At 43.6% G+C, this 57,671-nt stretch carries 55 protein-coding genes and 1 other RNA gene (1 of these 56 running past the window's edge); 42 read left to right on the top strand and 14 right to left on the bottom strand.

Translation table 11 applies throughout. From position 1 onward, the window contains the following. The 21 genes from C5471_RS12805 to lpxC form a co-directional block, all read left to right on the top strand. Positions 1–269 (top strand): IS30 family transposase (locus C5471_RS12805; RefSeq protein ID WP_166295935.1); only part of this gene is annotated, 269 nt, incomplete at its 5' end. A gap of 161 nt (positions 270–430) precedes the next feature. Further along, complete coding sequence (locus C5471_RS12810) at positions 431–1,105, top strand: MFS transporter (protein ID WP_242688694.1); 675 nt, start codon at positions 431–433, stop codon at positions 1,103–1,105. Positions 1,106–1,932: 827 nt separating this feature from the next. Next, complete coding sequence (gene ilvI / locus C5471_RS12815; RefSeq protein WP_133814834.1) at positions 1,933–3,660, top strand: acetolactate synthase 3 large subunit; 1,728 nt, start codon at positions 1,933–1,935, stop codon at positions 3,658–3,660. 2 nt (positions 3,661–3,662) lie between these two features. Beyond that, positions 3,663–4,154 (top strand): acetolactate synthase small subunit, encoded by a 492-nt coding sequence (gene ilvN / locus C5471_RS12820; protein ID WP_166295947.1) that lies wholly within the window; start codon positions 3,663–3,665, stop codon positions 4,152–4,154. An 88-nt stretch (positions 4,155–4,242) separates the two neighbouring features. Further along, positions 4,243–5,247 (top strand): catabolite repressor/activator, encoded by a 1,005-nt coding sequence (gene cra / locus C5471_RS12825; RefSeq protein ID WP_133814833.1) that lies wholly within the window; start codon positions 4,243–4,245, stop codon positions 5,245–5,247. Between the two features lie 628 nt (positions 5,248–5,875). Beyond that, positions 5,876–6,334, top strand: coding sequence for a division/cell wall cluster transcriptional repressor MraZ (gene mraZ, locus C5471_RS12830; protein ID WP_133814832.1), 459 nt, complete (start codon positions 5,876–5,878; stop codon positions 6,332–6,334). Positions 6,335–6,336: 2 nt separating this feature from the next. After that, on the top strand, positions 6,337–7,281 hold the full coding sequence (gene rsmH, locus C5471_RS12835; RefSeq protein WP_133814831.1) for a 16S rRNA (cytosine(1402)-N(4))-methyltransferase RsmH: 945 nt from the start codon (positions 6,337–6,339) through the stop codon (positions 7,279–7,281). Beyond that, the gene (gene ftsL / locus C5471_RS12840; protein ID WP_133814830.1) at positions 7,278–7,598 is read left to right on the top strand and encodes a cell division protein FtsL; all 321 of its coding nucleotides are present in this window, start codon (positions 7,278–7,280) and stop codon (positions 7,596–7,598) included. The genes rsmH and ftsL overlap by 4 nt, the downstream gene beginning before the upstream one ends. Positions 7,599–7,625: 27 nt before the next feature. Further along, the gene (locus C5471_RS12845) at positions 7,626–9,392 is read left to right on the top strand and encodes a peptidoglycan glycosyltransferase FtsI (protein WP_133814829.1); all 1,767 of its coding nucleotides are present in this window, start codon (positions 7,626–7,628) and stop codon (positions 9,390–9,392) included. Then, positions 9,379–10,866, top strand: a complete 1,488-nt coding sequence (murE, locus tag C5471_RS12850; protein WP_133814828.1) for a UDP-N-acetylmuramoyl-L-alanyl-D-glutamate--2,6-diaminopimelate ligase — start codon at positions 9,379–9,381, stop codon at positions 10,864–10,866. Before C5471_RS12845 ends, murE begins: the two co-directional genes overlap by 14 nt. After that, entirely contained in the window at positions 10,863–12,242 is a 1,380-nt protein-coding gene (murF, locus tag C5471_RS12855; protein WP_133814827.1) for a UDP-N-acetylmuramoyl-tripeptide--D-alanyl-D-alanine ligase, read from the top strand. The genes murE and murF overlap by 4 nt, the downstream gene beginning before the upstream one ends. Next, positions 12,236–13,318, top strand: coding sequence for a phospho-N-acetylmuramoyl-pentapeptide-transferase (gene mraY, locus C5471_RS12860; protein ID WP_133814826.1), 1,083 nt, complete (start codon positions 12,236–12,238; stop codon positions 13,316–13,318). Before murF ends, mraY begins: the two co-directional genes overlap by 7 nt. 2 nt (positions 13,319–13,320) lie before the next feature. Further along, complete coding sequence (gene murD, locus C5471_RS12865) at positions 13,321–14,631, top strand: UDP-N-acetylmuramoyl-L-alanine--D-glutamate ligase (protein WP_133814825.1); 1,311 nt, start codon at positions 13,321–13,323, stop codon at positions 14,629–14,631. Next, positions 14,631–15,824, top strand: coding sequence for a cell division protein FtsW (gene ftsW / locus C5471_RS12870; protein WP_133814824.1), 1,194 nt, complete (start codon positions 14,631–14,633; stop codon positions 15,822–15,824). The genes murD and ftsW overlap by 1 nt, the downstream gene beginning before the upstream one ends. Next, positions 15,821–16,903, top strand: coding sequence for an undecaprenyldiphospho-muramoylpentapeptide beta-N-acetylglucosaminyltransferase (gene murG / locus C5471_RS12875; RefSeq protein ID WP_133814823.1), 1,083 nt, complete (start codon positions 15,821–15,823; stop codon positions 16,901–16,903). The genes ftsW and murG overlap by 4 nt, the downstream gene beginning before the upstream one ends. A 55-nt stretch (positions 16,904–16,958) precedes the next feature. Beyond that, positions 16,959–18,434, top strand: coding sequence for a UDP-N-acetylmuramate--L-alanine ligase (murC, locus tag C5471_RS12880; protein ID WP_133814822.1), 1,476 nt, complete (start codon positions 16,959–16,961; stop codon positions 18,432–18,434). Next, a complete protein-coding gene (locus tag C5471_RS12885; RefSeq protein WP_133814821.1) occupies positions 18,427–19,347 on the top strand; it encodes a D-alanine--D-alanine ligase in 921 nt (306 codons plus the stop codon). Before murC ends, C5471_RS12885 begins: the two co-directional genes overlap by 8 nt. 1 nt (position 19,348) lies before the next feature. Beyond that, a complete protein-coding gene (gene ftsQ / locus C5471_RS12890; protein WP_133814820.1) occupies positions 19,349–20,155 on the top strand; it encodes a cell division protein FtsQ in 807 nt (268 codons plus the stop codon). Between the two features lie 39 nt (positions 20,156–20,194). Then, positions 20,195–21,451 (top strand): cell division protein FtsA, encoded by a 1,257-nt coding sequence (ftsA, locus tag C5471_RS12895; RefSeq protein ID WP_012777290.1) that lies wholly within the window; start codon positions 20,195–20,197, stop codon positions 21,449–21,451. A 63-nt stretch (positions 21,452–21,514) separates the two neighbouring features. Further along, the gene (gene ftsZ / locus C5471_RS12900; protein WP_036842753.1) at positions 21,515–22,675 is read left to right on the top strand and encodes a cell division protein FtsZ; all 1,161 of its coding nucleotides are present in this window, start codon (positions 21,515–21,517) and stop codon (positions 22,673–22,675) included. A gap of 98 nt (positions 22,676–22,773) precedes the next feature. Beyond that, on the top strand, positions 22,774–23,691 hold the full coding sequence (gene lpxC, locus C5471_RS12905) for a UDP-3-O-acyl-N-acetylglucosamine deacetylase (protein WP_133815004.1): 918 nt from the start codon (positions 22,774–22,776) through the stop codon (positions 23,689–23,691). A 92-nt stretch (positions 23,692–23,783) separates the two neighbouring features. On the opposite strand, the gene C5471_RS12910 is transcribed toward lpxC, so the two are convergent. Beyond that, a complete protein-coding gene (locus tag C5471_RS12910) occupies positions 23,784–24,308 on the bottom strand; it encodes a DUF721 domain-containing protein (RefSeq protein ID WP_133814819.1) in 525 nt (174 codons plus the stop codon). A gap of 32 nt (positions 24,309–24,340) precedes the next feature. On the opposite strand from C5471_RS12910, the gene secM reads away from it, so the two are divergent. From secM to mutT, 3 genes are all read left to right on the top strand, one after another. Next, positions 24,341–24,865, top strand: a complete 525-nt coding sequence (gene secM, locus C5471_RS12915) for a secA translation cis-regulator SecM (protein ID WP_133814818.1) — start codon at positions 24,341–24,343, stop codon at positions 24,863–24,865. Positions 24,866–24,945: 80 nt separating this feature from the next. Further along, positions 24,946–27,657, top strand: a complete 2,712-nt coding sequence (secA, locus tag C5471_RS12920; RefSeq protein WP_133814817.1) for a preprotein translocase subunit SecA — start codon at positions 24,946–24,948, stop codon at positions 27,655–27,657. Positions 27,658–27,774: 117 nt separating this feature from the next. Beyond that, the gene (gene mutT / locus C5471_RS12925; RefSeq protein ID WP_036842761.1) at positions 27,775–28,167 is read left to right on the top strand and encodes an 8-oxo-dGTP diphosphatase MutT; all 393 of its coding nucleotides are present in this window, start codon (positions 27,775–27,777) and stop codon (positions 28,165–28,167) included. A gap of 38 nt (positions 28,168–28,205) precedes the next feature. On the opposite strand, the gene yacG is transcribed toward mutT, so the two are convergent. The 7 genes from yacG to nadC all read right to left on the bottom strand — a co-directional run bounded on the left by yacG (position 28,206) and on the right by nadC (position 34,097). Then, positions 28,206–28,403, bottom strand: coding sequence for a DNA gyrase inhibitor YacG (gene yacG, locus C5471_RS12930; RefSeq protein ID WP_133814816.1), 198 nt, complete (start codon positions 28,401–28,403; stop codon positions 28,206–28,208). A 30-nt stretch (positions 28,404–28,433) separates the two neighbouring features. Next, complete coding sequence (gene zapD / locus C5471_RS12935; protein WP_133815003.1) at positions 28,434–29,186, bottom strand: cell division protein ZapD; 753 nt, start codon at positions 29,184–29,186, stop codon at positions 28,434–28,436. Continuing rightward, the gene (gene coaE / locus C5471_RS12940) at positions 29,179–29,802 is read right to left on the bottom strand and encodes a dephospho-CoA kinase (protein ID WP_133814815.1); all 624 of its coding nucleotides are present in this window, start codon (positions 29,800–29,802) and stop codon (positions 29,179–29,181) included. Before coaE ends, zapD begins: the two co-directional genes overlap by 8 nt. Before the next feature lie 91 nt (positions 29,803–29,893). Continuing rightward, positions 29,894–31,093 carry a protein transport protein HofC gene (gene hofC / locus C5471_RS12945; RefSeq protein ID WP_133814814.1) on the bottom strand — a complete coding sequence of 400 codons (1,200 nt, stop codon included), beginning with the start codon at positions 31,091–31,093 and terminating at the stop codon, positions 29,894–29,896. Then, positions 31,093–32,538: a type II secretion system protein GspE gene (gspE, locus tag C5471_RS12950; protein WP_133815002.1), complete on the bottom strand. Its 1,446-nt coding sequence runs from the start codon at positions 32,536–32,538 to the stop codon at positions 31,093–31,095. Before gspE ends, hofC begins: the two co-directional genes overlap by 1 nt. Before the next feature lie 41 nt (positions 32,539–32,579). Further along, positions 32,580–33,005: a prepilin peptidase-dependent pilin gene (ppdD, locus tag C5471_RS12955; protein WP_133814813.1), complete on the bottom strand. Its 426-nt coding sequence runs from the start codon at positions 33,003–33,005 to the stop codon at positions 32,580–32,582. Positions 33,006–33,206: 201 nt separating this feature from the next. Beyond that, positions 33,207–34,097 (bottom strand): carboxylating nicotinate-nucleotide diphosphorylase, encoded by an 891-nt coding sequence (gene nadC / locus C5471_RS12960; RefSeq protein WP_133814812.1) that lies wholly within the window; start codon positions 34,095–34,097, stop codon positions 33,207–33,209. Between the two features lie 289 nt (positions 34,098–34,386). On the opposite strand from nadC, the gene ampE reads away from it, so the two are divergent. The 10 genes from ampE (at position 34,387) to acnB (ending at position 47,690) form a co-directional block, all read left to right on the top strand. Then, complete coding sequence (ampE, locus tag C5471_RS12965) at positions 34,387–35,241, top strand: beta-lactamase regulator AmpE (protein ID WP_133814811.1); 855 nt, start codon at positions 34,387–34,389, stop codon at positions 35,239–35,241. A gap of 284 nt (positions 35,242–35,525) precedes the next feature. Next, the gene (locus tag C5471_RS12970) at positions 35,526–36,050 is read left to right on the top strand and encodes a hypothetical protein (RefSeq protein ID WP_242688693.1); all 525 of its coding nucleotides are present in this window, start codon (positions 35,526–35,528) and stop codon (positions 36,048–36,050) included. A gap of 8 nt (positions 36,051–36,058) precedes the next feature. Continuing rightward, on the top strand, positions 36,059–36,280 hold the full coding sequence (locus C5471_RS12975; protein ID WP_133814809.1) for a helix-turn-helix domain-containing protein: 222 nt from the start codon (positions 36,059–36,061) through the stop codon (positions 36,278–36,280). A 346-nt stretch (positions 36,281–36,626) separates the two neighbouring features. Beyond that, positions 36,627–36,899 carry a hypothetical protein gene (locus C5471_RS12980; protein ID WP_207627327.1) on the top strand — a complete coding sequence of 91 codons (273 nt, stop codon included), beginning with the start codon at positions 36,627–36,629 and terminating at the stop codon, positions 36,897–36,899. A gap of 36 nt (positions 36,900–36,935) precedes the next feature. After that, positions 36,936–37,304 carry a hypothetical protein gene (locus C5471_RS12985; protein ID WP_166295938.1) on the top strand — a complete coding sequence of 123 codons (369 nt, stop codon included), beginning with the start codon at positions 36,936–36,938 and terminating at the stop codon, positions 37,302–37,304. Between the two features lie 490 nt (positions 37,305–37,794). After that, positions 37,795–38,559 (top strand): pyruvate dehydrogenase complex transcriptional repressor PdhR, encoded by a 765-nt coding sequence (gene pdhR, locus C5471_RS12990; RefSeq protein ID WP_133814807.1) that lies wholly within the window; start codon positions 37,795–37,797, stop codon positions 38,557–38,559. Positions 38,560–38,747: 188 nt separating this feature from the next. Next, on the top strand, positions 38,748–41,411 hold the full coding sequence (gene aceE / locus C5471_RS12995; protein ID WP_133814806.1) for a pyruvate dehydrogenase (acetyl-transferring), homodimeric type: 2,664 nt from the start codon (positions 38,748–38,750) through the stop codon (positions 41,409–41,411). 13 nt (positions 41,412–41,424) lie between these two features. Then, entirely contained in the window at positions 41,425–43,014 is a 1,590-nt protein-coding gene (aceF, locus tag C5471_RS13000; protein ID WP_133814805.1) for a pyruvate dehydrogenase complex dihydrolipoyllysine-residue acetyltransferase, read from the top strand. A gap of 206 nt (positions 43,015–43,220) precedes the next feature. Beyond that, the gene (lpdA, locus tag C5471_RS13005; protein ID WP_166295950.1) at positions 43,221–44,648 is read left to right on the top strand and encodes a dihydrolipoyl dehydrogenase; all 1,428 of its coding nucleotides are present in this window, start codon (positions 43,221–43,223) and stop codon (positions 44,646–44,648) included. Between the two features lie 444 nt (positions 44,649–45,092). Beyond that, positions 45,093–47,690 (top strand): bifunctional aconitate hydratase 2/2-methylisocitrate dehydratase, encoded by a 2,598-nt coding sequence (gene acnB, locus C5471_RS13010; protein ID WP_133814803.1) that lies wholly within the window; start codon positions 45,093–45,095, stop codon positions 47,688–47,690. A 375-nt stretch (positions 47,691–48,065) separates the two neighbouring features. On the opposite strand, the gene C5471_RS13015 is transcribed toward acnB, so the two are convergent. Beyond that, a complete protein-coding gene (locus C5471_RS13015; RefSeq protein WP_166295941.1) occupies positions 48,066–48,362 on the bottom strand; it encodes a Dabb family protein in 297 nt (98 codons plus the stop codon). 382 nt (positions 48,363–48,744) lie between these two features. Between C5471_RS13015 and C5471_RS13020 the strand changes: the two genes are divergently transcribed. Continuing rightward, positions 48,745–49,116 carry a YacL family protein gene (locus C5471_RS13020; RefSeq protein WP_133815001.1) on the top strand — a complete coding sequence of 124 codons (372 nt, stop codon included), beginning with the start codon at positions 48,745–48,747 and terminating at the stop codon, positions 49,114–49,116. A 126-nt stretch (positions 49,117–49,242) separates the two neighbouring features. After that, a complete protein-coding gene (gene mscS / locus C5471_RS13025; protein WP_133814801.1) occupies positions 49,243–50,115 on the top strand; it encodes a small-conductance mechanosensitive channel MscS in 873 nt (290 codons plus the stop codon). Between the two features lie 121 nt (positions 50,116–50,236). Here mscS and C5471_RS13030 read toward each other — a convergent pair whose 3' ends face one another. Next, entirely contained in the window at positions 50,237–50,617 is a 381-nt protein-coding gene (locus C5471_RS13030; protein WP_133814800.1) for a hypothetical protein, read from the bottom strand. Between the two features lie 235 nt (positions 50,618–50,852). Between C5471_RS13030 and argO the strand changes: the two genes are divergently transcribed. Continuing rightward, complete coding sequence (gene argO / locus C5471_RS13035) at positions 50,853–51,476, top strand: arginine exporter ArgO (protein WP_133814799.1); 624 nt, start codon at positions 50,853–50,855, stop codon at positions 51,474–51,476. A gap of 114 nt (positions 51,477–51,590) precedes the next feature. Continuing rightward, positions 51,591–52,310 carry an oxidative stress defense protein gene (locus tag C5471_RS13040; RefSeq protein ID WP_133814798.1) on the top strand — a complete coding sequence of 240 codons (720 nt, stop codon included), beginning with the start codon at positions 51,591–51,593 and terminating at the stop codon, positions 52,308–52,310. On the opposite strand, the gene C5471_RS13045 is transcribed toward C5471_RS13040, so the two are convergent. Further along, positions 52,307–53,212, bottom strand: a complete 906-nt coding sequence (locus C5471_RS13045; RefSeq protein WP_133815000.1) for a LysR family transcriptional regulator ArgP — start codon at positions 53,210–53,212, stop codon at positions 52,307–52,309. The genes C5471_RS13040 and C5471_RS13045 overlap by 4 nt on opposite strands. Before the next feature lie 127 nt (positions 53,213–53,339). Here C5471_RS13045 and rpiA point away from each other — a divergent pair, with 127 nt between their 5' ends. Beyond that, positions 53,340–53,999, top strand: a complete 660-nt coding sequence (gene rpiA / locus C5471_RS13050) for a ribose-5-phosphate isomerase RpiA (protein ID WP_133814797.1) — start codon at positions 53,340–53,342, stop codon at positions 53,997–53,999. Positions 54,000–54,276: 277 nt separating this feature from the next. Beyond that, a complete protein-coding gene (gene serA / locus C5471_RS13055; protein WP_133814796.1) occupies positions 54,277–55,518 on the top strand; it encodes a phosphoglycerate dehydrogenase in 1,242 nt (413 codons plus the stop codon). A 58-nt stretch (positions 55,519–55,576) separates the two neighbouring features. Here serA and C5471_RS13060 read toward each other — a convergent pair whose 3' ends face one another. The 3 genes from C5471_RS13060 to zapA all read right to left on the bottom strand — a co-directional run bounded on the left by C5471_RS13060 (position 55,577) and on the right by zapA (position 56,842). Next, a complete protein-coding gene (locus tag C5471_RS13060; protein WP_133814795.1) occupies positions 55,577–56,170 on the bottom strand; it encodes a 5-formyltetrahydrofolate cyclo-ligase in 594 nt (197 codons plus the stop codon). A gap of 38 nt (positions 56,171–56,208) precedes the next feature. Then, a non-coding RNA gene (gene ssrS / locus C5471_RS13065) (6S RNA) lies at positions 56,209–56,394 on the bottom strand. A 118-nt stretch (positions 56,395–56,512) separates the two neighbouring features. Beyond that, positions 56,513–56,842: a cell division protein ZapA gene (gene zapA / locus C5471_RS13070; RefSeq protein WP_046975469.1), complete on the bottom strand. Its 330-nt coding sequence runs from the start codon at positions 56,840–56,842 to the stop codon at positions 56,513–56,515. Between the two features lie 186 nt (positions 56,843–57,028). Here zapA and C5471_RS13075 point away from each other — a divergent pair, with 186 nt between their 5' ends. After that, entirely contained in the window at positions 57,029–57,604 is a 576-nt protein-coding gene (locus C5471_RS13075) for a YecA/YgfB family protein (RefSeq protein WP_133814794.1), read from the top strand. A 48-nt stretch (positions 57,605–57,652) separates the two neighbouring features. Beyond that, positions 57,653–57,671, top strand: the 5' end (the start) of a protein-coding gene (gene pepP / locus C5471_RS13080; RefSeq protein WP_133814793.1) for a Xaa-Pro aminopeptidase. The gene runs 1,298 nt beyond the window's last position; 19 of the gene's 1,317 nt are visible here — the first part of the coding sequence; it begins with the start codon at positions 57,653–57,655; the stop codon falls past the right edge of the window.

The raw sequence follows: 57,671 nt of genomic DNA on the forward strand, positions 1-57,671 counted from the left end.
AGTTTGCAGATCATGAAATCATCAGTGAAAAGTTAGAAACCCAAATTGACTTTGCGCATCCTTATTCGCCCTGGGAAAGAGGGATCAATGAGAATATCAATGGGTTAATCAGACAATACTTTCCAAAGGGAACTGATTTTAATGAAGTCTCTGATCAGGAAATAAATTTTGTGGTAAATCGATTAAATAATCGCCCCCGAAAAACACGGGGTGGGAAAACGCCGAATGAATTATTTAAAGGAATACGAACCTGTTTACTTCCAGATTAACGATGTTGCACTTATCATGTGAACCCACCCTTTATTATTTTATTAAAAACATCCTTCGTTTATTTTTAGGACCCTCCAATTTTTTAATATTAAAAAACATATCAATCAACCAATTTGAAAAAAAATTTAGTTATTGGCAGATTTCATTTCAAATATACAAAATGTCGGCCCCGTTATTTTTAGGTTTTATTCTTATCTATTACTCAGTAAAACAAATTCTTATTTTAATATCAGTGCTTTATTTTATTTCGGCAGTCTTATATATTTTCGTTTCAGAACCATTGATTAATGTTAACCGCAAAAAAAACAAAATATCACTAATTAATTACTTTAATATAATGAAAGATAATAGAATATTGTTTTCATTTATTGTTATTTCCATTTTAACTTGTTTTGGCTATCTATCAGATGGTCTAATAGCTCTTAGCTTTATGAAGCGGGGATTAAATGGAAGCCATTATAGTTTTGCTATGTGTCTTTCAGGTATTTCAGGTGTTCTAATTGGTTTAGTATTTGGAAAGTCTAAGATTAACACATCGTTAAATATTATGTTATCTTCATTCTTTTTGTGGGGTTCGGGGTATCTTTTAATAGGAATAACAAATCAATTTAACGATTTATTTCCTGATAAAATCAATTTGTTTTTTATATTTTTAGCAATGGTAATAATAGGAATAGGATCGTCTATGAATAATATTATTGTTACCATTTATATGCAGAAATTCGCAACTAATGATAACTCGGCTAAAATATTTGGCTTAACGTCAATTTCTGTTGGTTTTTCCATGTTTTTTGGCCCTTTGATAGGTTCCACAATATCTTATTTTTTTCCATAAGCATCGTTTTTTTTACAACATTTATAGGTATTTTTTTAACCATAATTGTGGTTGTTTTAATAAATCGTAAATCCACGTCATGATACAGTTTTACTGATGGCTAGTGGAGGGTGTATTTAGAGAAGATATTAAAAGACAATTTAATGTTATAAATAAATGTCTTGCTGTTTTGTAGATATGCCAAGTTTACTTATATTCATAACTTGGCTATTTTAATGAATATGGCGTATGACTAATAAGAAATAAATTCATTTTCACTGATTATTACATTTGGTTGTTGAATTATGAAAATGAATATTTATGTATTCAGGTAAATATTAAATGTATGGAGTTAGTCTTCCAAGGGAAAATAATCACTTCTATCTTATTCTCTAATTAAAATGAAGTAAATAGATTTTGCCTAAATGAATTATTCATAATAGTTATTCAGACACGATGAAATTATCATTAAATTATTTGAGGTATTCGTCCACACTTCCTTTATCAGATTTATGCTGTGGTGACTTAAACGATTTTGAAAACTGTTTTTTAGTTTTTTATCGTATATATACCGGATAATACCTATATATTGTCGTTCTTTTCAGGTATAGCCACTCATATTCTACTTACTTTTAGCTTCTTGATAGTAAGATAACGCTTACAGAAGGCATTTAGAACTGCCATAAAGTTGCTATTCTGCCTTTATTCGCATTGCTAACACCTGTTTCTAGCGTTATGTTAATTAACTCAGCATCAATATATCGCTGAGAGGCCATTCGCCTTACTAAAATAAAAGTGGAAGGAACTTCCGATTTATTAACTTGCAAACAGAGCCTGGAGGAAAACCTATGGAGATGTTATCAGGAGCTGAAATAGTCGTCCGATCGTTAATTGATCAGGGCGTTGAACATGTATTCGGTTATCCAGGCGGCGCAGTACTGGATATTTACGATGCCTTGCATACGGTTGGGGGAATTGAACATATCCTGGTACGCCATGAGCAGGGTGCGGTTCATATGGCTGACGGCTATGCTCGTTCCACGGGAAAGGTTGGTGTGGTATTGGTCACTTCCGGGCCGGGGGCGACCAATGCCATCACGGGCATTGCAACAGCTTATATGGATTCAATTCCAATGGTTGTATTGTCCGGTCAGGTAGCCAGTTCCCTGATTGGTAATGATGCATTCCAGGAATGTGACATGGTGGGGATCTCCCGCCCAATTGTGAAACACAGCTTTTTAGTGAAAAAAGCGGAAGATATTCCGAAAGTACTGAAAAAAGCCTTCTATTTGGCCGCCAGTGGTCGCCCGGGGCCGGTAGTCATTGATTTACCAAAAGATACGGTAAATCCGGCAGTAAAACACGCTTATGTTTATCCTGAGCAGATAAGTATGCGTTCTTATAATCCGACGGTGCAAGGGCATAAAGGGCAGATTAAACGGGCATTAAGAAAACTGTTGAATGCGAAGAAACCAATCATATATGTGGGCGGTGGGGCAATTAATGCGGATTGTTCAACAGAATTGCTGGTATTGGCAGAAAAATTCAATATTCCGGTTGTAAGCTCCCTGATGGGGTTAGGCAGTTTTCCGGCAACTCACCAGCAAAGCCTGGGAATGCTCGGTATGCACGGTACATTTGAAGCTAACAAAGCAATGCATAATTCCGATGTGATTTTTGCTGTTGGTGTACGTTTTGATGATCGTACAACCAATAACTTGGCGAAATATTGTCCGGAAGCAACTGTTTTGCATATTGATATCGATCCAACATCAATTTCGAAAACGGTTGCCGCAGATATACCTATTGTTGGTGATGCTAAACAGGTGCTGCGGCAAATGTTGGAACTGTTGGAGACAGTGGAAGATACACAGGACCCGGATGCGCTGAAAGATTGGTGGTTATCTATTCAGCAATGGCGTAGCCGTAAATGTCTCAATTTTGATCGCAGTAGTGAAAAGATTAAACCGCAAGCGGCTATCGAGGTTCTCTATCGTCTGACTAAAGGTGAAGCTTATGTCACTTCAGATGTTGGACAACATCAGATGTTTGTTGCATTGCATTACCCATTTGACAAGCCAAGACGTTGGATCAGTTCCGGTGGTTTAGGGACGATGGGATTTGGCTTACCGGCTGCATTGGGGGTCAAACTGGTGAAACCGGAAGCAATGGTAGTCTGTGTTACGGGGGATGGTAGTATTCAGATGAATATTCAGGAATTGTCCACGGCGTTGCAATATGGGTTGCCGGTACTGGTTCTGAACTTGAATAACCGTTTCCTGGGGATGATAAAACAATGGCAAGACATGATTTATGCAGGCCGCCACTCTCAGTCCTATATGGAATCTTTGCCTGATTTTGTCAAACTGGCTGAGGCTTATGGTCATGTTGGCATTTCTATCCAGAGTTATGACGAGCTGGAAGGTAAATTGGCAGAAGCCTTGAAAGAGGTGACTGAAAATCAGCGGCTGGTATTTGTTGATGTCACAGTGGATGAAACTGAACACGTATATCCTATGCAGATCCGTGGAGGAGCAATGGATGAGATGTGGTTAAGCAAAACGGAGAGAACCTGATTATGCGCCGGATTTTATCTGTATTACTTGAAAACGAATCAGGGGCTTTGTCCCGTGTTGTTGGTCTGTTTTCTCAGCGTGGCTACAATATTGAAAGTTTAACTGTGGCGCCAACTGACGATCCAACATTATCGCGGATGACAATTCAGACTAAGGGCGATGCCAGGGTACTTGAACAGATTGAAAAACAGTTGCACAAGCTAGTGGATGTACTACGAGTCAGCGAGTTGGCAGCAGGTTCTCATGTAGAACGTGAGATTATGCTGGTGAAATTGCAGGCCAGTGGGTATGGACGAGAAGAGATTAAGCGCAGTACCGATATTTTCCGTGGGCAGATCGTGGATGTGACTTCTACTTTATATACCGTACAACTGGTAGGAACCAGCGATAAACTGGATGCATTTCTGGATGCCGTTCGTGACGTTGCTGAAATTGCTGAAGTTGCTCGTTCCGGTATTGTCGGTGTATCTCGTGGGGATAAAATTATGCGATGAAAAATCGCAAACTGCGGGGCAATATACATACATTTATGAGGCTCTGCGATAAAGTAGGGCCTTTTTTGGTGTCTATGAAGGAGTTAATGTGAAACTGGATGAAATCGCCCGCCTTGCAGGTGTTTCACGCACAACGGCCAGTTATGTGATTAATGGTAAAGCCAAACAATACCGTGTCAGTGATAAAACGGTAGAAAAAGTGATGGCAGTGGTCAAAGAGCATAATTACCATCCTAATGCTGTGGCAGCCGGTCTCCGTGCAGGACGCACCCGTTCTATTGGTCTGGTTATCCCAGATTTAGAAAATACCAGCTATACCCGCATTGCGAATTATCTTGAGCGCCAGGCTCGTCAGCGTGGTTATCAATTATTGATAGCCTGTTCTGAAGATCAGCCTGATAATGAAATGCGCTGCGTTGAGCACTTGTTACAACGGCAGGTAGACGCAATTATTGTTTCTACCGCATTACCGCCGGAGCATCCTTTTTATCAGCGCTGGGCAAACCGCTCTTTACCTATTGTTGCGCTTGATCGTGCATTAGAAAATGAACATTTTATCAGCGTAGTGGGCGATGACTTTGAAGATGCCAAAATGTTGGCACAAGAGTTTCGTCAATTTCCTGCTGAATCTGTGCTGTATCTCGGCGCATTACCCGAACTGTCAGTCAGTTTTCTGCGTGAACAGGGATTTCGTGAAGCATGGAAAGATGATCCTCGTAAGGTTATGTACCTTTACTCAAACAGTTATGAGCGTGATACCGCGGCTGAAGTGTTTGCCAAGTGGTTGGAAACTCACCCAATGCCACAGGCGTTATTCACTACCTCTTTTGCTCTGTTACAGGGAGTCATGGATGTTACGCTTAAACACAGTGGCCGGTTACCCAATCAATTGGTCATTGCGACTTTTGGTGATCATGAATTATTGGATTTCCTCGAGTGTCCGGTGCTTTCTGTAGCGCAGCGTCATCGTGAAGTGGCGGAACGGGTATTGGAACTAGTATTGGCGAGTCTGGATGAAAAGCAGAAACCAGAACCCGGTATCACACGGATACACCGTGACTTATGCCAGCGAGGAAGTTTGAGTCGGAAATGATGATAAAAGCGCCTCATTAATTCTTTGATGGGGCGCTTTTGCTACCAGATTTGTAAAAAAATATACAAGGGCAACTTTAAGACAATGTTTATTTGAGTGTTTCAGCGTCCTCAAATGCAATTTCGTTCATACATAAATTATTTAGTAGAAGGAAGGGCAGGTAGCAACGTCTTTTCAGGTTGGTGTTTGTCTATTTTCTGCTTTATTTTTACTGCTATTTATACATTAAATTGATTTTAATAATATTTATCGTACGGTATTTTTATTGCCAACTGGTTTTAACGTTGAATGCATCAAATGAAATGACAAATATTGCTGTACAGTTGTCAAACAGTAATGAAATGTAAATTATGTAAATAAATTAATAACACAATTATTTTTTCATTATTTTATCGTCAACCTTTATTCTCATTTGCTTGTAAAATTATTCAAAATTATCATGGCTTTAATTATTTTTGATATTGCTAAATTTAATAATTATCCCCCTTAACTACCAAAATTCTTCTGCAAAATATAGCTAAAGCGCATCGGCTCTGGCTTGACAAGGTTTTCGTCCCATCCGTAAACTCCTTATTGTGGGGATTAGTGGGATAAAGTGGTAATTTTTGATCGCCTAAGGCAACTTGAGATGTTTCGTGGAGCAACGTTGGTTAATCTCGATAGCAAGGGGCGGCTCGCCGTACCTACCCGATACCGGGTTATGCTAAACGAGGAGTCACAAGGGCAAATGGTTTGTACCATTGACCTCCATCAGCCATGCCTGTTGCTTTATACACTACCTGAATGGGAAATTATTGAAGAAAAGCTCTCCCGCTTATCCAGCATGAATCCGGCGGAGCGCCGGGTACAACGTTTGCTCTTAGGTCATGCCAGTGAATGCCAAATGGATAGTGCAGGACGTCTTTTGTTAGCTAATACACTGCGCCAGCACGCAGGGCTAGCCAAAGAGGTCATGCTGGTTGGTCAGTTCAACAAATTTGAACTGTGGAACGAGCAGACTTGGTATCAACAGGTTAAGGATGACATTGCGACTGAGCGATCTACTCAGGAACCTTTATCAGTACGGCTACAGGACTTATCACTATAAACATGGCAAACAGTCATTTTAAACATACCAGTGTATTGCTGGATGAAGCAGTCAATGGACTGAATATTCGTGAAGATGGAATCTATATTGATGGCACATTTGGCCGTGGTGGGCATTCGCGTCTGATTTTGTCGCAACTGGGGGCAGCAGGTCGTTTAATTGCAATTGATCGTGATCCGCAGGCAATTGAAGCGGCAAAAGCGATCACAGATCCGCGTTTTTCAATAATACATGGCCCGTTTTCTGCTTTGGCTCACCATGTGGAAGAGGTCGGGCTGACCGGCAAAATCAATGGTGTATTACTGGATTTAGGTGTTTCTTCACCTCAACTGGATGATCCGGAGCGTGGTTTTTCTTTTATGCGTGACGGGCCACTGGATATGCGGATGGATCCGACTCGCGGGCAATCAGCAGCCGAATGGCTAATGAAAGCAGAAGCGGATGATATTGCATGGGTGTTGAAAACGTTTGGTGAAGAACGTTTCGCTAAACGTATTGCCAGAGCCATTGTTACACGTAATCAGGAAGAGCCAATTACCCGGACAAAAGCGCTGGCCGATTTGATTGCTCAGGCCAGTCCGGTGAAAGAGAAGCATAAGCATCCTGCGACAAGGAGTTTCCAGGCTATCAGGATTTATATCAACAGTGAGCTGGAAGAGATTGAGCAGGCGCTGGATGGTGCATTACAGGCGCTTGCACCACAAGGGCGGCTTTCAGTTATCAGTTTTCATTCACTGGAAGATCGCATTGTTAAGCGCTTTATCCGCCATAACAGTCGTGGGCCACAAGTACCGGCAGGATTGCCACTGACAGAAGAGCAACTGAAAGCGCAAGGTGGGCGTAGCCTGAAATCTGTCGGCAAGATGAAACCTTCGGAGGAAGAAGTGGCTGATAACCCACGGGCCCGTAGTTCTGTTCTACGTTTTGCTGAAAAAATTAGCGAATAATGGCAGGAGAACGTCATGGGTTAACCGGTATTATTGGCAGCGATTTGTTTAGGAATGCCAAAATACCGTTGTTGCTTCTAATAGTTGTTATGGTTTCAGCCATAAGTGTTGTTACTACGACACATGAAACCCGTTTGTTGACGGCTGAAAGAGAACATTTGGTATTGGAACGTAATGCGTTGGATATCGAGTGGCGTAATTTGATCCTTGAAGAAAACGCCCTTGGTGAGCACAGCCGGATTGAACGGATAGCCGTTGAAAAAATGCATATGCAACATGTTGATCCTGCACAGGAAAACATTGTTGTTTCACAGTGAGTCAATTTGAGGATTATAAGGTAAGCAATGAAAGCAGCACGCTTTGCGAAGTTGAAACGGCAAGAAGATAAAGTCAGTTTTGTTAGCTGGCGTTTTGCCTTGCTGTGTGGAGGTATTGCTCTTGCTTTGATTTGCTTGTTGCTGAGAGTGGCTTACTTGCAAGTCATCAATCCGGAGCAATTGGTTAAAGAAGGAGATTTACGCTCCCTGCGCGTACAGTCAATTCCGACTGCACGCGGTATGATTAGCGATCGTCTGGGGCGACCTCTGGCTGTCAGTGTTCCGGTAAATGCTGTCTGGGCAGATCCAAAAGAGGTATTTGAAAAAGGGGGAATTACTGATGATACCCGATGGAAAGCCTTGTCTGATGCGATTAATCTGCCGGTTGAACAACTCACCAGTAAAATTATTACTAATCCTAAAGGCCGCTTTGTTTATCTGGCGCGTCAGGTTAACCCATCAGTTGGTGATTATATTCATAAACTGAAATTGCCGGGAATTTATTTGCGGCAGGAATCCCGGCGTTATTACCCATCAGGTCAGGTAACTGCCCATATTATTGGTGTGACTAACGTTGACGGTCAGGGCATTGAAGGTGTCGAAAAAAGTTTTGATCGCTGGCTGACTGGTCAGCCAGGTGAGCGGACGGTACGCAAAGATCGCTTTGGCCGTGTCATCGAAGATATTTCTTCTGTTGATAGTCTGGCGGCACACAATCTGGTATTGAGTATTGATGAACGTTTGCAGTCGCTGGTTTATCGCGAATTAACCAACGCAGTCGCCTTTAATAAAGCAGAATCCGGCACAGCGGTATTGGTGGATGTTAATACCGGCGAAGTATTGGCAATGGCGAACAGCCCATCTTATAACCCAAATAATCGCATCAATACGTCAAAGGAAGCGATGCGTAACCGTGCTATTACCGATATTTTCGAGCCGGGTTCCACTGTTAAGCCTATGGTGGTCATGGCTGCGCTGCATGATGGTATTATCAAAGAAAATACTGTTATTAATACAGTACCTTATAGGATCAGCGGCAAGGAAATCAAGGATGTGGGCCGTTATTCAGAATTATCTATCACGGGTATCTTACAGAAATCGAGTAATGTCGGTGTTTCCAGGCTAGCGTTAGCGATGCCTGCTACAGAGTTAGTGGATGTCTATTCACGCTTTGGGTTGGGAAAACCGACCAATCTGGGGTTGGTCGGAGAAAGCAGTGGCTTATACCCAATAAACAGACAACGGTGGTCAGATCTTGATAGGGCCACCTTTTCTTACGGCTATGGGCTGATGGTAACACCGTTACAGTTAGCGCGAGTCTATGCAACGATTGGCAGCATGGGTATCTATCGTCCCCTGTCGATTACCAAAGTTGATCCACCCGTGCCAGGCACCAGAGTATTTCCTGAGCCAATTATGCGTACGGTCGTTCATATGATGGAAAGTGTGGCTTTGCCCGGTGGCGGCGGAGTAACGGCCGCAATAAAAGGTTATCGGATTGCAATCAAAACGGGTACTGCGAAGAAAGTCGGGCCGGACGGCAAGTACATTAATCGATATATCTCTTACGCCGCTGGTGTTGCTCCTGCAAGTAATCCAAGATTTGCACTGGTTGTGATCATTAATGATCCACAAGCAGGTAAGTATTACGGCGGTGCGGTTTCTGCGCCGGTATTTGGTGCCATTATGGGCGGTGTTCTGCGCATCATGAATGTGGAGCCGGATGCTTTGGCAGCAGGTGATAAAAATGAATTTGTGGTTAATAAAAAAGAGGATACAGGTGGCAGATCGTAATCTACGCGATTTACTCGCGCCATTGGGTATTGATGCCCCAGAGTGCGCGTTACGCGAAATGACATTGGACAGCCGTAAATCGGCTGCCGGAGATCTGTTTGTTGCCATTAAAGGGCATCAGGCAGATGGTCGACACTACATTCCTCAGGCCATCGCACAAGGTGTTGCGGCGGTTATTGCAGAAGCCCAGGGCGAGGCTGATAACGGGACTGTGCAGGTTATGCACGGTGTTCCGGTTGTTTATGTGAGCGATTTGAATAATAAGTTATCACAATTAGCCGGTGAGTTTTATCGCCATCCTGGTAATAAATTGCGTCTGATTGGTGTCACTGGAACCAATGGAAAAACAACCACGACTCAATTGCTTGCTCAGTGGAGCCACGGATTGGGTGAAACCAGTGCAGTGATGGGAACTGTTGGTAATGGTTTGCTGGGGCGGGTGGCACCGAGTGAAAATACCACCGGTTCAGCCGTTGATATTCAACTGGATCTGCAACAACTTGTTCGGCAAGGGGCGACCTTTGCAGCAATGGAGGTCTCTTCTCACGGGTTGATTCAGGGGCGGGTGGCCGCGTTACCATTTGAGGCGGCGGTATTTACCAATTTGAGCCGTGATCATCTTGATTACCACGGTGATATGGAGCACTACGAAGCAGCTAAGTGGTTGTTATTCTCTACTCACAATGTGAAACAGCAAATCATTAATGCTGATGATGATATTGGCCTGAAATGGTTATCCCGTTTACCACAAGCAGTTGCTGTGACGATGGAAAACCGTCTGCCGGAAAACTGGCAGGGGCGTTGGTTGGCGGCTCGTGAAATAAAATATTACGGTAAAGGTGTCTCTATTACTTTCGAGTCCAGTTGGGGAGGCGGTACAATTGATAGTTCCCTGATGGGGGCATTTAACGTCAGCAACTTGTTGTTGGCACTTTCCACCTTATTAGCTTTGGACTATCCACTGGAAAAGCTGCTTGAAACTGCTTCCTGCCTGTCGCCGGTCTGTGGGCGGATGGAAGTATTCACTGCACCGGGCAAACCGGTGGTGGTTGTCGATTATGCTCATACACCTGATGCGCTGGAGAAAGCGTTGGCGGCTGCACGCTTGCATTGTAAAGGTAAACTTTGGTGCGTTTTTGGTTGTGGTGGCGATCGCGATAAAGGCAAACGTCCTCTGATGGGAGGTGTGGCAGAACAGTGGGCTGATTATGTGATTGTTACTGATGATAACCCGCGCAGTGAAGAGCCTCAGACAATTGTTGCTGACATTCTGACGGGTTTTATTGATCCGGGCCGCGCGATAGCGATTCATGGCCGTGTTGAAGCGGTAACCAGTGCCATTATGCAGGCAAGAGCAGATGATGTTGTATTGATTGCGGGTAAAGGCCATGAAGATTATCAATTGGTAGGTCATCGTCGCCTTGATTACTCAGATCGATTGACTGCTGCCCGGTTACTGGGGGTGATCGCATGATTTCCCTCACACTGCAACAACTGGTGCAAATCACTGATGGCACGCTGAAACAGGTTACGGAGCAGCAGGCCACAGATATCTGTATCAGTGATGTTACTACTGACAGCCGTAAAGTTGGAAATGGCAGTCTGTTTATTGCATTAAAGGGTGAACGTTTTGATGCCCATGATTTTTCTGTTGATGCAGTAAAAGCGGGTACCAGTGCTTTGCTGGTCAGCCGTGTACTGGATGTTAATTGTCCGCAAGTTGTAGTCAAAGATACTCGTCTGGCTATGGGGCAATTGGCTGGTTGGGTTCGTCAACAGAGTAACGCCCGTGTCGTTGCGCTGACGGGGTCATCCGGTAAAACATCGGTGAAAGAGATGACCGCTGCGATTCTGCGTCAGTGCGGTAATACGCTCTATACTGCGGGCAACCTGAATAATGATATTGGCGTGCCGCTGACATTGTTCAGACTGACAGAACAACATGAGTTTGCTGTGATTGAATTAGGCGCAAGCCATATTGGTGAGATCGCCTATACCACGGAAATGACCCGACCAGAAACGGCACTGGTAAATAACCTGTCTACTGCACACCTGGAAGATTTTGGTTCTCTGGCGGGTATTGCAAAAGCGAAGGGAGAAATTTTTGTCGGTCTTCCAGAAAATGGTACTGCCATTATCAATATGGAAAGTAATGACTGGGCGCACTGGCAACAAGTTATCGGTGACAAAACAGTGCAGCGTTTTTCCATACAACAAGCATCAGACACTGATTTTTACGCGACAGATATTCAGGTCAAACAGCTAACGACTAATTTTTGTCTGCATACCCCAGTTGGCAGCACAGAAATCGCGTTGCCATTACCTGGAAAACATAATGTTGCCAATGCGTTAGCTGCTAGTGCGTTGGCAATTTCTGTTGGCGCAACGCTAAAAGATATCCGTCTTGGCTTATCCGAGCTGAAACCTGTACCAGGTCGGTTGTTTCCAATCAATCTGGCAGAGGGAAAATTGCTACTTGATGACACTTATAACGCTAATGTCGGTTCGATGACTGTTGCGGCTCAAGTATTATCACAAATGACAGGTTACAAAGTGATGGTCGTTGGCGATATGGGCGCGTTGGGTGAGCAATCAAAAGACTACCATCGTCAGGTTGGTGAAGCTATAGCTTCTGGTGGTATCGACAGCGTATTTAGTGTGGGTACATCAAGTGCTCATATTAGTGAAGCGAGTGGTTGTGGTCAGCATTTTGTGGATAAGACTGCGTTGGTTGCAGCATTGGTTCCACTATTACAACAACACAAAGTGATTTCAGTTTTAGTTAAAGGTTCGCGCAGTACTGCAATGGAAGATGTCGTCAGCGCATTACAGGAGAGCTTCACATGTTAGTTTGGCTGGCCGAATATCTGATCAAGTATCATACCGGCTTTAACGTCTTTTCTTACCTGACGTTTAGGGCTATCGTCAGCCTGCTGACTGCACTGGCTATCGCATTGTGGATGGGGCCGCGCTTAATCGCCTTCCTGCAAAAATTACAAATTGGGCAGGTTGTTCGCAATGATGGGCCGGAATCTCACTTTAGCAAACGTGGTACACCGACCATGGGTGGTCTGTTGATCCTGTTTTCAATCACGATTTCTGTACTGTTGTGGGCACGCCTGAATAACCCCTATGTCTGGTGTGTGCTGATTGTTCTGATTGGTTACGGTATCGTTGGTTTCGTGGATGATTACCGCAAAGTTGTGCGCAAAGATACTAAGGGGTTGATTGCCCGTTGGAAGTATTTCTGGCAGTCCGCTCTGGCATTGGCTGTGGCATTTGCAATGTACAGCATCGGGAAAGATACCCCGGCAACACAATTAGTCGTGCCATTCTTTAAAGATGTGATGCCACAACTGGGTGTGCTTTACATTCTGTTGACCTACTTCGTGATTGTCGGAACCAGCAACGCGGTGAATCTAACTGACGGGTTGGATGGTTTGGCAATTATGCCAACCGTTTTTGTTGCGGCGGGTTTTGCCTTGGTGGCATGGGCAACCGGTAACGTCAATTTTGCCAACTATCTGCATATTCCTTACCTAAACTATGCTGGTGAACTGGTTATTGTCTGTACTGCGATTGTTGGCGCTGGATTAGGTTTCCTGTGGTTCAACACTTATCCGGCTCAGGTTTTCATGGGTGATGTGGGTTCTTTGGCACTAGGTGGTGCGCTTGGGACCATTGCGGTGTTGCTGCGTCAGGAATTTTTGCTGGTCATTATGGGTGGAGTATTCGTGGTAGAAACCCTGTCAGTCATCTTGCAGGTAGGGTCTTTTAAACTGCGTGGACAGCGTATTTTCCGTATGGCACCTATTCACCATCATTATGAATTGAAAGGTTGGCCAGAACCGCGTGTTATCGTGCGTTTTTGGATTATTTCTCTGATATTAGTACTGATTGGCCTGGCAACATTGAAGGTACGTTAATCATGGCAAATTATTTGGGTAAAAAAGTCGTCATTATCGGGTTGGGGCTGACCGGCCTCTCCTGTATTGACTTTTTTATGGCGCGAGGTGTGATCCCCCGTGTGATGGATACCCGTTCAGCGCCGCCTGGCGGAGATAAATTGCCTGATGATGTTGAGTGTCATAGTGGCAGTCTGAATGCTGGCTGGTTGATGGATGCTGATTTGATTGTTGCAAGCCCTGGGATTGCTCTGACAACAGTCGAGTTGCAGGCTGCGGCTAATGCAGGCATTGAAATTGTTGGTGATATCGAGTTGTTTTGTCGTGAAGCAACAGCCCCGATAGTCGCAATTACAGGTTCTAATGGTAAAAGTACTGTCACCAGCCTGGTTGGTGAAATGGCGAAAGCGGCTAATTGGCAGGTGGGGGTGGGCGGTAATATTGGCCTTCCTGCATTGGAATTATTGAAGAAATCCTGTCAGCTTTATGTCTTAGAACTTTCCAGCTTCCAGTTGGAAACCACATATAGCCTGAAAGCAGCGGCAGCCGCTGTGCTTAATGTGACTGAGGATCATATGGACCGTTATCCGCAGGGGTTATCTCAGTACCGGGCAGCTAAATTGAGAATTTATCATCAGGCGAAGAGATGCGTGGTAAATGCTCAGGATCCTCTGACATTGCCTGAAATGGGTATGGACAGCCGTTGTGTCAGCTTTGGTGTTGATTGTGGCGACTACCAGCTTGATAGTAAAAGTGTTCTTTTAAAAGTTCACAACCAATCACTGCTGGCGACAAATGAAACCAAACTGACAGGGCGGCATAACTACGTAAATGGATTGGCTGCACTGGCGTTAGCCGATGCGGTTGGGATCCCCCGTAAAGCCAGTTTGGCGGCATTGAAAGTTTATCCGGGGCTTGAGCATCGTTTCCAACTTATCCATATGAAGAATGGGGTGCGCTGGATTAACGATTCTAAAGCAACCAATGTTGGCAGTACAGAAGCGGCGCTTAATGGTTTGAAGCTGGATGGCACGCTTTATTTGTTGTTGGGCGGTGATGGTAAATCGGCAGACTTTTCTCCGCTCAAGCCTTTCCTTAGTGGAAATAAAGTTCGGCTTTACTGCTTTGGCCGTGATGGAAAACGATTGGCGCAACTACGTCCAGAAATGGCGACATTGACTGAAACGATGGAACAGGCAATACGTGATATTGCACCACGATTGGTTGCTGGCGACATGGTGCTGTTATCTCCCGCTTGTGCAAGCCTTGATCAGTTTCGTAATTTTGAACAGCGCGGTCATGAGTTTGCCCGTTTGGCAGAGGAGTTGGGCTAATGTCTATTCCGGGGTTCAGTAGATTAAAAGACTGGGTTATTGGTGGTCGTGAAACTGATGTCACCAATATGGTGTTGTACGATCGCACACTGGTTTGGCTGACTCTCGGATTGGGGATTATCGGCTTTGTCATGGTGACTTCGGCGTCAATGCTGGTTGGGCAGCGTCTTGCAGAAGATCCTTTTCTGTTTGCCAAACGTGATGCGATTTATCTATTGCTGGCTTTCGGGTTGTCATTAATCACACTGCGTATTCCGATGGATTTCTGGCAACGCTATAGCAACCTGATGCTGCTGACTTCCGTGATTTTGCTGCTGGTTGTGCTGGTGGTAGGAAGCTCAGTAAACGGTGCATCACGTTGGATTGCGTTGGGGCCTTTGAGAATTCAGCCTGCTGAGTTATCGAAACTTTCTTTGTTTTGTTATCTCGCCAGTTATTTGGTGCGCAAAGTAGAAGAAGTACGGAATAACTTTTGGGGATTCTGTAAGCCAATGGGAGTGATGGTCGTGTTGGCTGTACTACTTCTGGCCCAACCTGACTTGGGAACGGTGGTCGTGCTGTTTGTAACAACATTAGCCATGTTATTTCTGGCGGGAGCAAAACTATGGCAATTTCTGGCGATTATTGGTTCAGGGGTATTCGCGGTAGTTTTGCTGATTATTGCTGAACCTTACCGTATACGCCGTGTCACTTCTTTTCTGGATCCTTGGGAAGATCCGTATGGCAAAGGTTATCAGTTAACGCAATCTTTGATGGCTTTTGGTCGAGGGGAGTTTTTAGGGCAAGGGTTAGGGAATTCAGTTCAGAAACTGGAATATCTGCCGGAAGCACATACTGACTTTATTTTCTCTGTTTTGGCAGAAGAATTGGGTTACGTAGGTGTGGTTTTGGTGTTGTTAATGATATTCTTCGTCGCTTTTCGCGCGATGACTATAGGTCGTCGCGCATTGCAGATGGATCAGCGTTTTTCCGGTTTTCTGGCTTGTTCGATTGGTATCTGGTTCAGTTTTCAAGCTCTGGTTAACGTTGGAGCAGCTGCGGGTATGCTGCCGACTAAAGGGTTGACTTTACCTCTGATTAGTTACGGTGGTTCAAGTTTGCTGATTATGTCAACAGCTATCGTATTACTATTAAGAATTGATTTTGAAATACGCCGGGCAAAAGCACAGGCGTTTGTAAGGAGTCCACGATGAGTGGAAAAACCCGACGTTTAATGGTGATGGCAGGTGGAACCGGAGGACATGTCTTTCCGGGCCTGGCTGTGGCTCATCATTTAAAAAACCAGGGCTGGGAAGTTCGCTGGCTGGGAACAGCAGATCGCATGGAAGCCGATTTAGTGCCAAAACATGGCATTGAGATTGAATTTATTCAGATTTCTGGCCTGCGAGGTAAAGGGCTCAAAGCACTGTTAGTTGCTCCGGCACGAATTTTCAAAGCGATTCGTCAAGCAAAGGTGATTATGCGTCGCTATCAACCAGATGTTGTGCTCGGAATGGGAGGATATGTTTCTGGTCCGGGTGGCATTGCTGCGTGGATGTGTGGTGTTCCGGTTGTCCTGCATGAACAGAATGGCATTGCCGGGCTGACAAACCAGTGGTTGGCGAAAATCGCGACAACGGTTTTACAGGCATTTCCCGGGGCGTTCCCAAAAGCGCCTGTTGTTGGGAACCCTGTTCGCGCAGATGTGCTGGCATTACCCACACCTGAGCAACGTTTGGCAGAGCGTGAAGGCCCAATTCGGATTTTGGTTGTTGGTGGCAGTCAAGGGGCGAGAATTCTGAACCAGACAATGCCCGAAATTGCTGCCCGTATGGGTGATAAAATTACGGTTTGGCATCAGACAGGTAAAGGGGCGGAAGAAAGTGTCCGGAATGCCTATAACAATAATTCCCATCACAGCTCAGTTAAATGCGAACATAAGATTACTGAATTTATTGATGATATGGCGCAAGCTTATGCTTGGGCTGATCTGGTGATTTGCCGTTCTGGCGCGTTGACGGTCAGCGAAATGGCAGCGGCGGGATTACCTGGGATTTTTGTCCCATTTCAGCATAAAGATCGCCAGCAATACTGGAATGCGTTACCACTGGAAAAGGCTGGCGCGGCAAAAATACTGGAGCAACCTCAATTTACGGTTGATGCAGTAATCGAATTATTAATTCAGTGGCAACGTCCACAATTGTTGAAAATGGCAGAGAAAGCCCGTTCAGCAGCAATTGTTGATGCAACTGAGCGAGTATCGGCGGCATTGAGCAATGCAGCGGAAAAATGATTCCGATCGTCTTAAACAGGACGATGAAGTAAACCTATATAGTGAAGAAAAAAACGTGAATACACAACAATTGGCGAAATTAAGAGCTTTCGTGCCTGAGATGAGAAAAGTCAGGCATATCCACTTTGTCGGCATTGGTGGTGCTGGCATGGGGGGGATCGCCGAAGTGTTAGCTAATGAAGGTTATCAGATTAGTGGATCTGATTTAGCACCAAATCCGGTAACTCGGCAGCTCACTAAACTGGGCGCTCAGATTTACTTTAACCATCGCCCTGAAAATGTACTCAATGCCAGTGTTGTTGTGGCCTCGACCGCAATACAGGTGGATAACCCGGAAATTATCGCTGCGCGTGAAGCCCGAATCCCGGTCATTCGCAGAGCGGAGATGCTGGCAGAACTAATGCGTTACCGTCATGGTATTGCTATTGCCGGCACTCATGGCAAAACAACAACAACAGCGATGATTTCCAGCATCTATGCACAGGCTGGCTTAGATCCCACTTTTGTTAATGGTGGTTTAGTTAAAGCCGCAGGAACACACGCCCGTCTTGGCAGCAGCCGTTATTTAATTGCGGAAGCTGATGAAAGTGATGCTTCTTTCCTGCATTTACAGCCGATGGTGGCGGTAATTACCAATATCGAAGCGGACCATATGGATACCTATCATGGTGACTTTGAAAACCTGAAACAGACATTTATTAACTTCCTGCATAACCTGCCTTTCTACGGGCGTGCGGTGATGTGTATTGATGATCCGGTTGTCAAAGAGTTAATCCCTCGCGTGGGACGCTATATCACGACTTATGGCTTTAGTGAGGAAGCAGACGTACGTATTACTCATTATGAGCAAAAAGGTGCACAGGGGTATTTTACTGTCAGTCGTCAAGATATGGCTGATCTGAAAGTCGTATTGAACGCACCGGGCCGCCATAATGCGCTGAATGCAGCGGCAGCAGTTGCTGTTGCGACTGAGGAAGGCATTGCTGGCAGCCATATTCTGGCTGCGTTGGCAGGTTTTCAAGGAACCGGGCGTCGTTTTGATTTTCTGGGGAATTTTTCTCTGGAACATGTTAACGGCAAAGAGGGCAGTGCAATGCTGGTTGATGATTATGGTCATCATCCAACGGAAGTGGATGCAACCGTTAAAGCTGCCCGTGCTGGCTGGCCGGATAAACGTATTGTGATGGTATTTCAGCCTCATCGTTATACCCGGACTCGTGATCTGTATGACGACTTTGCCAATGTATTGAATCAGGTAGATGTATTACTGATGCTGGATGTTTACTCTGCTGGCGAAGCCGTTATTCCAGGGGCCGATAGCCGTTCGTTGTGCCGTACAATCCGTAGCCGCGGTAAGTTAGATCCCATTCTGGTATCTGATCCGGAAAAGGTGGCTGCTGTGTTGGCACAAGTACTGGACGGTAATGATTTAGTTCTGGTTCAGGGTGCCGGAAATATAGGCAAAATAGCGCGTAATCTGGCTGAAACAAAATTACAACCATCTTTGGATGAGGAAAAACACAATGGCTGAGAAAGTCGCGGTACTGTTGGGAGGAACTTCCGCTGAACGTGAAGTTTCACTGTTATCGGGACAAGCCGTGCTGGCTGGATTGAAAGAAGCAGGTATTAATGCACATCCGGTTGATACAAAGGATTTTCCTGTAACTCAGTTGAAAGAGGCGGGATTTGAAAAAGTCTTTATCGCGCTTCATGGGCGTGGTGGGGAAGATGGTACTTTGCAAGGTGTCTTAGAATTTTTGCAGCTGCCTTATACCGGTAGTGGCGTGATGGCTTCTGCATTGTCGATGGATAAATTACGGACAAAACAGTTATGGCAAGGGATCGGGCTAACTGTTTCACCTTATGTTCCAATTAATTCTAAGCAATTTGAACAATTTACTGATTTGCAACTCAAAGAGTATGTGGCCGATTTAGGTTTGCCATTAATTGTTAAGCCAAGCCTGGAGGGTTCCAGTGTTGGAATGACTAAAGTGAATGAGATTTCAGAGTTACGTGGTGCTCTGGAAACGGCATTTCATTTTGACACTGACTTACTGGTAGAAAAATGGCTGTACGGCCCGGAATACACGGTAGCTATCCTCGGTGATACGGCTTTACCTTCTATTCGTATTCAACCCGCTGCTGTTTTTTATGACTATGATGCAAAATATCTGTCTGAAGAAACAAAGTATTTTTGTCCAAGTGGCTTAAGTGATGAAAAAGAGCAACAACTGACAGAAATAGCACTTAAAGCTTATAAATCAGTTGGATGCAGCGGTTGGGGACGGGTGGATGTCATGATGGATACTGATGGCGGTTTCTATCTGCTGGAAGTGAATACCTCTCCAGGGATGACCAGTCACAGCTTAGTGCCGATAGCAGCGCGTCAGGCTGGATTAAGTTTTTCACAGTTGGTGGTAAAGATTTTGGAGTTGGCTGATTGATATGTCTCAAGCGGCCCTGAAAGTAAGGGAGCGGGATAATGAAAATAACAGTTCCCGCCCCAGTAACGGCTCTTATTTGGCAGGGCTTATTTTCTTCCTGATGGTCATTGGGACCATTGTTTGGGGTGGCTTGGCCGTCCTGAACTGGATGAAAGATGCTAATAGATTGCCTATTTCAAAATTGGTGGTAACGGGTGAGCGTCACTACACTACCAATGATGATATCCGGCAGGCAATTTTGTCATTAGGGCAACCGGGAACTTTCATGACGCAGGATGTGAATATTATTCAGCAACGTATTGAACGGATGCCGTGGATAAGACAAGTCACTGTTCGTAAACAGTGGCCTGATGAACTGAGAATTCATCTGGTAGAATATGTTCCTTATGCGCGTTGGAATGATTCACAGATGCTGGATGCAGAAGGGCTGGTATTTAGTATACCGGCTGAATGGGAAGCTAAAAGCAATTTTCCGATGCTTTATGGTCCACAAGGCAGTGAGAAAGAGGTACTTGATGGCTATCGGGCTATGGCTAAACTTCTTGCTGCCAATAAACTGAAATTGAAAGTGGCGGCAATGACTGCGCGTCGTTCCTGGCAACTGACACTGGATAATGATATCCGGCTGAAGCTGGGAAGAATGGATACAACAGGCCGTATTAAACGTTTTATCGAGCTTTATCCGCTGCTACAGCAGAACACAAAGAAAAGAGTAGATTATGTGGATTTGCGTTATGACAGTGGTGCCGCTGTAGGTTGGGCACCTTTACCAATTGATGCTCCTAATGCCCGGGTCAATGGGCAATAAGCAGTTACTAGCAATAATATAGAGGCAGGCAGAACAACAATGATCAAATCGACGGACAGAAAATTAGTAGTTGGCCTTGAGATTGGCACAGCAAAGGTATCTGCCCTTGTTGGTGAAATTCTGCCCGATGGTATGGTTAATATTATCGGGGTGGGAAGCTGTCCATCCCGCGGTATGGATAAAGGCGGTGTAAACGACCTGGAATCGGTTGTTAAATGTGTACAGCGGGCTATCGATCAGGCTGAATTGATGGCAGATTGTCAAATTTCTTCTGTTTATCTAGCGTTATCTGGAAAACATATCAGTTGTCAGAATGAAATCGGGATGGTTCCTATTTCTGAAGAGGAAGTCACCCAAGAAGATGTAGACAATGTTGTTCACACTGCCAAATCCGTTCGTGTACGTGATGAATACCGGATACTGCATGTTATTCCTCAAGAATACGCTATTGATTATCAGGAAGGCATTAAAAATCCGGTGGGGCTTTCCGGCGTGCGTATGCAGGCGAAAGTTCACTTGATTACTTGCCATAATGATATGGCGAAAAATATTGCAAAAGCCGTTGAGCGCTGTGGTTTGAAAGTCGACCAGCTTATTTTTTCCGGGCTGGCTGCCAGCTATGCTGTTTTGACTGAAGACGAGCGTGAACTGGGCGTCTGTGTGGTAGATATTGGCGGCGGGACGATGGATATTGCGGTGTATACCGGCGGAGCGCTGCGTCATACCAAAGTCATCCCTTATGCAGGTAACGTCGTCACCAGCGATATTGCTTATGCCTTTGGTACTCCACCAAGCGATGCAGAAACGATAAAAGTACGCCACGGTTGTGCGCTAGGTTCGTTGGTCAGCAAAGATGAAAGTGTGGAGGTACCAAGTGTCGGTGGACGCCCACCACGTAGCTTACAGCGCCAGACGCTGGCTGAGGTCATTGAGCCTCGTTACATCGAATTACTGAATTTAGTGAATGATGAAATCCTGCGATTGCAGGAACAGTTACGCCAGCAGGGTGTTAAACACCATCTGGCTGCGGGTATTGTCCTGACCGGTGGTGGTGCTCAGATTGATGGTTTGGCTGAATGTGCCCAGCGTGTATTCCACGCTCAGGTGCGTATTGGTCAACCTCTTAATATTACTGGTCTGACGGACTATGCGCAGGAGCCCTATTATTCAACAGCGGTAGGGTTGTTGCATTACGGAAAAGCCTCTCACCTTAATGGTGATGCGGATATTGAAAAACATGCTTCAGTGAGTCGCTGGTTTAAAAAAGTCAGTAGCTGGCTGAAAAAAGAGTTTTAATTTTATACAGAGACTGCATCTGTTTTTTGGTCTCGCTATAAAGGCACAAAGCGGAGAGAAACTATGTTTGAACCAATAGAATTAACCAATGACGCGGTGATTAAGGTCATCGGCGTCGGCGGTGGCGGCGGTAACGCTGTTGAGCACATGGTGCGTGAGCGCATCGAAGGTGTTGAATTCTTTGCAGTAAATACGGATGCTCAGGCATTGCGTAAAACTGCTGTCGGCCAGACTATCCAGATTGGTAATGGTATTACTAAAGGTCTGGGGGCTGGTGCAAACCCGGAAGTTGGTCGTACTGCTGCGCAAGAGGATCGTGATGCATTGCGCACTGCTCTTGATGGTGCGGATATGGTATTTATCGCTGCGGGTATGGGCGGTGGTACTGGCACTGGTGCAGCACCTGTGGTAGCTGAAATCGCAAAAGAACTTGGGATTTTGACTGTTGCTGTCGTTACCAAGCCTTTCAATTTTGAAGGTAAGAAACGTATGGCGTTTGCTGAACAAGGGATCACTGAACTGTCCAAACATGTGGATTCATTGATTACCATTCCTAATGACAAACTGCTGAAAGTGCTTGGCCGCGGCATTTCACTACTGGATGCTTTCGGGGCAGCCAATGACGTCTTGAAAGGAGCAGTTCAGGGTATCGCTGAACTGATCACACGTCCAGGTTTGATGAATGTTGACTTTGCTGACGTGCGTACCGTGATGTCTGAAATGGGCTACGCGATGATGGGTTCGGGTATTGCGCAGGGTGAAGACCGTGCGGAAGAAGCGGCTGAAATGGCGATTTCCAGCCCGCTGCTGGAAGATATCGACTTGTCAGGTGCTCGTGGTGTTCTGGTTAACATTACGGCTGGCTTTGATCTGCGTTTGGATGAGTTCGAAACTGTGGGTAACACTATTCGGGCATTTGCATCGGATAATGCAACCGTCGTTATCGGTACCTCTCTGGATCCAGACATGAATGATGAGTTGCGTGTGACGGTGGTTGCCACCGGTATTGGTATGGATAAGCGCCCTGAAATTACGCTGGTTACCAATAAAGCATCTCAGTCAAGCGTCATGGAACACCGTCATCAGCAAATATCTGGCGGTATGTCTTCGCTGTCAGAAGAAAATAAACCCGCTGCAAAAGTGGTGAATGACCAAAGCGCACAAACTAGCAAGGAACCCGATTACTTGGATATTCCTGCATTTTTGCGTAAACAGGCCGATTAATAGCTAAAAAATTGGATTCTCCGCTTTTTGTGCTAAACTTCCCCGCCAGCCATAGTGTATAGTGGTTGGCAGGATGGATAACATTGCGAGATAAAATGATGATCAAACAAAGGACACTTAAACGTATTGTTCAGGCGACTGGCGTCGGTTTGCACACCGGTAAGAAAGTCACACTGACAATGCGCCCAGCACCGGCTAATACCGGGGTCATCTATCGCCGCACTGACTTGAATCCACCGGTTGATTTTCCGGCAGATGCAAAATCCGTGCGTGATACTATGCTCTGTACTTGTCTGGTAAATGAGCATGACGTGCGAATCTCAACGATCGAGCACCTGAATGCAGCGCTTGCAGGGCTGGGTATTGATAATATTATTATCGAAGTTGACGCGCCAGAAATTCCTATTATGGATGGCAGTGCCAGCCCGTTTGTCTTCCTGCTGTTGGATGCGGGTATTGAAGAGCTGAACACATCTAAAAAATTCCTGCGCATTAAAGAAGCTGTACGTGTGCAAGAGGGCGATAAGTGGGCAGAGATGACACCTTATAATGGTTTCAGTCTGGATTTCACTATTGACTTTAATCACCCTGCGATTGATTCAAGTTCTCAACGTTACTGTCTGGATTTTTCAGCGGAAGCGTTTGTTCGCCAAATCAGTCGTGCGCGTACTTTCGGCTTTATGCGTGATATTGAGTACTTACAATCTAAAGGCTTATGTTTAGGCGGCAGCTTTGATTGTGCGATTGTTGTTGATGACTATCGCGTACTTAATGAAGATGGCTTGCGTTTTGAAGACGAATTTGTCCGTCATAAAATGCTGGATGCAATCGGTGATCTGTTCATGTGTGGTTATAACATCATTGGTGCATTTACTGCGTTCAAATCGGGTCACGCGCTGAACAATAAACTGCTGCAAGCAGTTCTGGCTCAAGAAAGTGCATGGGAACTCATCACTTTCGAAGATGAAGCTGAAATGCCGCTGGCTTTTCGTGCTCCATCGACTGTAATGGCATAACGCTTTAGTGTGCCAGAGAATAACTCAATGATGCATCTCAGTGGGTTATGCTATCAGTGATTTAGTTCTCGCTGATAATCTTTTACTCAGCGTTAACATTTCTTCCTAGCTGTGCTGGCACTCTCTCCGGCCAGTGCAGCTAATCGTTCTAATCTTTCCTTCAGCTTCTTGGGACTACGATTCGCTAATATAATGAGTTCCTTGGCGCTTTCCTGACTTAATTGACGTACCGGTAAGGTTTTATGCTTGTCACTCGTTGTTTTTGCGAAGCTCTGCGCACTATTGTTATGCTTAATCATTAGTGATGGATTAATCCTGATGTCGATGGAAGACAATGATGGTAGAATTTCGCTTCTTAACGCAGAGAGTAACGTTGGCAGCTCGTAACGTAATCTGGTCATCCAACTGGCGTTTCCTGCTTCCAGTACCAGAATTTGTTTGCGATAATTGGCGACCCGGCACCAAGGATGTAACTGTGCGGGAAGCAAGCTGGTAACGGCACGGTTAAGTTTTAACAAAGCGACGGCACGTTGCTGGATAACATGTAGCGGGTTTTTCTCAACGGCAGCGGCGTCTTCAAAAAGAACATCTAATGATTGTGGGCGGCTATCGCGCATAATAAAAATAGCTCCGATATAATGAAGGATTAATGGGTATTCTAAATCTTTGGCGACAATTTGGCAGACGTTATTTCTGGTCACATCTATTATTGGGTGTGGTTGCAGCAAGTATTGGCGTTCCTACCGTTTTCACGGGTGTTACGGAAAATATTGCACAAGCTAATACGTCATCCAGCCAGAGTTGGCAAAATCAGGCTTTATCGGCTTTTGATAACCTGTTCTCATTGCAAAATGTTCAACGTCAGCCTACCAATGGGGTTAATTACTGGCAACAACATGCTGTGCGCAATGTTATCCGGCAGCTTTCTTTTGCTTTTTCTGTTTCCCTGCCTATGAGCAAAGAAACAGCAAAACAAAGTACCCGGTTAAGTTCTTCCAGTATTCAGCAGCTTGTGCTGGAAACGCTGAATGCATTGTTAATTAGGAAACCTGAGCCACCTGAGCCGGTTTCAGATATACAGTTTCTGACTGTTGCACCACAATCTTCTCATACCCCAGTGTTTTGGATTGCCAAAGCTCAAGGTATTCGTGCAGGCCCTGCTGCTTACCTCTGAATCTTCTTTTTTACAAATTTCGAAATAAATAACTATTTGCTGGCTGCGAAATAACGGCCTTATCTGAGATGTAATTAACTATGCTGATTAAATTATTAACTAAGGTTTTTGGTAGTCGTAATGATCGTACACTGCGTCGTATGCGTAAAGTTGTTGATGTCATCAACCGCATGGAACCTGAATTTGAAAAATTGTCTGATGAAGAATTGAAGGGTAAAACAGTCGAATTCCGTGCTCGTTTGGAACAAGGTGAATCGCTGGAGAATTTGTTACCTGAAGCATTTGCAACAGTACGTGAATCGAGTAAGCGTGTGTTTGCTATGCGTCATTTTGACGTTCAGTTACTAGGTGGTATGGTTCTGAATGAGCGTTGTATTGCTGAAATGCGTACCGGTGAAGGTAAAACACTCACAGCGACTTTGCCTGCTTATTTGAATGCACTAACTGGACGTGGTGTTCACGTAGTCACCGTGAATGATTATCTGGCACAGCGTGACGCTGAAAATAACCGTCCATTATTTGAATTTCTGGGGTTGAGTGTGGGTATCAACCTGCCAGGTATGCCCGCACCCGCTAAACGCGGAGCATATGCGGCGGATATTACCTACGGCACTAACAACGAATATGGCTTTGATTATCTTCGTGACAACATGGCATTTAGCCCGGAAGAACGTGTTCAGCGTAAACTGCATTATGCGCTGGTGGATGAAGTTGACTCCATTCTGATTGACGAAGCGCGTACGCCATTGATTATTTCCGGCCCGGCTGAAGACAGTTCTGAACTTTATATCAAGGTCAATAAGCTGATCCCTAAACTGATTCGCCAGGAAAAAGAAGATTCAGATACTTTCCAGGGAGAAGGCCACTTTTCTGTTGATGAGAAATCCCGTCAGGTTAACTTAACGGAACGCGGTCTGGTTCTGGTTGAACAATTGTTGGTGGAAGCGAAATTGATGGAAGAAGGTGAATCTCTGTACTCCCCAACTAACATCATGTTGATGCACCATGTTACTGCTGCCCTGCGTGCCCATGTTCTGTTTACCCGTGATGTTGACTACATCGTGAAAGAAGGTGAGGTTATTATTGTCGATGAGCATACTGGCCGTACTATGCAGGGGCGTCGTTGGTCTGATGGGTTGCATCAGGCTGTTGAAGCGAAAGAAGGCGTAGAAATTCAGAATGAAAACCAAACTCTAGCTTCAATCACTTTCCAAAACTATTTCCGTCTGTATGAAAAACTGGCTGGCATGACCGGTACGGCAGATACAGAAGCATTTGAATTCAGCTCGATTTATAAGCTCGACACCATTGTGGTGCCGACAAATCGCCCAATGATCCGCAGTGATTTGCCGGATCTGGTGTATATGACTGAAGCGGAAAAAATTGAAGCTATCATTGAAGATATCCGCGAATGTACCAGTAAGGGGCAGCCAGTATTGGTGGGAACGATTTCTATTGAGAAATCTGAACTGGTTTCCTGTGAGCTGACTAAAGCCGGTATTGAGCACAACGTGCTTAACGCTAAATTCCACGCAATGGAAGCAGATATCATTGCTCAAGCGGGTCAGGCAAGTGCAGTAACTATTGCGACTAACATGGCTGGTCGCGGTACTGACATTGTGCTGGGTGGTAGTTGGCAGGCAGAAATTGCTAAATTGCCGGAACCAACAGAAATTCAGATTGAAGAGATTAAAGCTGCATGGCAGGAGCGTCATGATATCGTTCTGGCGGCGGGTGGTTTACACATTATTGGTACCGAGCGTCATGAATCCCGTCGTATTGATAATCAGTTACGTGGTCGTTCTGGTCGTCAGGGGGATGCCGGCTCATCCCGTTTCTATTTATCAATGGAAGATTCACTGATGCGTATTTTTGCATCTGATCGCGTCACCGGCATGATGCGTAAACTTGGTATGAAACCCGGCGAGGCGATTGAACATCCGTGGGTGACCAAAGCCATTGCCAATGCTCAACGTAAAGTAGAAAGCCGTAACTTTGATATCCGTAAGCAATTGTTGGAATACGATGATGTTGCTAACGATCAGCGCCGTGCTATTTATGCCCAACGTAACGATTTGCTGGATGTCAGTGATGTTAGTGAAACTATCAGCAGTATCCGTGAAGATGTCTTTAAAGCAACTATTGATACTTATATTCCGCCTCAATCTTTAGAAGAGATGTGGGATGTAGAAGGTTTGCAGCAGCGTTTAATGGCTGATTTTGATTTGGAACTGTCGATCAAAGAGTGGCTGGATAAAGAGCCTGAGCTACACGAAGAAACTTTGCGTGAGCGTATCTTTGAACAGGCTGTTGAAATCTATAAACGTAAAGAAGAGATTGTCAGCCCTGAAATGATGCGTAACTTCGAGAAAGGTATCATGTTGCAGACTTTGGATATGTTGTGGAAAGAGCATCTGGCAGCAATGGATTACCTGCGTCAAGGTATCCACCTGCGTGGCTATGCTCAGAAAGATCCAAAACAGGAATATAAACGAGAATCTTTCGCCATGTTTGCAAACATGCTGGAGTCGCTGAAATATGAAGTGATTAGCACATTGAGCAAAGTTCAGGTGAGATTACCTGAAGAAGTCGAGGCTCTAGAGCAGCAACGTCGTGCGGAAGCTGAACGTTTGGCAAGACAACAACAATTAAGCCATGAAGTGGAAAAAGGTGCTTTGATGTCTAAAACAGAAGCTCAGATTGCCAATGGTACCCGTAAAGTAGGTCGTAATGATCCTTGTCCTTGTGAGTCGGGTAAAAAGTATAAACATTGCCACGGGCGCTTGCAGTAATGATAAAAAGGCGGGAAACCGCCTTTTTACTGTTGGCTTTAAGCAGATGACTTTGAATATGAACCTTGATTGTTGGTTGCTTAATAATTGAAACGAATAAATGAAGATGATAGTAATATGGAAAAGAAACACCTGTATATAGCCGCTGGGATTATTAGAAACTCACGACATGAAATTTTTATTACTCAGCGTCATGCCGATACTCATATGGGCGGTTTTTGGGAATTTCCTGGCGGGAAAGTCGAAAAAAAGGAAACATCTGAACAGGCTTTAGTGCGTGAGTTACAGGAAGAAGTTGGTATTACTGCTACTCATTATGAATTGGTAAAAACGGTTGAACATGATTTTCCTGACAGGTTGATTACCCTGTATTTCTTCTTGGTGGATGGATGGGAGAATGAACCTTTCGGCAAAGAAGGGCAACTTTCCCGGTGGGTATTACAGAAAGATTTAATTGCTGACGAATTCCCACCCGCTAATCGCAGTATTGTTGCATTACTTACTGCTTAAATTGCAAATAGCCGCATTATGATTAACGCGGCTACTTATTATTGTTCCGGTTGTTCACTCCAATCGTCACTATCGGAATTTTCACTTTGGCTCGGTATCCGTTTCTCTTCATTTGCCCACTTGCCTAAATCAATTAACTGGCAGCGTTTACTACAAAATGGGCGGTATGGACTTACTTCTCCCCAAACCACACTTTTACCGCATGTTGGGCACTCAATCGTCAATAATTCAGACATAATCACTCTCCTGATAACTCGCTTGTCATATTAGCAGCATGCTAGTTCAAATGGTAAATGAATGGGCACACCTCCTTGTTCACTATCCAATGGTAAGAAGCGGATAGCAAAGCGGGTCTTGTGACCGGAAATTTGAGGAAACAGTAAAGGTTTTAATGGTAAACGTAATCTCAGTAAATCTGCCCCTTCTGCCGTATCCTGATGAAAACCGTTTTTACTGACCTCAGAACGGAAAATAGCAGATTGGCGAATGAGTTCTAAAATACTTTCCAGCGCTTGTTGGAGTGGTAGCAAGCTATCAATCCAGAAGGAAACCATTTTATCTCTTTCTGACTGTGGCAAGTGAAGCCATAAATGCAAGGTGGGTAGATCAAAACCACAACAGCCACTTGGAATACTGAGGCGCTGGCGCACCATACTGATAATTTTATCTTCTTTAAGGGATTGCCCTAGCCGTGGTGCTTTGCTTAATGCAGCAGCTCGCTCTTTCAATTTTAATCTGAAACTATTGACGATATTAACATCAACATCAGGTAGTTCAGCCCATTGTTTCAATTTTGCCTGTTGCCGTTCTAATTCTTTTAGCAATTCTGAACGTACCTCCCCTCGTTCCAGAACTTCAAGTAGTTCAGCAACTGTGCGGAAGAAGGCGAGGCTGCTTGCCAGCGAGTCTAAATGGCGCTGGCTGGTGAGTTGTTGCAGGGAGGATTCAATTCGCAACCATGATCGCATCTTTTCATTCAGTGGGTGTTCAAAAATGATTGTAGAAGTTGTGTCACTCATCATGATTATCCTGTCTGACTGATTCAGCTAATCTTAAATATTGTTGATGTAGTTCGGCAACACGAGGAACAATTGCCTGTGCGTTATCATGATTTGAGATAACGTCATCAGCATAAGCCAGTCTTTCACTACGAGATGCTTGTGCAGCCAAAATATTTTCGACTTGTTGATAGCTAATACCATCACGGATGGCTACCCGGCTAATTTGTACTTCAGGTGGAGTGTCAACGACCAGGATCCGATCTGCCAGATGCCCCAAATTATTTTCGACTAATAATGGGATAGCCCAAATGACATAAGGTGCAATTATCTGTTCTAATTGCCGTCTGGTCTCTTGATGTATCAGAGGATGAAGAAGTTGGTTAATCCATTGTTTTTCTTGTTTATTTGTGAATATTTTCTGGCGTAACAGTGCTCGGTTAAGGCTACCATCTGGTATCAATATGTCATGACCAAAGTGTTCTGTGATGGCTTGTAAAGCAGACGTTCCAGGTGCAACGACTTCTCTGGCAATAATATCTGCATCAACAAGAGGAACACTGAGAGCTGCAAAAGCGTTGGCGATAGTCGTCTTACCACTGCCAATCCCACCTGTGAGTGCAATAATATAAGTCATCCTATCCCTTCATATTACTTGATAGTATTTCAGGATTGTAACCGAAAGGGGGCAGATGACCTAGAGGCAAAACCAGAGAATCGTTTTTACTTCAAGTGAGTACCGTACCCAGCTGAAAAATAGGTAAATACATTGCGAGCAATAGTATGCCAACAATAGCGGCTATTATGACTATAAGTATTGGTTCTAGTAACTGAGTCATATTATCAGAAATTTCCAATGCTTGTTGTTGGTACCAGTTAGCGAGATTTCCCAATAACAGTTCCAGATTACCCGATTCTTCGCCAACACTGACAAACTGTTGACACAATGCAGGAAAACAAGATTGTTGCTTCAGTGTTTCGCTCATTGGTATCCCTTGATTAATTTGGACTCGTAAGAATTTAGTCGCTTTTAAAAAGACCGGATGATTTATTGATGCAATAGCACTGTCTAACCCTGCGGTGAGTGTCAGACCGGCTTTTTGTGTCATAAACAAAATATGAAAAAGTTGCCCTAATTGCTGACAGCTAATTAATTTTGCAATAACGGGTAAATGTAAAATCAGATTTTTCTCACGGATAATCCATATCGTATAACGTTGGCGTAATTGCAGATAAAATAGGAATAGTGCTATTAACCCAATAGTGCTATAGACACCATATTGGATCAACCAATTGGAAACCATTAGTAAAGTGCGGGTTAGTAAAGGAAGCTGTGCGTCAAATGAATGATAAATATGTTCAAACTCAGGTAAGACAAAAATCAGCATTAATAAAATAATGATGATGGCAACAACAGTAATAATCAGAGGATAGCGTAGTGCTTTTGTTATTTTTTTCTGCAACGTGTCTTGCTGTTCCTGTTGTTTAACCAACAATTGACAGCAGATTTCTAATTGCCCTGTTAATTCTCCAACAGCAATAAGTTGGCAAAATAAAGGTGGGAAGAGAAATGGATAATTTTTTAATGAGGCAGAGAACGATTCTCCGCAGGTAATTTTCTTACTAATATCTGACAATACACAATGCCATAATGGATTACCACATTCACGAATAAGAATATTCAAGCAATTCAATAATGGCATTCCTGATGATAATAGTGTTGCCAATTGACGAATAAAGTTCAGACGGTAGCCAATCTGTTGTTGGTGGTAAAATATCCATTTCTCACATTTTATATTATAAGGTTGCAATCCGGCATGGATAAGTTGCTGATATAAAACTTTCCGGCTATCACATAATGATTTACCTTTTGATATTTCACCTTTGTTGTTAACTGCTTGCCAATTATAAAGATAATGAACTTTCATTACTCTTCCTGCCCTGTGACCTGATAAATTTCTTCCAGTGTAGTAATCCCTTGTTCTACTAATGAAACACCGGATGAAAGTAAGGTGTCTTTTCTTTGATTCATAATAATTTTTTTTACATTTTTAGGGTTATTTTCTGATAATATTTGTTGAATTTCATATGTTATTTCTAAAAATTCATAAATAGCGGTTCGGCCATAATAACCAGAAAAGCAATGTTCACAACCGGCGGCTAGCCATTGCTTGATAGATAAAGAATTATTTCCAATACTAATAATCGTCTCTTCTGTTTGTTGATTGCGGCAATGAAGACATAATTTTCTGACAAGCCGTTGAGCGATAATTAATTTGATACAAGACGCTGCCATATAACCTGAAATACCCAGACTCTGTAGGCGGGATAATGTATCTACAGTAGAATTAGTATGTAATGTAGAAAGCACTAAATGGCCTGTTTGTGCCGCTTTCACTGAGATTTCGGCTGTTTCGCTATCACGTATTTCTCCTACCATAATGATATCGGGATCTTGTCGTAATAATGCCCGTAATACTTTGGCAAAATTGAGTTCAATTTTACTGTTCGTCTGTGTCTGATTAATGCCATTAAGTGGGATTTCAACTGGATCCTCTACACTGCAAATATTCTTTTTATTCTGATTTAAATATTGTAAACAGCTATATAAAGTCACTGTTTTTCCACTGCCCGTCGGACCGGTCACTAAAATCATTCCTTGTGGTAATTCTAATTTTTGTTGGAGCTGCTTTAATAATTGATCAGGAATACCTAATTGATCCAGTGACAGTTGCCGCATGGTATTTAATATCCTGAGCACAACTTTTTCTCCGTGTATTGTTGGCAGGGTAGCCATACGGATAGCGTAATTGTGCCGTGCGTCATACCAATCAAATTGTCCATCCTGAGGTAGTCGTTTTTCAGCAATATTCAATTTCGCCATTATCTTAAGACGTGCGGCAATACTTGCATTCATCTGAGGCGATGGAGAGGACAAGAGATGTAATGCACCATCAACCCGGATACGAATACGATAACCTTGCTGGAATGGTTCAAAATGAATATCAGATGCACGCCGTTGAATTGCAGTTAATAAAGTTTGATTAATCAATTGAATGACGGGTGCATCATTCCCATCTGCATTGATATCAGTTGTGAGGGGTAATAAAGATGCCTCCTCCTCGGGTAAGTGATTGAGTGAAATATTTTGATGCAATACTGATTCAATTTTTGCCCGTGGCCAAATCTCTACATTAACGATGCGTCCGGAAATAAAGCGTAATGCTGATAATAAATCATCATTAGGTAATTCGCTGCTGGCAATTGTTATCGTATTATCATCTTTTTTTATCACAATAGATTGATGACGCTGACAAATATCATGAATTTCTCTTTCCATCAATGTATTTTCTGTTTCCGAAGGTGAGTTCATTATTGTTTCCTGCGTAAATATATGTTTATAAGAATGATGAATTAAAACTTGAATACTTCCTGACACCGGTTCTTTAATGACACACTTGCTGACTCACATTTATTCATCCATCTGATCGTACCTGTTTGTATATTTTGTGTCGGACTCAAAATAACCCGGATATTTTTCAGGCTTTGCTGACCATTAATGGTGACTTCTCCATCTTTAACTGAAATGCTTCCGATATATCTGCTATTATGGTTATTGGGAATTGATACTGCCCCTGAATTGCAACCTTTAAAATCTTCAGTTTCAAAACTGCAAAGTTCTATGCCTGATTTGTAAGGTACAATAGCTTGTAACATATCGGTTAAGGCGGCTTTCTGAATATATCCCTGATAACTGGGAATACCAATAGCACTTAAAATGGAAATAATGGCAATAGCAACCATAATTTCCATTAATGTGAATCCTTGTTGTTGGCTCATGTTTTTTCTCCGTGTTGTTGTACTGCGCCATAAATAATGAAGGAAAAGGAAAAAAATAAAATAGGATATAGAGAGATTATGGAATTGGCTCGAAAAAAGACTTTTGGATTGCAATATTTTCAGAAATATTTACGGTGGTGCTCGCAAATCTGTTAGTGATGAATTGCGGATTTACACCACCATCAATATTATTGTTGATGTTTACTGAAAGCGCATAGATAGATCTAATGCTTTGATATGTTTGGTTAATGCTCCAACGGAAATGAAGTTAATGCCTGTTTCGGCATAGCTGCGCAGGGTATCCAAGGTTATATTACCTGATACTTCTAAAGCGGCTTTACCTGATGTGATGGCGACGGCTTCTTTCATCATTGGAATAGTAAAATTATCTAACATAATAATATCAACATTGGCTTTCAGTGCTAGGATCAATTCATCCAGGGTTTCGACCTCGACTTCAACAGGGACATCAGGGTGAGAATAACGGGCTTTATCTACTGCCTGTTTAATAGAACCATTGGCAATAATGTGGTTCTCTTTAATAAGGAAAGCATCAAATAACCCAAGGCGGTGATTATTGCCCCCGCCGCAAAGTACCGCATACTTTAGGGCTGTGCGTAATCCTGGCAATGTTTTACGGGTATCGAGTAACTGGGTTTTTAAACCAGTAAGAAGGCGGACATAATGACTGACTTCTGTTGCAACACCAGAGAGAGTCTGAATAAAGTTAAGGGCGGTGCGTTCACCGGTCAACAATACAGATGCAGGGCCTCGTAATACACAGAGTTTTTGGTTGGCTGTAATTGCATCACTGTCTTTTACCAACCATTCAATGGAGGTTTGGTCACCTAATTGAGTGAAAACTTCATTCAGCCATTGTCGCCCACAGAAAATACCCTCTTCCCGGGTAATAATTATTGCAGTGGCTTGTTTATCTGCCGGGATTAACTGACCGGTAATATCAGCAGTGAAATCGGTGTTGCCACCCAGATCTTCTTTTAGTGCGAGGGTGACACTGGCAGGAATGTCGTTCTGTAAGCGTTCCATCAAAACAGCACGACGCTGATCTACACTGTAATTTTGTTTTGTCATTAAAAAGCTCCGGAAGTGATAACAATATTGGTAGCTTTAACATGCTACCCTGTTGTGCAGTGAACAACTACTATCTTGGTGTTGTCATCAGATTGAAGGAGTAAAAAATGTGGTGGCATACTGGCGTGTTCTGTATGTGGTACGGAAAATATAATGACTTATGCAGGAATAGCCGGATATAAAAGGGCATATCACGGGTCACAATGATATTGTTCTAGGGAGAAAAACAGAACCGGGGCCTTATTTCGATTGGACACATTATCAGCAATTGTTGCAGGAGTAGGAAAGAATGACCCTCTTTATACTGTTGTTAGTGTTGGCGTGGGAACGAGTGTTTAAAATGGGTGAACATTGGCAATTGGATCATCGCCTTGAGCCATTTTTTATCAATATGAAATCTTTTTCACTACGCAAAAGCCTATTGATGACGTTAATAGTCATGCTACTTACATGGCTACTGGTTGAAATGCTTGATGATCTTATATTTGGGATCTTTGAGCTGATTTTATGGGTGTTGATTTGTTTGCTGTGCATAGGCGCGGGGCGCTTACGACATGATTATCGTGAATATTTTCGTATTGTTCATCAGGGTGACAGGGCGCAGTTAAGAGAACATCTCGTTCGTCTCGCCATCATTCATGGCTTACCCTCTGATGCCAGCAAAGAAAATAAGTTACGAGAGCTGCAAAATGCGCTTCTGTGGATAAATTTTCGTTATTACCTTGCACCGATTTTTTGGTTGATTGTGGCGGGTCAATTAGGGCCGGTTGCTTTGATGGGATATAGTTTCTTAAGAGCTTATCAAGGGTGGTTGGCACAATATGGTACGCCACTTCAGCGCGCGCAATCTGGTGTTGATAGTCTGTTGAACTGGCTGGACTGGCTCCCTGCTCGTCTGGCTGGAATTGCTTATGCCTTATTAGGGCATGGTGAACGGGCTTTACCGGCGTGGGTGGCTTCTCTGAGTGATTTAAGAACCTCACAATATAAAGTGCTCTGTCAGCTGGCTCAATTTTCATTAAGTCGCGAACCCCATCTTGATGCAATTCAAACGCCTATTGCAGCGGTGACACTGGCGAAAAAGGTGACGTTTTCTATCATTGTTGTCGTTGCTTTTCTGACAATTTATGGGGCATTGGTTTGATTTGTTTGTAGTCTCAATAGCTTAATTATCTATAAAGGGAGCTATGTAAATGGCTCCTTTTTTCTTTTCTATCAATAAATTAATTACATCTGGCAACTATAATCACGGTGATTTATACATCATTCCAGGCAACGTTCTGCCTATTTAATAATAAAAAATTATTGTAATACGATAATTTTTGCAGTACTTTAACGAAAGTTTAGTTAAACATGTATATGGAATGACACAAAATGTGTGGTAAACAGGAGTTTGTAACTAATCCCAAAATCAGGCTACTTAGCTTTTTGGCTATTATTATTGCTGCCGTTATGACAATTGGTGATATGGGGTTCCATATTGCTTCTTGGTCATTATGGCATGATACCACCCGTCAGGCTGTTTTTCAGGCGTATAGCGATCTTATGCCAGCATTGGTTGCAAAAGGATTTAAGCAATCTTTATTAAGCCAAGTACTTTATATCTCGTTGGATACGATACCTCGGATCATATCAACCGCTTCTTATGTATTGATTGGTATACTATTTTTCAGGTTTGCTAAAGGTGAAATATGGAGTGACCGTAATATTTCTGCTTCATTTATTATTGGTTTCCTGATGATCCTAGAGCAACTTCTTTACCCTGTGATTAATACATTACAAGGGATGGCTTTATCTGTGGATTTAATAAAGGGGCAACGGGTATTTAGTTTCTCGTTTGGTGTTAATTCAGAATCTCTGTTTATTATTATGTTTGGTGTATTTCTTCTGATATTTAGCTTAATTATGCGTGAGTCCAAGAAGATAAGCGATGAGCAGCATTATTTTATCTGAGAATCATCATGAGTATTATAATAAGATTGGATGTAATCTTAGCGAAAAGGAAAGTAAAGTCTAAAGAGTTGGCTACCGTCATTGGTATTACTGAGCAAAATCTATCATTGCTGAAAAATGGAAAAATAAAAGGTATCCGTATAGAGACGCTGGAAAAAATATGCAAATATTTACAGTGTCAACCCGGAGATATATTGGAATATGTGGAAGATGGAGAGGATAACTGTTAATACAACTCACTAAAGTTACTGTATGTCTTTTGGTATCTTCTAAGGTGGAACTTTATATTTATTAACCAGTTATAAATGCATGAAAATATTATTTATTTCATGCTTTTTATCTAGCCTGTTATTCGTTGGTGTTAATGGGCCGCCAATAAATCAGGTTTCTCCCAGTGATAAAAATATATATTCTTCTCTGGGGGGATATTGTTCTGATATTCCTTGGAATGCCAGAAAGATAAAATGCATATGTAGATATTACTTACTCGATCGTAAGAGATAATCACTCTTTTTATATGGTTTTTTATTTAAGTTAAGATTTTATAAAATATACAAAAAATTAAGGATGTTAAGAATGAATAAATTTCTCATTGCTTTATTATCAATATTTGTAATTACGGGATGTTCCACGCCACAGCTTAGTGATAGCTATATTTCAACCTGTGATTATTTTGAATGTAATGTTAAAGATATCATTTCGGGTACTGAAGTCAAAGTAAATACTCCGCATCCTGTGCCTGATTTTGATAAAAACACATCAATCCAAGACAGACAAATTATACAATCTGGGGGAAAGCCACCTTTTGAAGATAAGAGTTACCGTATTAGGGGAACTTTTAAATTCTAATTTAATTTTCTTTAGTTTTGTTTGAGGCATTTTTTTATGAATTCTATAAAAAAAATCACTATTATTCCTTTAATTATATTATTTACTTTATTAACCGGTTGTACATCCTGGGAAAAACCAGGTGCAACTCAGTATGAAAGAGACAGGGATTACGCAGAATGTAGGGAACTGGGTTATTCTCGTTTTTCACCAGACTGGACCAGCGAAGTTGTTCATTCTTTCGAGAAGCAACATCTCCCTTGTGTAAATAAGGACAAGAAGGAAGACAAATCTTGTGGGAATTACATTATTGTGCCAAAAACTGAAGTTAATCGTTGGGATAAAAATGAATCTGCAAGGCGTTGGGTAATTTCTTCCTGTATGCATAAAAAAGGGTGGCACGAAGAAACACGTTACTGGTTTTAATATCATACGCTTTTCCCATCAGCAGAAGTTATCCAGGACTATTGCTGATGGTTCCTCACATATTTTGCAAATATTCCTTTCTGATCACAGGTTTTAACCATTCTGTTTTGCTGATTTGAGCTACATTTATAATCTAATAGAATAGTCGTTGTGTTTAAAATCAACAAGTGATGATTTGGTATCTATACTTTTTAAATAAATATTCAACTATTTCTTTGCTGTAACGATTCATTATATCTATTTATACGTTTCAAAAAGTTAGGTTAAAATATCATTACAGAGGGTTTATTAGCCTATTAGTTATCAATTTTCGCTAATTTTTAAAAAAAATTGTTAAAATTTGCAGGTTTTTATGATTTAGCTCAAGGTCTTTATGGACAGCTGGTGAATACTTTGTTACTTTTATGGCTCTGTAGTTTAAATTGGTATTACCAATTGACTCTGGTAGGGACCGAAGCAGTGTTTATCCATTAACTGGCTTACAGTAAATATGGCTTATAGCAAAATCCGCCAACCAAAATTATCAGATGTTATTGAGCAGCGTCTTGAACATCTCATCCTTGAAGGATCTTTACGTCCAGGGGAGAAATTGCCGCCTGAACGTGAGTTGGCGAAACAGTTTGATGTGTCACGCCCTTCACTGCGCGAAGCTATTCAACGGTTAGAATCCAAAGGTTTTCTCTTTCGCCGTCAGGGTGGGGGAACATTTGTTCAGAACAACCTATGGCAAAGTTTCAGTGATCCACTGGCACAACTGCTGACTGGTCATCCAGAATCTCAGTTTGATCTCCTTGAAACCCGCCATGCTTTGGAAGGTATCGCAGCCTATTACGCGGCATTGCGTGGGACAAACGAAGATTTTGAACGTATTCGGGAACATCATCTGATTATTCAACAAGCTCAACAAAGTGGTGATGCCAATGTTGAGTCCGATGCTGTTCTGCAATATCAGCTCGTTATTACCGAGGCGGCACATAATGTGGTTCTCCTTCATTTATTGCGTTGCATGGCACCTATGCTGGAACAAAATATCCGGCAGAATTTTGAGTTTCTGTATACCCGTCGGGAAATGTTGACAGCGGTCAGCGATCATCGAGCAAAAATTTTTAAAGCTATTATGGCAAGGCAACCAGAGAAAGCCCGTGAGGCTTCCCACCGCCATTTAGCCTTTATTGAAGATGTTTTATTGGATCTCAGCCGTGAGCATACCCGCCGAGAGCGATCATTGCGGCATCTCCAACAACATCTGGAATAAAATTAGCTGTGCAGATCCTGAAGTTTGCTGCGTCTGCATAGCTAGTCGAGTCCCTTTACTGAGGGCGCTAGCGGCAACAACAGTGAGGGCCTATCTTCCAGTCATGACCGGCTGAACGTCAAAGGGTATGACGGGAAGATAGGCTCCAAAACAATCATTAGAAACAGATAACAGATAAGGAATACACCATGTCAGACATTTTGAGAAATGACGTGGATCCGATCGAAACTCGCGACTGGTTACAGGCGATCGAATCGGTCATCCGTGAAGAGGGTGTTGATCGTGCCCAGTTCCTGATTGATCAGGTACTGAATGAAGCACGTAAAGGTGGCGTGAGTGTTGCGGCTGGGGCTGCTAACCGCGATTATATCAACACCATTGCTGTTGAGGATGAGCCTGCTTACCCTGGCAACCTGGAGCTAGAGCGCCGTATTCGCTCTGCTATTCGTTGGAATGCTGTGATGGCTGTTTTGCGGGCATCCAAAAAAGATCTGGAATTAGGTGGCCATATGGCTTCATTCCAGTCCTCAGCCACTATGTATGAAGTTTGTTTCAACCATTTCTTCCGTGCCCGTAATGAAAATGACGGCGGTGATTTGGTTTATTTCCAAGGTCACATCTCTCCAGGTGTCTACGCGCGTGCTTTCCTTGAGGGCCGTCTGACTGAAGAGCAGATGAATAATTTCCGTCAGGAAATTCATGGTAACGGTCTGTCTTCTTATCCGCATCCAAAACTGATGCCTGAATTCTGGCAATTCCCGACGGTTTCAATGGGATTGGGGCCAATTGGTGCTATTTACCAGGCTAAGTTCCTGAAATATCTGGAACACCGTGGTTTGAAAGACACCTCTAAGCAAACCGTTTACGCATTCTTGGGTGACGGTGAAATGGATGAGCCAGAATCCAAAGGCGCGATCACGATCGCAACCCGTGAGAAACTGGATAATCTGGTTTTTGTTATAAACTGTAACCTGCAACGTCTGGATGGCCCAGTTACCGGTAATGGTAAAATCGTTAACGAGCTGGAAGGTATCTTCAGCGGTGCGGGTTGGCAGGTTCTTAAAGTGCTTTGGGGTGAGCGTTGGGATGAATTGCTGCGTAAAGATACCAGCGGCAAATTGATCCAACTGATGAACGAAACTCTGGACGGCGATTACCAGACGTTCAAATCCAAAGATGGTGCTTATGTCCGTGAGCATTTCTTCGGCCGTTACCCAGAAACGACAGAATTAGTCAAAGACATGACTGATGACCAGATTTGGGCGCTGAACCGTGGTGGTCACGATCCCAAGAAAGTTTTTGCTGCACTGAAAAAAGCGCAGGAAACTACCGGTCAACCAACCGTTATCTTAGCCCAAACTATCAAAGGCTACGGTATGGGTGATACTGCCGAAGGTAAAAACATTGCCCATCAGGTTAAGAAGATGAATATGGAAGGTGTTCGCCATTTCCGTGATCGCTTCAATGTTCCTGTTGCTGATGAGCAAATTGAAAACCTGCCCTATGTGACTTTCGATAAAGATTCTGAAGAGTACAAATACCTGCATGAGCGTCGTGCAGCGCTGGGTGGTTATTTGCCAAGCCGTCGTACTCATTTTGAAGAAAAGCTGGAACTGCCAACGCTGGAAGATTTCGGTGCACTGTTGGAAGAACAAAATAAAGAGATTTCTACCACGATCGCTTTTGTTCGTGCCCTGAATGTGATGTTGAAGAACAAGTCAATCAAAGATCGTCTGGTTCCAATCATTGCTGATGAAGCGCGTACTTTCGGTATGGAAGGCCTGTTCCGCCAGATTGGTATCTACAGCGCTAATGGTCAGCAGTATACTCCGCAGGACCGTGAGCAGGTTGCTTATTATAAAGAAGACGCGAAAGGCCAGATCCTGCAAGAAGGGATTAATGAGCTGGGTGCAGGTTCATCATGGCTGGCGGCGGCAACGTCTTACAGCACCAATAATTTGCCGATGATCCCGTTCTACATCTACTACTCTATGTTTGGATTCCAGCGTATCGGTGACTTGTGCTGGGCGGCGGGTGACCAACAGGCGCGTGGCTTCCTGATTGGCGGTACTTCAGGCCGTACAACCCTGAACGGTGAAGGCCTGCAACACGAAGATGGTCACAGTCACATTCAGTCTCTGACGATCCCTAACTGCATCTCTTACGATCCAGCATTTGCTTATGAAGTTGCTGTGATTATGCATGATGGTTTGGAGCGTATGTATGGTGAGAAACAAGAGAACATTTACTACTACATCACCACGCTGAACGAAAACTACCACATGCCAGCGATGCCGCAGGGTGCAGAAGAAGGTATCCGTAAAGGTATCTACAAACTGGAAAGCCTGGAAGGTAGCAAAGGTAAAGTTCAGTTGTTAGGTTCGGGTTCTATCCTGCGTCATGTTCGTGAAGCAGCGCAGATTTTGGCTAACGATTATAGTGTGGGTTCTGACGTGTACAGCGTCACTTCATTCACTGAACTGGCGCGTGATGGTCAGGATTGTGAACGCTGGAATATGTTGCACCCAACAGAAACGCCACGCGTACCTTATGTTGCTCAGATCATGAATGAAGCACCGGCAGTGGCTTCTACTGACTACATGAAACTGTTCGCAGAACAAATTCGTAACTTCATTCCTGCAAGCGAATTCCGTGTATTGGGTACTGACGGTTTCGGTCGTTCCGATAGCCGTGAAAACCTGCGTCATCATTTTGAAGTTGATGCTTCCTACGTGGTCGTTGCTGCCCTGGGTGAGCTGGCTAAACGTGGTGAAATTGATGTGAATGTTGTGGAAGAAGCCATCAAGAAATACAACATTAATCCAGAAAAAGTTAACCCGCGTTTGGCATAAGAGGTAAAGATCAATGACTATCAAAATCAACGTACCGGATATCGGTGCAGATGAAGTTGAAGTCACCGAAATCATGGTGAAAGTTGGCGATACAGTGGAAGCTGAACAATCGTTGATTACCGTAGAAGGTGATAAGGCTTCGATGGAAGTTCCATCCCCTCAGGCGGGTGTTGTTAAAGAAATCATCGTTGCGGTTGGCAATAAAGTTGAAACCGGCAAGCTGATTATGATTTTTGATTCCGCAGAAGGTGCGGTAGAAGCAGCACCTGTTGCAGAATCAGCCGCTATGCCATTATCTTCCCGCATGGCAGAGCCAGAACCTGCGGCTTGCGCAGCTAGAAATGTTCATGTACCCGATATCGGTGATGATGAAGTTGAAGTGACCGAAGTGATGGTTCAAGTCGGCGATACGGTTACCGCTGAACAGTCACTGATCACCGTAGAAGGTGATAAGGCTTCGATGGAAGTGCCAGCACCATGCGCAGGTACCATTAAAGAGATTAAAATCAAGGCCGGTGATAAAGTGAAAACCGGTTCTATGATGATGGTATTTGAAGTGGTGGGTGCTGCGCCTGTGGCTTCTGCTCCGGTTCCAGCCGCTGAACCTGAGAAAGCTGTTCCCGTTCTGGAGAGCAGAAGCAGCTTTGTAGAAGAAGACAAAAATGACTTCGCTGAAAATAGTGCTTATGTTCATGCAACACCGGTGATCCGTCGTCTGGCACGTGAATTCGGTGTTAACTTGGCTAAAGTGAAAGGTTCAGGTCGTAAGAACCGTATTCTGCGTGAAGATGTGCAGGCTTACGTGAAAGACGCGATCAAACGTGCTGAATCTGCACCTGCATCAGCCGGTGGCGGTCTGCCGGGGATGCTGCCTTGGCCGAAAGTGGATTTCAGTAAATTTGGTGAAATTGAAGAAGTTGAACTGGGTCGTATCCAGAAAATTTCGGGTGCTAACCTGAGCCGTAACTGGATGATGATCCCGCATGTGACACAGTTCGACGAAACGGATATCACCGAAGTTGAAAACTTCCGTAAACAGCAGAATCAGGAAGCTGAGAAGAAACAGCTTGGCGTGAAGATCACCCCACTGGTGTTCATCATGAAAGCGGTAGCAAAAGCGCTGGAAGAGATGCCACGTTTTAACAGCTCTATCTCGGAAGATGGTCAGAAACTGACGCTGAAAAAATACATCAACATTGGTGTGGCAGTTGACACGCCTAATGGTCTGGTGGTTCCGGTGTTCCGTGACGTCAATAAGAAAGGTATCATCGACTTATCCCGCGAGCTGACAGAGATGTCTAAGAAAGCCCGCGCAGGTAAACTGACTGCATCTGATATGCAGGGTGGATGCTTTACTATTTCAAGCCTGGGCGGTATCGGTGGCACAGCATTTACGCCAATCGTTAACGCACCGGAAGTGGCTATTTTGGGCGTATCCCGTTCAGCCATGAAGCCGGTCTGGAATGGTAAAGAGTTTGTACCACGCTTGATGCTGCCTATGTCACTCTCCTTCGATCATCGAGTGATTGATGGTGCTGCTGGTGCGCGCTTCATCACATTTATTAATCATGCGATGAGCGATATCCGCCGTCTGGTGATGTAATCTTAAAGGCCGGCGATATGCCGGCCTGATTGTTATTGCTGTGGCAGGGAAACAGCTCGTATCTGGTTGGTTTGTTGCGAGTTCTGTCACGTTAACGCGCTTTTCAGGTTATTAACAATTCTGTAAACTGCTCGCGGTATGTAGGTCCCGGTGGAATATATCGTTTTTGGCGTCTGACCCGCCGGACAAACAATTAAGAGGTCATGATGAGTACTGAAATTAAAACCCAGGTTGTGGTGCTTGGGGCAGGTCCAGCAGGATATTCTGCTGCTTTTCGTTGCGCGGATTTAGGTTTAGAAACCGTCCTGGTGGAACGTTACTCTACCTTAGGCGGTGTTTGTCTTAATGTTGGTTGTATCCCTTCCAAGGCATTGTTGCACGTAGCAAAAGTTATTGAAGAAGCTAAAGCTCTGGCAAATCACGGTATCGTTTTTGGTGAGCCAAAAACTGACATCGAAAAAGTCCGTGTCTGGAAAGAAAAAGTTATCAATCAGCTGACCGGTGGTCTGGCTGGTATGGCTAAAGGCCGCAAAGTTAAAGTTGTTAATGGTGTTGGTAAATTTACCGGTGCTAATACGCTGGTTGTTGAAGGTGAAGGTGGCGCAACAACGATTAATTTTGATAATGCCATTATTGCCGCAGGTTCCCGTCCTATCCAATTACCATTCATCCCTCATGATGACCCTCGTGTATGGGATTCTACAGATGCACTGGCGCTGACAACAGTTCCTGAGCGTCTGCTGGTAATGGGCGGCGGTATCATCGGTCTGGAAATGGGAACTGTTTACCACGCTCTGGGTTCTCAGATTGATGTCGTTGAAATGTTGGATCAAGTGATTCCTGCGGCTGACAAAGATGTAGTGAAAGTATTCACCAAGCGCATCAGCAAGCAATTTAACCTGATGCTGGAAACGAAAGTGACGGTAGTCGAAGCCAAAGAAGAGGGTATCTACGTCACGATGGAAGGTAAAAACGCACCAGCAGAACCACAGCGTTATGACGCAGTTCTGGTTGCTATTGGTCGTGTACCTAACGGTAAAATGATGGATGCGGGTAAAGCGGGCGTTAAAGTTGATGACCGTGGTTTTATCCATGTTGATAAGCAAATGCGTACCAATGTACCGCACATTTTTGCTATCGGTGATATCGTTGGTCAACCAATGCTGGCGCATAAAGGTGTTCACGAAGGCCACGTTGCTGCCGAAGTTATCTCCGGTAAGAAACACTACTTCGATCCAAAAGTTATTCCATCCATTGCTTACACTGAACCAGAAGTGGCATGGGTTGGCTTGACTGAGAAAGAAGCGAAAGAGCAAGGCATCAGTTATGAAACGGCCACCTTCCCGTGGGCAGCTTCTGGCCGCGCGATCGCTTCTGATTGTGCTGACGGTATGACCAAACTGATTTTCGATAAAGAAAGTAACCGTATTATCGGTGGTGCCATTGTAGGTACTAACGGTGGTGAACTGCTGGGTGAAATCGGTCTGGCAATTGAAATGGGTTGTGATGCAGAAGATATCGCGTTGACTATCCATGCACACCCAACGCTGCATGAATCTGTCGGTCTGGCGGCTGAAATCTTTGAAGGCAGCATTACTGACTTGCCAAATGCTAAGGCAAAGAAAAAGAAATAATTTCTTAAATCGCCTGATGTAATCAACTAAACGGCTTTCATTTACGGAAGCCGTTTTTTTATGCCTGGTATGACCTGTTAAAAAAATAGGGTATGAAAAGTGTGGTTTTTGTGGGTGCCACTGGCAAAAATCAGCGGAATAATCTGTTTTAATAGCGTTATCTACTACTAATTCAGAATATTACTATCAGTTAATGTTACTTTTATGTGAACGAATTAACATCGCATTCAAATTTTGGTATGCTGGGTGCCCGAAGCTCGGCATAACTTGAACTGATTAGGTTATGCTGGCAATCCTCTGACCTGGCACCCGGAACCATAACTAACAGCCTGTCCCAGTGGGCGTTGCGTTATTGTTGCGAAAACACAATAGCCTGATGATACAGGCTCTAAGGCGGGTGCAGACAGCCGGGTAATAAATAACAATGAGAGCGAGGAGAAAGTCGTGCTAGAAGAATACCGCAAGCACGTAGCCGAGCGTGCAGCTCAAGGCGTCGTCCCTAAGCCATTGGACGCGGCGCAAGCGGCGGCGCTGGTTGAGTTACTGAAGAGCCCACCAAAAGGTGAAGAAGATTTCCTGTTAGATCTACTGATTAACCGTATTCCCCCTGGTGTTGATGAAGCGGCATATGTAAAAGCCGGTTTTCTTGCTGCCATTGTAAAAGGTGAAACCATTTCACCGCTAATCACGCCAGAAAAAGCGATTGAACTGCTTGGAACTATGCAGGGTGGTTATAATATTCATCCCCTGATTGATGCTCTGGATAATGAAAAGCTGGCTCCCATTGCAGCTAAAGCGCTCTCTCAGACTTTGTTGATGTTTGATAACTTCTATGATGTAGAAGAAAAAGCGAAAGCCGGTAATCCACAAGCCAAACAAATTATGCACTCTTGGGCGGATGCACAGTGGTATCTGGAACGCCCTGAATTGGCAGAAAAAATCACAGTTACTGTCTTTAAAGTGACGGGTGAAACAAATACGGACGACTTATCTCCTGCGCAGGATGCATGGTCACGTCCTGATATTCCATTGCATGCTCTGGCTATGCTGAAAAATGCCCGTGAAGGTATAGAACCTGATCAAGCTGGCACCGTTGGCCCAATCAAACAGATTGAAGAGCTGAATAAAAAAGGCTATCCGCTGGCTTATGTCGGCGATGTTGTCGGTACAGGTTCTTCCCGTAAATCAGCCACTAACTCAGTGCTGTGGTTTATGGGCGAAGATATCCCATTTGTGCCAAACAAACGCGGTGGTGGCGTTGTTTTGGGCGGTAAAATTGCGCCAATCTTCTTCAATACGATGGAAGATGCCGGTGCATTGCCAATCGAAATAGATGTTACCAAGCTGAATATGGGTGATGTCATTGATATCTATCCCTATAAAGGCGAAGTACGCAATCACGAGACCAATGAGCTGCTGGCTGAATTTGAACTGAAAACCGATGTGTTGCTGGATGAAGTTCGTGCGGGAGGTCGTATTCCACTGATTATTGGTCGTGGTTTAACCAGTAAGGCTCGTGAATCGCTTGGCTTGCCGCAAAGTGATGTATTCCGTCAGGCGAAAGCGGTTGAGAAAAGTAACCGTGGTTTCTCCTTAGCTCAGAAAATGGTTGGCCGGGCATGTGGCACTGTGGGTATTCGCCCGGGTGAATATTGTGAACCTAAAATGACCTCCGTTGGTTCTCAGGATACGACTGGTCCAATGACCCGTGATGAGCTGAAAGACTTGGCATGTCTGGGCTTCTCTGCGGATTTGGTGATGCAGTCATTCTGTCATACGGCGGCTTATCCTAAGCCAGTTGACGTCACAACTCATCATACTCTGCCTGATTTCATCATGAATCGTGGCGGTGTTTCTCTGCGTCCGGGTGATGGTATCATTCACTCATGGCTAAACCGTATGTTGTTGCCTGATACCGTCGGTACGGGGGGGGATTCTCATACCCGTTTCCCGATAGGCATTTCCTTCCCGGCAGGTTCTGGTTTGGTGGCGTTTGCGGCTGCGACTGGCGTGATGCCTCTGGATATGCCTGAATCTGTGCTGGTTCGTTTTAAAGGACAGATGCAGCCCGGTATCACTTTACGTGATTTGGTACATGCAATTCCTTACTATGCGATTCAGCAAGGTCTTCTGACGGTTGAGAAGAAAGGTAAGAAAAACATTTTCTCTGGTCGTATTCTTGAAATCGAAGGTTTGCCAGAGCTGAAAGTTGAGCAAGCATTTGAACTGGCGGATGCTTCCGCAGAACGCTCTGCGGCAGGTTGTACGATTAAACTGGATAAAGCGCCGATTATCGAATACCTGCAATCCAATATTGTATTGCTGAAATGGATGATTGCTGAAGGTTATGGTGACCGCCGTACACTGGAACGTCGTGTAACCGGTATGGAAAGCTGGCTGAAAGATCCTCAACTGCTGGAAGCCGATGCTGATGCAGAATACGCCGCAGTTATCGAAATTGATTTGGCTGAAATCAAAGAGCCAATTCTGTGTGCACCGAATGATCCGGATGATGCGCGTTTGCTGTCTGATGTGGCTAACAGCAAAATCGATGAGGTCTTTATCGGTTCTTGCATGACTAACATTGGTCACTTCCGTGCTGCCGGTAAATTACTGGATCAACATAAAGGCCAATTGCCAACTCGCTTGTGGGTTGCTCCACCAACCAAGATGGATGCGGCTCAACTCACTGAAGAGGGTTATTACAGCATCTTTGGTAAGAGTGGGGCACGGATTGAAATACCGGGTTGTTCCCTGTGTATGGGCAACCAGGCACGTGTTGCTGATGGTGTAACAGTGGTTTCTACTTCAACCCGTAACTTCCCGAACCGTTTAGGAACGGGGGCGAACGTCTATCTGGCATCAGCTGAACTGGCGGCGGTGGCTTCTCTGTTGGGACGTCTGCCTACGCCGGAAGAGTATCAGCAATTTATGGATAAAGTTGATGAAACCGCAGAAGATACCTACCGTTATCTCAACTTTGACCAACTGAATCAATACACTGAAAAAGCGGATGATGTGATCTTCCAGACTGCGGTGTGATTTACTGATTTTAATATCAACAATGGGAGGTAAATAAAACCCTCCCATTTTGTTGTTTAACTCCCGAATAGTTAATTCATGTGTCGCTGAGCCTCTATATTTAGTAAAGACTTAACGACTGAATATATTATCAATTTTATGAATAATTTATTATTTCCTAACGTGTAATTCTATTATTTTAATAATTGTCTATTGTTACCGGGTGTATGCATTTGTGGATCTGCATTGGCGGAAATTCATTAATAAGTTTAACCAATAAGCAAAGTGTTTCGTTATTCTGAGGCACACCGACAATATTTACTGTATCGGTCACTGATAAGCAAGACGTTATTTCCTAAAATGTCAATGCCTTTCTTAAGGATAATCTATGCTGCTTTATGCTTCATAATCAAAGACGATGATGTCATCGACCGAATCCAGAAGAAGTTCTTTCAACTTGTCGTGTGCTGGATGATACAGATAATCTGCAAGCACTTTACGATCATCAAATGTCATCACGATAGCATGTGTGAAGCCTTTATTTTTGTTTTCACTACTTATGTTGTCTCCCCACTCAATAGAAGAAATACCCTTGATTGCATACTGTATGGAAATAGCAGTATCTCTTATTGTTGTTAATTGTTGTTCTTTTGTGTCTGAAGTGAATGTTAACAAAAGGATGTGACGTATCATGATGGCCTCTGAAAAGTGTTTTAGTTTCTTCAAGCAAGATAAGAAATAAAGCATCGGATTGCAATATTCCTAAATATATCTCATCAATCGGCAGCCATGTGTTCAATTTTGCTGTTTTTGTTTCTCTGAGATATTATTAATTATAGTGCCATTTATCCTTGGTTTGCACTGAAGCTGAGTTCATCCCTCAATGAAAGCTACAATGGACACGAACCTCAGTAATATTTTGGAGACACACATTTTCAGTCATCCAGATGCAAAATAGCACAGTAAGTGTCAGTGATAGAGGCTTTGATCTTCCACTTCTTGTGAGTTTGTGGGCTGATTCCGGAACGGAATTGCTAGGAAATATTAAAATGAAAAAATGCACCAGAGGTACATGATGGACTACGAATTTTTGTTGGGTGTCACTGGGCAGGTGACTAGCCGATTCTCAATGGATCACGAAGCTATTGGTCAGTGGCTGAATGAAGAAGTTAAAGGTGACTTGACTGTGCTGGATAAGATCACCATAGCGCTGGCTGAAATCAAGGGCAGTGAACGTCAATGGCAACTTGTGGGTCATGAATATACGCTGCTAATGGATGACGAAGAAGTGATGGTTCGTGCTAATCAGCTTGAGTTTGAAACTGATGAAATGGAAGAGGGCATGAGTTATTACGATAATGAGAGTTTGGCTTTCTGCGGTACTAAGGATTTTATTGATATGTTGTCCGATTATCGGGATTTTATTTTGCGAAAAAACGATTGGTAACCATTTGTATATAGAGAAGAATAATTTTCTGACGCGATAGATTTTTTTCTTACTATCGATACCTGCTATGAAGAATAGCAATTGGGTAATTTTGTTAATTATAGCTAAATAATCAAGGTGGTTTTAATGGAAGATATCAGTCTGTCTGGTGGTATTAATGAAGCTACAAGCTGGTTTATTAATCATCAGGATTTAATCATTCAGTATCTGGTCAATATGGTTGCGGCTGTTCTGATCCTTGTTTTGGGGTTGATGGCAGCAAAATTAATCAGCAAAGGTGTGAAAAGAGTGATGTCGTTGCGTGGCATTGATGTCACTGTGTCAGATTTCCTGGCTGCGATTGTCCGTTATTCGGTAATTGCGTTCACGATTATCGCTGTTTTGGGCAAATTAGGGGTTCAGACAGCGTCGGTGATTGCGGTTATCGGTGCTGCGGGTTTAGCCGTTGGTTTAGCTTTACAGGGCTCTTTGTCCAACTTTGCTGCTGGTGTATTGTTGGTTGCTTTCCGGCCAATCCGGGCCGGTGAATATGTTATCTTGGGTGCCGTTGAGGGCACTGTGGTTCAGGTGCAGATTTTCTCTACAACATTGCGTACAGCCGATGACAAAATTATTGTTATCCCGAATGGGAAAATTATTGCCGATAATGTTATTAATACCAGCCGTGAACCGAACCGTCGGACGCAAATAATGGTCGGTGTTGCCTATAATGCGGATATTGATGAAGTCAAAAAAGTACTGGGTGATGTTATTGCGGCAGACAGCCGTATTCAGCATGATCGTGGTGTAACAATCCGTTTGCATGAAATGGCCCCTTCTTCGCTGAATTTTGTTGTGCGTGTATGGACGCCCAATGGTGATGCCTGGGACGTTTATTGGGATTTGATGGAAAACTTTAAACGTACATTGGATAAACACAATATCGGTATTCCTTATCCGCAAATGGATGTTTATTTGCATCAGAATCAGGCTGCGGCTCAAAATAAAATGAGCAGTTAGTCAAATGATAGATTTGGTGATAATCACCCGATTGTGTGAAGAGGTTATAAGCTTTTGCCTGTAAACTCGTACCGCGCCGTGAATGGCGCGGACGATCCAAGCCTATTCCACCAAGTTTATTTTATTGACATAAGGTATCAAAATTGTTTTTAACAAAATCATCGTTGATATCTTCTGTCAGCGTTATTTTCTTATTGTCGGGTAAGCAAAGTACAGCCGCTAAAACACTTGAATCGTGTAAATTAATATCGGCAGCGACGGTCCCGTTGCCTTTTTCACCTTGTACTTCAAGGACAAAGCGTTCACAGCCTTTTTTACATAAGAAAGGTTGATAATTACTGAGCTCTACATCGGTAATATTTGCTGTACCAATATAGTATTCAATTATTTCAGATTGGTTTAATGTTTCTTCAACATCATTCCGAAGTAAATAGTAGCTTCTGATAGTGAGTGCAGTAATAATAATGACCGCGAACAACATGAAACCAGTAATTTTTTTCAAAATAACCTCTTCCTCTTATTCTTACAGAATTAATCGATTAATTAAGGTCTTAAGTGTGTATTTGCCTAATTTCCGTTGAATTAACTAAATATTTTTCCTGTAACAGCCGGTTTTTTAGCTGACTATTAAAATTTCTTATGATCGATTAGAAGCATTTATTTCCTCTAATGAGCTATTCTTCTTAATATTCTGAACATTGGAAGGGCAAAGTGAATAATTATTGAGGAGTTTTTTTATGTTATCGACATTTGTGCAGGGATTTTTTCTCAGTGCTGCAATGATTTTGCCGCTTGGTCCACAAAATGCCTTTGTTATGCAGCAAGGGAGCCGAAGACAATTCCATCTGATGAGTGCAACTTTGTGTGCTATCAGCGATGGTTTTCTGATTGGTGCTGGCGTATTTGGAGGAAGTGCATTGCTTGGTCAGTCAACTTTACTACTGCAATTTGTCACTTGGGGAGGGGTTGCTTTTTTATTGTGGTATGGCTGGAGAGCTTTTCGTGTGGCCCTGCTTGCGAATGCGGAACTCACACAGACTGACAATATAGCGAGGAGTCGCTGGAGGGTAATTGCGATTATCTTTGCTGTCACTTGGTTAAATCCACATGTTTATCTGGATACCTTGGTTATATTGGGCAGTATTGGTGGTCAATTATCTTCAGAACTCAGGCCCTGGTTTACTTTTGGTGCGGCAAGCGCTTCCATTAGCTGGTTTTTTACTCTGGCATTCCTCGCTGCCTGGTTTTCACCCATACTGAGTAAGCCACGTTCTCAACGAATTATTAATGGATTTATCTGTATTGTCATGTGGTATATCGCTTGGCAACTTACTAAACAGGGATTGATAATTTCTGGTTAACCTGGGCACTTCTTTCGCATACAGTGTGTGTGTTAGTGTTTTATTTATCCCATGAATATTTCGGTTTTTCCGGGGATAAACTCTTTTCGTAACAGATTTTCTACGGAGGTTGTGGTGAAATTAAAATCATTAGGGTTAGCTGCAATGTTAAGTGCAGGAGGCGTACCTCTCTCTGCGCAGGCAGCTGATTTACCCGTGGTCCCCCATATTGTGACTTCTGGTAATGCGGTAATTAAAGCAGAACCGGATATGGCAACGTTGATGATTAACGTCAATATTTCTGCCAAAGATGCTTCTGGTGCTAAAAAACAGGTTGATGAGCTTGTTACTAAGTATTTTGATTTTCTAAAAGAGAATGGCATTGAAAAGAAAGATATTAATGCGGCGAATCTGCGTACTCAACCTGACTATGACTATGACAGAGAATCCGACAAGTCTGTGCTAAAAGGTTATCGTGCAATCCGCTCGGTGGAGGTGAAGGTTCGTAAGTTGGATCATCTTAATATTCTGCTTGATGGTGCATTAAAAGCTGGCTTAAATGAGATCTCGTCCGTTCAGTTTGGTGTGGAAGATCCACAAAAATATCGTGATGAAGCCCGACAAAAAGCCATTCAGAATGCGATTGAGCAGGCTGATGTATTAGCGAAAGGCTTTAACAGTAAACTTGGCCCGATATACAGCATCAATTATCGAGCGCCAGATATTTCCTATATGAAATACCGCAATAATGATGTCATGCTGGCGGGAGGTGCTGCTGGTGTGAATGAAACTTACCAACAGGACACCATCAGCTTTAGCGATCAGGTTGATGTTGTGTTTGAGCTAAAACCTTAATCCGTGTCATTTTGTCTTAACATCTGACGCCCAATTTTCAACAGGGCGTCAGTCACTTTTTTCATTGTTCTGCTTTCCGGTGCGAAACGATGCCAATAGAGCATCCGGCGCTGATATAAACCTGGTGTCAGATTGAGCAGTTTGCCCTTTTTCAGTTCCCGATCAATTTGTAAATGAGGGATCATACAACAAGTAGAGCCCTGTTTTGCCAGTTGCACAAAAGCTTCAGATGAGTTGACGATATGGCATGGAACACTGCCCGGTGATAAATCGAAGTTTTGTTGTAAAAATGCCTGATGCATATCATCCAGGTGATCGAATGCTACTGCGGGCGCTTTCAGTAAGGCTGAACGGGTAACCCCATTTGGAAAATATCGGGTAGCAAATTCTGGTGACGCAACAAACAGATAATCCAGTGCCCCCAGTTTATCTACCAGACAACTAGGTAATGGTTGTGGTTGAATACTGACTGCCCCAACAACTTCCCCTCTTCTTAATTGTTCTTGAGTACGGGTTTCATCTTCAACCTGAATATTTAGCCGAATTGGTAAATCACTGAGCACTGGGTGTAGTGCCGGTAACAGCCAGGTTGCCAGACTATCAGCGTTAACTGCCAGTGAAAGCAGCAGCGGAGTATCTGTACTGGATTCATCGCTGCCCAGCCACTGTTCTTCCAGTAATTCGACTTGATGCAGTAGCGCCAGCAGCTTTTGCCCTTGTTCGGTGGGGCGTGGAGGAATGGTGCGCACCAACAGAGGCTGACCGAACAGATTTTCCAGCTGCTTGATACGTTGAGAAACTGCGGACTGGGTGATACAGAGTTTCTGGGCTGCGCGTTCGAAACCGCGCTCACGGATCACAGCATCCAAGGCTTGCAGTGTTCGGTAATCAGGGCGTTTCATTACAGAAAGATTCTCCATTGATTGTTCTGCGTAGCACTATGCCATATTTTTCCGGTGGATGAGGCAAATTATTGTTTATACTAGCTGACAGGCTTTCCTTGTAACTGATATAGGTTGTGAATTGAATATGACTCAGGACGAACTGAAAAAAGCAGTAGGTTGGGCAGCGCTCGAATTTGTCACTCCCGGAACAATTGTCGGTGTGGGGACAGGTTCAACGGCTTCGCATTTTATTGATGCTCTTGGCTCAATTAAAGACCAGATTGAAGGGGCTGTATCCAGCTCTGAGGCTTCTACCGAAAAGTTAAAAAGCCTGGGAATTCCTGTCTTCGACTGTAATGAGGTGAATTCTCTTGATATTTATGTTGATGGCGCGGATGAAATCAATGGCAATATGCAGATGATTAAAGGCGGGGGTGCCGCATTGACTCGCGAAAAAATTATTTCTGCCATCGCGAAGAAATTCGTTTGTATTGTTGATTCTTCGAAGAAAGTTGATGTCTTGGGTAAATTCCCGTTACCGGTTGAAGTGATCCCGATGGCCCGTTCATATGTTACCCGTGAATTGGTTAAATTGGGTGGTGTACCAGAATATCGCCAGAACGTTGTGACTGATAACGGTAATGTGATCCTGGATGTGCATAATTTAGCAATTCTCGATCCTGTTGAGTTAGAGAATAAAATTAATCGTATCGCCGGTGTCGTCACTGTCGGTCTGTTTGCTAACCGTGGTGCAGATGTTGTATTGATGGGAACATTAGATGGCGTGAAAACCATCACCCAATAATATTGCTCACAGAGGGCGGAACCTTTCGCCCTTAAAAATTTTTTACTTTTAGTAATCAGTGGAAATTTAGTGATATATCTCATTTATCTGATTATTAGATAATCTAAATCCTGACTTTATTCTTCTCCATATCATTTTATTCCGCACAATAACTATTTTATTAAGACTTATTTGGTAAGAATAGCAATCGCTTGTATTGCCGTGTCTGTTTTTTTTGTTATGTTGAGAGAATGAATCTTAAATGTAATGAAAATTGACGTAACAATAGGCAGGGTAAATGGTTAAGGTATCTCTGGAAAAAGATAAGATTAAATTTTTGCTATTGGAAGGTGTGCACCAGAGCACGGTGGAAAACCTGCGGGGAGCGGGTTATAGCAATATCGAATATCATAAAGGGGCGTTAGATTCCCAGGCGCTAAAAGAGGCAATTCGTGATGCCCATTTTGTTGGGATCCGTTCTCGCACACAATTGACCGAAGATATTTTCCAGGCCGCCGAAAAATTGGTTGCTGTGGGTTGCTTCTGTATCGGCACCAACCAGGTTGATCTGAAAGCAGCGGCCAAACGGGGTATCCCCGTCTTTAATGCACCATTTTCTAATACCCGCTCTGTTGCTGAGATGGTACTTGGTGAACTGTTGTTACTACTGCGCCGTATTCCTTTAGCCAATGCTAAAGCGCATCGTGGCGTATGGGATAAGCAGGCTAAGGGCTGTTATGAAGTTCGTGGTAAAAAACTGGGTATTATCGGTTACGGTCATATTGGTACTCAGCTTGGTATTTTGGCAGAAAATATTGGTATGGATGTTTACTTCTACGATATTGAGAACAAACTGCCATTAGGTAACGCTCATCAGATTCGTCATTTATCAGAATTACTGAATATGAGTGATGTGGTCAGTTTACACGTACCTGAAACGCCATCAACGAAGAATATGATGGGTACGCAGGAACTGGCATTGATGAAACCGGGTTCTGTCCTGATTAATGCTTCACGAGGAACGGTGGTAGATATCCCGGCATTGTGTGATGCTCTGGAAAGTGAACACCTATCAGGGGCGGCTGTAGATGTATTCCCGGTTGAACCCGCGACCAATAATGATCTGTTTGAGTCGCCTTTGCTTAAATTTGATAACGTATTGCTGACTCCACATATCGGTGGTTCTACACAGGAAGCGCAGGAAAACATTGGTTATGAAGTGGCAGGAAAATTAGCGAAATACTCTGATAATGGTTCTACCTTATCAGCCGTCAACTTCCCGGAAGTTTCTCTTCCTGCTCATGCTGATGATACCAACCGGTTTTTACATATTCACGAAAATCGGCCAGGTATATTGAATAGTATTAACCAGGTGTTTGCTGAACAGGATATTAATATCGCCGCTCAGTACCTGCGTACCAGCGGGGATATGGGCTATGTGGTGATTGATATTGTGACTGAGAACCCTGCTCAGGCTGAAATGGTATTGCAGGAACTGAAAGCTTTGCCGGGTACTATCCGTTCTCGCCTGCTTTACTGATTATTTTGCTATGCCATAAATGGGCGCATTGTGTAAGGTGCCCATTCTTCATTCTTTACTACCATTGCCAGATTTTTTCGGGCGTGATGATTTCTGGTAATGGGATATCCCACTTGTCTGAAGGTAATGTATCGACTAATTGACAGTTATGAGCCAAGCCAATCGGATAGAAATTTTTTTGTTGCCATTGGCTCAATGTACGATCGTAAAAGCCACCTCCCATTCCAAGTCGCTGTCCTGTGTGGTCGAAAGCAACCAGCGGGATCATCATGATATCCAGTTCAGATAAGGGTAAGAGCTGCTGAATATCCAGTGGCGGCTCTTCTATATTGAAACGATTACTGACAAGTTGCGTATTTGGCCGATAGTTTAAAAACAGCAGATGGTGGCGACTGAAAGGATGCAATACAGGCAAATAGATCTGTTTGTTTTGTTGCCAGAGTTGCTTGATTAGCGGTCGGGTGTCAAGTTCACCATCAAAGGAAAGAAATAGTGCGATTTTATTGGCTTGGTGAATTCTGGGGTGATTGACAACTTTTTCTGCGGCTTGGTTGGCAAAAAGGGCTTGTTGTTCAGGAGTGAGCTCGCGACGTTGCTGGCGTATTTTCTTTCTGATGCTTTGTCTGAGTGATAACAAGTGGTCTGATGGCATGGAACCTAGCCGGTTAATGCGAGCAGTGATTAAAATTGGGGTTCTCCAAGATGCCGTTACAGGTAGTAACCCTTGAACCCTTGGTTCAAGGTGAACGCAGCATCGCATCCTTAAGGCTTCTCGGACGGACCGAGCATGCACACCGGCTACGGAGCACTACATTCTATCATGTATGAAATATCGGCTCAGGGGACTTTCCCCGTTCACGAACATCTCAGAGAAATTTATTCAGCGCTTACGCTTACTAAGCAACTTTATGTAACCTATTGTATGAAACTAAACACAGAAAGCAACTAAATTATAGAATGATCCACTCACTAATGTATGATTTATCAATAGAATTCATTCATTTGATGCAATAGTACGCTCAGTGATGCGACCTTGCTCCACTAATGCTTGTTCTATAGTCTGTTGAAGCATCTTTATTTTTTGTTCCATATTGTAGGCATAGTCACGGGTTTTCACTTTTTCTTGTGCCAGCTCATGACAGATATTCAGTGCCACAATAAAAACCAGTTGTTCAGTATTGGTTACTCTGGTGCGTTCTTTTAAATCTTCTAAACGTTGTTCAAGTTCCACCGCGGCAGCCAGCAATGCTTCTTTTTGCTCTGATGGACAATTGACACGTAATGACCGCCCAAAAATCTGGATATCTACTGGTTGTGCAGACATGACCCCTTCCTGACTTATTACTGCGTCCTGGCTTTTATTCTTGATGACAGGATAAAGCAAGACGCCAATCATTACAGTGCGATACCGACAGACAACTCACGATTAGCTATGGCTGCTGTCTGGTATAGCGACTCCCCTTGGTGGTAGCATAGCATGAACTTACACCGTCAACGATGACCAATACACATGTCTATACAGAATTCATTACCAGATTATCAATCTTTTGACGAAATATTGCATCAGCAGTCAGTGGCACTGACTGCGGCTGAGATGCATGGGTTGATTAGTGGCTTACTGTGCGGTGGTAACCGCGATAGTAGTTGGCAAGCTTTAGTTCATGATTTAGCCCATGATGGACTGGCTTTTTCCCATCCATTAGCTCAACAATTGCGTGAATTACGTGAAATTACATTTGAATCATTGGATGACAGTCATTTTGCATTCCATTTATTGTTGCCCGATGAAGAAGGCAATGTGTTTGAGCGGGCAGATGCCCTGGCCGGATGGGTGAACCATTTCTTGTTGGGATTGGGTGTCGCGCAACCAAAACTCACCGATAAAAAAGAGGTCGGTGAAATTGTGGATGATTTGCGTAATATCGGTCTGCTTGGCTATGAAGAAGGTGATGATCAAGAAGAGCTGGCTCAGGCGCTGGAAGAAGTTCTTGAATATGTGCGAGTTGCCGCGCAGCTTTGCTATATTGCTTTTACTCAGCCTAAAGTTGTTTCAATTGCAGAAAATGATAAGCCAACATTGCATTAATTACTGTTTATTGAACTCAAAATAATTAACCAAGTCGCAGGAGAGGGTATGATCAAACAAGAATATT

Origin of the sequence: Photorhabdus tasmaniensis (genome assembly GCF_011189505.1) — a bacterium.
In the GTDB taxonomy this organism is placed as follows: Bacteria; Pseudomonadota; Gammaproteobacteria; order Enterobacterales; family Enterobacteriaceae; genus Photorhabdus; species Photorhabdus tasmaniensis.

Excerpts from the sequence above, each read along its gene's own strand:
- C5471_RS12810 (WP_242688694.1), top strand. The coding sequence starts at position 431 with ATGTCGGCCCCGTTATTTTTAGGTTTTATTCTTATCTATTACTCAGTA.
- ilvI (WP_133814834.1), top strand. The coding sequence starts at position 1,933 with ATGGAGATGTTATCAGGAGCTGAAATAGTCGTCCGATCGTTAATTGAT.
- ilvN (WP_166295947.1), top strand. The coding sequence starts at position 3,663 with ATGCGCCGGATTTTATCTGTATTACTTGAAAACGAATCAGGGGCTTTG.
- mraZ (WP_133814832.1), top strand. The coding sequence starts at position 5,876 with ATGTTTCGTGGAGCAACGTTGGTTAATCTCGATAGCAAGGGGCGGCTC.
- rsmH (WP_133814831.1), top strand. The coding sequence starts at position 6,337 with ATGGCAAACAGTCATTTTAAACATACCAGTGTATTGCTGGATGAAGCA.
- C5471_RS12845 (WP_133814829.1), top strand. The coding sequence starts at position 7,626 with ATGAAAGCAGCACGCTTTGCGAAGTTGAAACGGCAAGAAGATAAAGTC.
- murF (WP_133814827.1), top strand. The coding sequence starts at position 10,863 with ATGATTTCCCTCACACTGCAACAACTGGTGCAAATCACTGATGGCACG.
- mraY (WP_133814826.1), top strand. The coding sequence starts at position 12,236 with ATGTTAGTTTGGCTGGCCGAATATCTGATCAAGTATCATACCGGCTTT.
- murD (WP_133814825.1), top strand. The coding sequence starts at position 13,321 with ATGGCAAATTATTTGGGTAAAAAAGTCGTCATTATCGGGTTGGGGCTG.
- ftsW (WP_133814824.1), top strand. The coding sequence starts at position 14,631 with ATGTCTATTCCGGGGTTCAGTAGATTAAAAGACTGGGTTATTGGTGGT.
- murG (WP_133814823.1), top strand. The coding sequence starts at position 15,821 with ATGAGTGGAAAAACCCGACGTTTAATGGTGATGGCAGGTGGAACCGGA.
- C5471_RS12885 (WP_133814821.1), top strand. The coding sequence starts at position 18,427 with ATGGCTGAGAAAGTCGCGGTACTGTTGGGAGGAACTTCCGCTGAACGT.
- ftsQ (WP_133814820.1), top strand. The coding sequence starts at position 19,349 with ATGTCTCAAGCGGCCCTGAAAGTAAGGGAGCGGGATAATGAAAATAAC.
- ftsA (WP_012777290.1), top strand. The coding sequence starts at position 20,195 with ATGATCAAATCGACGGACAGAAAATTAGTAGTTGGCCTTGAGATTGGC.
- ftsZ (WP_036842753.1), top strand. The coding sequence starts at position 21,515 with ATGTTTGAACCAATAGAATTAACCAATGACGCGGTGATTAAGGTCATC.
- lpxC (WP_133815004.1), top strand. The coding sequence starts at position 22,774 with ATGATCAAACAAAGGACACTTAAACGTATTGTTCAGGCGACTGGCGTC.
- C5471_RS12910 (WP_133814819.1), bottom strand. The coding sequence starts at position 24,308 with ATGCGCGATAGCCGCCCACAATCATTAGATGTTCTTTTTGAAGACGCC.
- secM (WP_133814818.1), top strand. The coding sequence starts at position 24,341 with ATGGGTATTCTAAATCTTTGGCGACAATTTGGCAGACGTTATTTCTGG.
- secA (WP_133814817.1), top strand. The coding sequence starts at position 24,946 with ATGCTGATTAAATTATTAACTAAGGTTTTTGGTAGTCGTAATGATCGT.
- mutT (WP_036842761.1), top strand. The coding sequence starts at position 27,775 with ATGGAAAAGAAACACCTGTATATAGCCGCTGGGATTATTAGAAACTCA.
- yacG (WP_133814816.1), bottom strand. The coding sequence starts at position 28,403 with ATGTCTGAATTATTGACGATTGAGTGCCCAACATGCGGTAAAAGTGTG.
- zapD (WP_133815003.1), bottom strand. The coding sequence starts at position 29,186 with ATGAGTGACACAACTTCTACAATCATTTTTGAACACCCACTGAATGAA.
- coaE (WP_133814815.1), bottom strand. The coding sequence starts at position 29,802 with ATGACTTATATTATTGCACTCACAGGTGGGATTGGCAGTGGTAAGACG.
- hofC (WP_133814814.1), bottom strand. The coding sequence starts at position 31,093 with ATGAAAGTTCATTATCTTTATAATTGGCAAGCAGTTAACAACAAAGGT.
- gspE (WP_133815002.1), bottom strand. The coding sequence starts at position 32,538 with ATGAACTCACCTTCGGAAACAGAAAATACATTGATGGAAAGAGAAATT.
- ppdD (WP_133814813.1), bottom strand. The coding sequence starts at position 33,005 with ATGAGCCAACAACAAGGATTCACATTAATGGAAATTATGGTTGCTATT.
- nadC (WP_133814812.1), bottom strand. The coding sequence starts at position 34,097 with ATGACAAAACAAAATTACAGTGTAGATCAGCGTCGTGCTGTTTTGATG.
- ampE (WP_133814811.1), top strand. The coding sequence starts at position 34,387 with ATGACCCTCTTTATACTGTTGTTAGTGTTGGCGTGGGAACGAGTGTTT.
- C5471_RS12975 (WP_133814809.1), top strand. The coding sequence starts at position 36,059 with ATGAGTATTATAATAAGATTGGATGTAATCTTAGCGAAAAGGAAAGTA.
- C5471_RS12980 (WP_207627327.1), top strand. The coding sequence starts at position 36,627 with ATGAATAAATTTCTCATTGCTTTATTATCAATATTTGTAATTACGGGA.
- C5471_RS12985 (WP_166295938.1), top strand. The coding sequence starts at position 36,936 with ATGAATTCTATAAAAAAAATCACTATTATTCCTTTAATTATATTATTT.
- pdhR (WP_133814807.1), top strand. The coding sequence starts at position 37,795 with ATGGCTTATAGCAAAATCCGCCAACCAAAATTATCAGATGTTATTGAG.
- aceE (WP_133814806.1), top strand. The coding sequence starts at position 38,748 with ATGTCAGACATTTTGAGAAATGACGTGGATCCGATCGAAACTCGCGAC.
- aceF (WP_133814805.1), top strand. The coding sequence starts at position 41,425 with ATGACTATCAAAATCAACGTACCGGATATCGGTGCAGATGAAGTTGAA.
- lpdA (WP_166295950.1), top strand. The coding sequence starts at position 43,221 with ATGAGTACTGAAATTAAAACCCAGGTTGTGGTGCTTGGGGCAGGTCCA.
- C5471_RS13015 (WP_166295941.1), bottom strand. The coding sequence starts at position 48,362 with ATGATACGTCACATCCTTTTGTTAACATTCACTTCAGACACAAAAGAA.
- C5471_RS13020 (WP_133815001.1), top strand. The coding sequence starts at position 48,745 with ATGGACTACGAATTTTTGTTGGGTGTCACTGGGCAGGTGACTAGCCGA.
- mscS (WP_133814801.1), top strand. The coding sequence starts at position 49,243 with ATGGAAGATATCAGTCTGTCTGGTGGTATTAATGAAGCTACAAGCTGG.
- argO (WP_133814799.1), top strand. The coding sequence starts at position 50,853 with ATGTTATCGACATTTGTGCAGGGATTTTTTCTCAGTGCTGCAATGATT.
- C5471_RS13045 (WP_133815000.1), bottom strand. The coding sequence starts at position 53,212 with ATGAAACGCCCTGATTACCGAACACTGCAAGCCTTGGATGCTGTGATC.
- rpiA (WP_133814797.1), top strand. The coding sequence starts at position 53,340 with ATGACTCAGGACGAACTGAAAAAAGCAGTAGGTTGGGCAGCGCTCGAA.
- serA (WP_133814796.1), top strand. The coding sequence starts at position 54,277 with ATGGTTAAGGTATCTCTGGAAAAAGATAAGATTAAATTTTTGCTATTG.
- C5471_RS13060 (WP_133814795.1), bottom strand. The coding sequence starts at position 56,170 with ATGCCATCAGACCACTTGTTATCACTCAGACAAAGCATCAGAAAGAAA.
- zapA (WP_046975469.1), bottom strand. The coding sequence starts at position 56,842 with ATGTCTGCACAACCAGTAGATATCCAGATTTTTGGGCGGTCATTACGT.
- C5471_RS13075 (WP_133814794.1), top strand. The coding sequence starts at position 57,029 with ATGTCTATACAGAATTCATTACCAGATTATCAATCTTTTGACGAAATA.